This is a genomic window from Alkalibacillus almallahensis, from assembly GCF_011761495.1.
Lineage (GTDB): Bacteria > Bacillota > Bacilli > Bacillales > Alkalibacillaceae > Alkalibacillus > Alkalibacillus almallahensis.
On the sequence record NZ_JAASRU010000017.1, the window covers coordinates 1 to 43,979 of the forward strand.

The 43,979-nt window shown below is 38.3% G+C and carries 48 protein-coding genes and 2 riboswitches; of the genes, 32 read left to right on the top strand and 16 right to left on the bottom strand.

From position 1 onward, the window contains the following. Positions 1-175: 175 nt before the first annotated feature. The gene (gene trpS / locus FHR85_RS12775; RefSeq protein WP_167263878.1) at positions 176-1,171 is read right to left on the bottom strand and encodes a tryptophan--tRNA ligase; all 996 of its coding nucleotides are present in this window, start codon (positions 1,169-1,171) and stop codon (positions 176-178) included. A gap of 410 nt (positions 1,172-1,581) precedes the next feature. On the opposite strand from trpS, the gene FHR85_RS12780 reads away from it, so the two are divergent. The 3 genes from FHR85_RS12780 (at position 1,582) to spxA (ending at position 4,720) form a co-directional block, all read left to right on the top strand. Beyond that, positions 1,582-2,799 carry a putative glycoside hydrolase gene (locus FHR85_RS12780; RefSeq protein WP_167263880.1) on the top strand — a complete coding sequence of 406 codons (1,218 nt, stop codon included), beginning with the start codon at positions 1,582-1,584 and terminating at the stop codon, positions 2,797-2,799. A gap of 431 nt (positions 2,800-3,230) precedes the next feature. Next, positions 3,231-3,821 (top strand): GNAT family N-acetyltransferase, encoded by a 591-nt coding sequence (locus FHR85_RS12785; protein WP_167263882.1) that lies wholly within the window; start codon positions 3,231-3,233, stop codon positions 3,819-3,821. 503 nt (positions 3,822-4,324) lie between these two features. Further along, positions 4,325-4,720, top strand: coding sequence for a transcriptional regulator SpxA (gene spxA / locus FHR85_RS12790; protein ID WP_167263884.1), 396 nt, complete (start codon positions 4,325-4,327; stop codon positions 4,718-4,720). Positions 4,721-4,781: 61 nt separating this feature from the next. Here spxA and FHR85_RS12795 read toward each other — a convergent pair whose 3' ends face one another. Beyond that, a complete protein-coding gene (locus FHR85_RS12795) occupies positions 4,782-5,462 on the bottom strand; it encodes a TerC family protein (protein WP_167263886.1) in 681 nt (226 codons plus the stop codon). 301 nt (positions 5,463-5,763) lie between these two features. Between FHR85_RS12795 and mecA the strand changes: the two genes are divergently transcribed. From mecA to pepF, 4 genes are all read left to right on the top strand, one after another. Then, entirely contained in the window at positions 5,764-6,456 is a 693-nt protein-coding gene (gene mecA / locus FHR85_RS12800; protein WP_167263888.1) for an adaptor protein MecA, read from the top strand. 308 nt (positions 6,457-6,764) lie between these two features. Beyond that, on the top strand, positions 6,765-8,279 hold the full coding sequence (gene cls / locus FHR85_RS12805; RefSeq protein ID WP_167263890.1) for a cardiolipin synthase: 1,515 nt from the start codon (positions 6,765-6,767) through the stop codon (positions 8,277-8,279). A gap of 45 nt (positions 8,280-8,324) precedes the next feature. Then, positions 8,325-9,503 carry a competence protein CoiA gene (locus FHR85_RS12810; RefSeq protein WP_167263892.1) on the top strand — a complete coding sequence of 393 codons (1,179 nt, stop codon included), beginning with the start codon at positions 8,325-8,327 and terminating at the stop codon, positions 9,501-9,503. 75 nt (positions 9,504-9,578) lie between these two features. Further along, positions 9,579-11,378 (top strand): oligoendopeptidase F, encoded by a 1,800-nt coding sequence (pepF, locus tag FHR85_RS12815; RefSeq protein WP_167263894.1) that lies wholly within the window; start codon positions 9,579-9,581, stop codon positions 11,376-11,378. A 157-nt stretch (positions 11,379-11,535) separates the two neighbouring features. Here the strand turns inward: pepF and FHR85_RS12820 are convergent, their stop codons facing one another. Genes FHR85_RS12820 through FHR85_RS12835 form a run of 4 tightly spaced genes read right to left on the bottom strand, consistent with a single transcriptional unit; the run spans position 11,536 to position 13,762 of the window. Beyond that, positions 11,536-11,760 (bottom strand): hypothetical protein, encoded by a 225-nt coding sequence (locus FHR85_RS12820; protein ID WP_167263896.1) that lies wholly within the window; start codon positions 11,758-11,760, stop codon positions 11,536-11,538. A 9-nt stretch (positions 11,761-11,769) separates the two neighbouring features. Beyond that, positions 11,770-12,669: a ClpXP adapter SpxH family protein gene (locus tag FHR85_RS12825; RefSeq protein WP_341770978.1), complete on the bottom strand. Its 900-nt coding sequence runs from the start codon at positions 12,667-12,669 to the stop codon at positions 11,770-11,772. Positions 12,670-12,691: 22 nt separating this feature from the next. After that, entirely contained in the window at positions 12,692-13,075 is a 384-nt protein-coding gene (locus FHR85_RS12830; protein WP_167263898.1) for a globin domain-containing protein, read from the bottom strand. Positions 13,076-13,135: 60 nt separating this feature from the next. Next, positions 13,136-13,762: a CYTH domain-containing protein gene (locus FHR85_RS12835; protein WP_243864250.1), complete on the bottom strand. Its 627-nt coding sequence runs from the start codon at positions 13,760-13,762 to the stop codon at positions 13,136-13,138. Between the two features lie 50 nt (positions 13,763-13,812). Here FHR85_RS12835 and yjbM point away from each other — a divergent pair, with 50 nt between their 5' ends. The 3 genes from yjbM to FHR85_RS12850 are packed head-to-tail and all read left to right on the top strand — an operon-like array spanning position 13,813 to position 16,165. Then, complete coding sequence (yjbM, locus tag FHR85_RS12840; RefSeq protein ID WP_167263900.1) at positions 13,813-14,448, top strand: GTP diphosphokinase; 636 nt, start codon at positions 13,813-13,815, stop codon at positions 14,446-14,448. A gap of 33 nt (positions 14,449-14,481) precedes the next feature. Further along, the gene (locus FHR85_RS12845) at positions 14,482-15,291 is read left to right on the top strand and encodes an NAD kinase (protein WP_167263902.1); all 810 of its coding nucleotides are present in this window, start codon (positions 14,482-14,484) and stop codon (positions 15,289-15,291) included. 10 nt (positions 15,292-15,301) lie between these two features. Beyond that, positions 15,302-16,165, top strand: coding sequence for an RluA family pseudouridine synthase (locus tag FHR85_RS12850; RefSeq protein WP_167263904.1), 864 nt, complete (start codon positions 15,302-15,304; stop codon positions 16,163-16,165). A gap of 26 nt (positions 16,166-16,191) precedes the next feature. Here the strand turns inward: FHR85_RS12850 and FHR85_RS12855 are convergent, their stop codons facing one another. Further along, positions 16,192-17,358: an FtsW/RodA/SpoVE family cell cycle protein gene (locus FHR85_RS12855; RefSeq protein ID WP_167263906.1), complete on the bottom strand. Its 1,167-nt coding sequence runs from the start codon at positions 17,356-17,358 to the stop codon at positions 16,192-16,194. A gap of 198 nt (positions 17,359-17,556) precedes the next feature. Between FHR85_RS12855 and fabI the strand changes: the two genes are divergently transcribed. Together fabI and FHR85_RS12865 are read left to right on the top strand one after the other, a co-directional pair. After that, positions 17,557-18,333, top strand: coding sequence for an enoyl-ACP reductase FabI (fabI, locus tag FHR85_RS12860; protein ID WP_167263908.1), 777 nt, complete (start codon positions 17,557-17,559; stop codon positions 18,331-18,333). 310 nt (positions 18,334-18,643) lie between these two features. Next, positions 18,644-19,021, top strand: a complete 378-nt coding sequence (locus FHR85_RS12865) for a CotO family spore coat protein (RefSeq protein WP_167263910.1) — start codon at positions 18,644-18,646, stop codon at positions 19,019-19,021. A 261-nt stretch (positions 19,022-19,282) separates the two neighbouring features. Here the strand turns inward: FHR85_RS12865 and FHR85_RS12870 are convergent, their stop codons facing one another. Beyond that, on the bottom strand, positions 19,283-19,750 hold the full coding sequence (locus FHR85_RS12870) for a CotY/CotZ family spore coat protein (protein ID WP_167263912.1): 468 nt from the start codon (positions 19,748-19,750) through the stop codon (positions 19,283-19,285). A gap of 196 nt (positions 19,751-19,946) precedes the next feature. On the opposite strand from FHR85_RS12870, the gene FHR85_RS12875 reads away from it, so the two are divergent. From FHR85_RS12875 to FHR85_RS12885, 3 genes are all read left to right on the top strand, one after another. Then, positions 19,947-20,159: a hypothetical protein gene (locus FHR85_RS12875; RefSeq protein WP_167263914.1), complete on the top strand. Its 213-nt coding sequence runs from the start codon at positions 19,947-19,949 to the stop codon at positions 20,157-20,159. A 441-nt stretch (positions 20,160-20,600) separates the two neighbouring features. Beyond that, positions 20,601-20,924, top strand: a complete 324-nt coding sequence (locus FHR85_RS12880; protein ID WP_167263916.1) for a hypothetical protein — start codon at positions 20,601-20,603, stop codon at positions 20,922-20,924. 32 nt (positions 20,925-20,956) lie between these two features. After that, complete coding sequence (locus FHR85_RS12885; protein ID WP_167263918.1) at positions 20,957-21,853, top strand: MBL fold metallo-hydrolase; 897 nt, start codon at positions 20,957-20,959, stop codon at positions 21,851-21,853. A gap of 11 nt (positions 21,854-21,864) precedes the next feature. Here the strand turns inward: FHR85_RS12885 and FHR85_RS12890 are convergent, their stop codons facing one another. The 4 genes from FHR85_RS12890 to FHR85_RS12905 form a co-directional block, all read right to left on the bottom strand. After that, positions 21,865-22,536 carry a DUF421 domain-containing protein gene (locus FHR85_RS12890; protein ID WP_167263921.1) on the bottom strand — a complete coding sequence of 224 codons (672 nt, stop codon included), beginning with the start codon at positions 22,534-22,536 and terminating at the stop codon, positions 21,865-21,867. 293 nt (positions 22,537-22,829) lie between these two features. Next, positions 22,830-23,258 carry a GNAT family N-acetyltransferase gene (locus FHR85_RS12895; RefSeq protein ID WP_167263923.1) on the bottom strand — a complete coding sequence of 143 codons (429 nt, stop codon included), beginning with the start codon at positions 23,256-23,258 and terminating at the stop codon, positions 22,830-22,832. A 5-nt stretch (positions 23,259-23,263) separates the two neighbouring features. Continuing rightward, positions 23,264-23,785 carry a YjcG family protein gene (locus FHR85_RS12900; RefSeq protein ID WP_167263925.1) on the bottom strand — a complete coding sequence of 174 codons (522 nt, stop codon included), beginning with the start codon at positions 23,783-23,785 and terminating at the stop codon, positions 23,264-23,266. A 120-nt stretch (positions 23,786-23,905) separates the two neighbouring features. Next, positions 23,906-24,631: an alpha/beta hydrolase gene (locus tag FHR85_RS12905; RefSeq protein WP_167263927.1), complete on the bottom strand. Its 726-nt coding sequence runs from the start codon at positions 24,629-24,631 to the stop codon at positions 23,906-23,908. 144 nt (positions 24,632-24,775) lie between these two features. Between FHR85_RS12905 and FHR85_RS12910 the strand changes: the two genes are divergently transcribed. From FHR85_RS12910 to thiE, 11 genes are all read left to right on the top strand, one after another. Next, the gene (locus tag FHR85_RS12910) at positions 24,776-25,336 is read left to right on the top strand and encodes a phosphatidylglycerophosphatase A family protein (protein WP_167263929.1); all 561 of its coding nucleotides are present in this window, start codon (positions 24,776-24,778) and stop codon (positions 25,334-25,336) included. Between the two features lie 12 nt (positions 25,337-25,348). Beyond that, the gene (locus tag FHR85_RS12915; RefSeq protein WP_167263931.1) at positions 25,349-26,176 is read left to right on the top strand and encodes an aldo/keto reductase; all 828 of its coding nucleotides are present in this window, start codon (positions 25,349-25,351) and stop codon (positions 26,174-26,176) included. 72 nt (positions 26,177-26,248) lie between these two features. After that, the gene (locus FHR85_RS12920; RefSeq protein WP_167263933.1) at positions 26,249-27,430 is read left to right on the top strand and encodes an acetyl-CoA C-acetyltransferase; all 1,182 of its coding nucleotides are present in this window, start codon (positions 26,249-26,251) and stop codon (positions 27,428-27,430) included. Positions 27,431-27,609: 179 nt separating this feature from the next. Further along, positions 27,610-27,711, top strand: a riboswitch (TPP riboswitch). Positions 27,712-27,868: 157 nt separating this feature from the next. Next, positions 27,869-28,552 (top strand): thiaminase II, encoded by a 684-nt coding sequence (gene tenA, locus FHR85_RS12925; protein ID WP_167263935.1) that lies wholly within the window; start codon positions 27,869-27,871, stop codon positions 28,550-28,552. 53 nt (positions 28,553-28,605) lie between these two features. Continuing rightward, complete coding sequence (locus tag FHR85_RS12930; protein ID WP_167263937.1) at positions 28,606-29,376, top strand: thiazole synthase; 771 nt, start codon at positions 28,606-28,608, stop codon at positions 29,374-29,376. Between the two features lie 16 nt (positions 29,377-29,392). Further along, positions 29,393-30,496, top strand: coding sequence for a 2-iminoacetate synthase ThiH (gene thiH, locus FHR85_RS12935; protein ID WP_167263939.1), 1,104 nt, complete (start codon positions 29,393-29,395; stop codon positions 30,494-30,496). After that, complete coding sequence (locus tag FHR85_RS12940; protein WP_167263941.1) at positions 30,497-31,111, top strand: thiamine phosphate synthase; 615 nt, start codon at positions 30,497-30,499, stop codon at positions 31,109-31,111. It begins immediately after the preceding gene. Further along, on the top strand, positions 31,095-31,298 hold the full coding sequence (gene thiS, locus FHR85_RS12945; protein ID WP_167263943.1) for a sulfur carrier protein ThiS: 204 nt from the start codon (positions 31,095-31,097) through the stop codon (positions 31,296-31,298). The genes FHR85_RS12940 and thiS overlap by 17 nt, the downstream gene beginning before the upstream one ends. Further along, the gene (locus FHR85_RS12950) at positions 31,298-32,335 is read left to right on the top strand and encodes a thiazole biosynthesis adenylyltransferase ThiF (protein WP_167263945.1); all 1,038 of its coding nucleotides are present in this window, start codon (positions 31,298-31,300) and stop codon (positions 32,333-32,335) included. Before thiS ends, FHR85_RS12950 begins: the two co-directional genes overlap by 1 nt. Positions 32,336-32,350: 15 nt before the next feature. Then, positions 32,351-33,157, top strand: coding sequence for a bifunctional hydroxymethylpyrimidine kinase/phosphomethylpyrimidine kinase (gene thiD / locus FHR85_RS12955; protein ID WP_167263947.1), 807 nt, complete (start codon positions 32,351-32,353; stop codon positions 33,155-33,157). Next, positions 33,154-33,792 (top strand): thiamine phosphate synthase, encoded by a 639-nt coding sequence (thiE, locus tag FHR85_RS12960; RefSeq protein WP_167263949.1) that lies wholly within the window; start codon positions 33,154-33,156, stop codon positions 33,790-33,792. Before thiD ends, thiE begins: the two co-directional genes overlap by 4 nt. Before the next feature lie 190 nt (positions 33,793-33,982). Here the strand turns inward: thiE and FHR85_RS12965 are convergent, their stop codons facing one another. From FHR85_RS12965 to FHR85_RS12980, 4 genes are read right to left on the bottom strand one after another with little or no spacing between them, the layout of a single operon-like run. Continuing rightward, positions 33,983-34,729, bottom strand: coding sequence for an ABC transporter ATP-binding protein (locus tag FHR85_RS12965; protein WP_167263951.1), 747 nt, complete (start codon positions 34,727-34,729; stop codon positions 33,983-33,985). Next, entirely contained in the window at positions 34,716-35,495 is a 780-nt protein-coding gene (locus FHR85_RS12970; protein ID WP_167263953.1) for an ABC transporter permease, read from the bottom strand. The genes FHR85_RS12965 and FHR85_RS12970 overlap by 14 nt, the downstream gene beginning before the upstream one ends. After that, positions 35,488-35,787 (bottom strand): thiamine-binding protein, encoded by a 300-nt coding sequence (locus FHR85_RS12975; RefSeq protein ID WP_167263955.1) that lies wholly within the window; start codon positions 35,785-35,787, stop codon positions 35,488-35,490. Before FHR85_RS12975 ends, FHR85_RS12970 begins: the two co-directional genes overlap by 8 nt. 3 nt (positions 35,788-35,790) lie before the next feature. After that, on the bottom strand, positions 35,791-36,789 hold the full coding sequence (locus FHR85_RS12980; protein ID WP_167263957.1) for an ABC transporter substrate-binding protein: 999 nt from the start codon (positions 36,787-36,789) through the stop codon (positions 35,791-35,793). A gap of 90 nt (positions 36,790-36,879) precedes the next feature. Then, a riboswitch (TPP riboswitch) is annotated at positions 36,880-36,989 on the bottom strand. A 298-nt stretch (positions 36,990-37,287) separates the two neighbouring features. Between FHR85_RS12980 and FHR85_RS12985 the strand changes: the two genes are divergently transcribed. The 6 genes from FHR85_RS12985 (at position 37,288) to FHR85_RS13010 (ending at position 43,749) form a co-directional block, all read left to right on the top strand. Continuing rightward, on the top strand, positions 37,288-38,895 hold the full coding sequence (locus tag FHR85_RS12985; RefSeq protein ID WP_341770979.1) for an acyl-CoA synthetase: 1,608 nt from the start codon (positions 37,288-37,290) through the stop codon (positions 38,893-38,895). A gap of 212 nt (positions 38,896-39,107) precedes the next feature. Further along, positions 39,108-39,485, top strand: coding sequence for a zinc ribbon domain-containing protein (locus tag FHR85_RS12990; protein ID WP_167263961.1), 378 nt, complete (start codon positions 39,108-39,110; stop codon positions 39,483-39,485). After that, positions 39,482-41,092, top strand: coding sequence for a zinc ribbon domain-containing protein (locus tag FHR85_RS12995; RefSeq protein ID WP_167263964.1), 1,611 nt, complete (start codon positions 39,482-39,484; stop codon positions 41,090-41,092). Before FHR85_RS12990 ends, FHR85_RS12995 begins: the two co-directional genes overlap by 4 nt. After that, the gene (locus FHR85_RS13000; protein ID WP_167263966.1) at positions 41,073-42,065 is read left to right on the top strand and encodes a zinc-binding dehydrogenase; all 993 of its coding nucleotides are present in this window, start codon (positions 41,073-41,075) and stop codon (positions 42,063-42,065) included. Before FHR85_RS12995 ends, FHR85_RS13000 begins: the two co-directional genes overlap by 20 nt. A 201-nt stretch (positions 42,066-42,266) precedes the next feature. Further along, a complete protein-coding gene (locus FHR85_RS13005) occupies positions 42,267-43,397 on the top strand; it encodes a glycerate kinase (protein ID WP_167263968.1) in 1,131 nt (376 codons plus the stop codon). A 100-nt stretch (positions 43,398-43,497) separates the two neighbouring features. Then, on the top strand, positions 43,498-43,749 hold the full coding sequence (locus tag FHR85_RS13010; RefSeq protein ID WP_167263971.1) for a phage holin family protein: 252 nt from the start codon (positions 43,498-43,500) through the stop codon (positions 43,747-43,749). The last annotated feature ends 230 nt before the right edge of the window (positions 43,750-43,979 follow it).

Below are 43,979 nucleotides of genomic sequence, written 5' to 3' on the forward strand. Positions count from 1 at the left end.
TTGTTATTATACTTCTATTATATCAAATTAACGCGGTGAATTGTTAAAGTTTATGCAAAAAAATCAGGCTGCCGAGACTTTCTCGACAGCCTGAAAAAATCGTGGAAGACATCAAAATTGATGTCTTCCACGATTTTTCATTTCAATCACTGGGTTTTGTCCCAGCCTCTCCTGTTTATCTTTTCAAATGAACGCGGCCAATGCCCATTGCTTTTTTCGCTTTCATGAGCATTTTATTCGCTACTTTATTAGCGTGTTCTGCACCTTGATCTAAGATATCATCTAATTCTTCTGATTCGTATAGTTCGTAATAGCGCTTTTGGACCGGCTCTAAACCTTCAATAACAACTTGAGCAAGGTCTTGTTTAAATTCGCCGTATCCTTTACCAGCGTAATTTTCAGCGATTTCTTCAACTGACTCTCCTGAAAAACCAGCGTAGATATTTAATAAGTTTGAGATACCAGGTTTATCATCAGGTTTGTATTCAACCACACCTTCAGAATCAGTTACAGCACTCTTAATCTTCTTCTCAATTTGCTTAGGTTCATCCAGCATGAAAATCGTTGCTTTCTGATTATCATCTGATTTACTCATTTTACTCGTCGGTTCTTGCAATGACATAATACGAGCACCTTGTTCTGGGATATGAGGTTCAGGCACGGTTAAAATGTCGTTATGTTGGCGGTTAAAACGCTCTGCTAAATTACGTGTTAGTTCGATATGTTGTTTCTGATCTTCACCAACTGGAACAACAGTTGTGGAATATAATAAAATATCGGCTGCCATTAGTGGTGGGTAGGTTAACAGCCCTGCTGATACACCGTCCTTACCAGTGGATTTGTCTTTGTATTGTGTCATCCGTTCAAGTTCGCCAACGTATGCCACACATTGTAATAACCAAGCCATCTGTGTATGTGCAGGTACTTCTGATTGTATAAATAGTGTTGAACGCTTAGGATCAATACCAACCGATAAATAAAGGGCTGCAAGCGAACGGATTTGATCACGTAATTTTAATCGGTCTTGCGGTACTGTGATGGCGTGTTCATCAACGATACAGAAATAACACTTATAATCATCTTGCATCTGGGGAAAACGGCTAAGCGCTCCTAAATAATTTCCAATCGTTAATGAGCCACTTGGTTGAATCCCTGAAAAAATCGTACTCATATGAATCACCTCAACTATTATTAATCATAAAAAAATCCACTCTCCCAACGAAAAGGGACGAATGGAATCGCGGTGCCACCCTTGTTACCTAATTAAAGGTCACTTAAGTAAGCGATGTATCGTTCGCTATACGGAATAAATCAGCTCCCGAGGCCCCAATTTCCAACAAAACTTAACGCCTGTTCTCACTCACCAGACTCACTGTTGATAGCGGTTTAGTCTTACAATCCTCGTTCATTGCGCAATAATATGTAGTTGACTACATTATAGGCAACATCGTTCAATCCTGCAAGTTTTATTTCATCGAATGGTCACAAAAATTTAATTGAAAAAATTTATAGTTTTTCAACAAAACGTGTGTAAAACAGATTATAATAGATATATATAGAAAACATCTGGGGGAATAAATCATGAGAAGGTATCAACTTGTTGTGTTGGCGTTGTTGGGTGTCATGGCTTTTTTGTTGGTTAATCCGGTTGCGGCGGATGATGGAAGTGAATCAGAGGGAGATAAAGTATCCTTTCATCATACATATGACCATGCTTTAGAGAAAAAAGTACTTCCTGATCCTGTTCCGCGTTTTGTATATGATTCAGGTTTAGACTTTGAGTATCCAGAGAATGTACGCGGTATTTATGTGACAGGTCACTCTGCTGGTGGTGATCGATTCGATGAATTAGTGTCACTCGTGAATGATACGCCACTTAATTCGATGGTTATTGATGTTAAGGACGACCATGGAAAAGTGACGTATGAGATGAATGAGGATCACGTGGCGCACGATGTATCGGAGAATTATATTAAAGATCCACGTGCGATGCTTGAGCGTTTAGAAAAAGAAGAAATTTATCCGATTGCCCGTGTTGTCGTATTCAAAGATACAGCCTTAGCTGAGAAACGTCCAGAATGGTCATTTAAAGAAGGTGGCGACGTTTGGAAGAATGGACGGAATGAGGCGTTTGTGAATCCATTTGTTAAGGATGTTTGGGACTACAACATAGAGGTCGCTAAGGATGCTGCTGAATTAGGGTTCCAAGAAATTCAGTTTGATTATGTTCGTTTTCCAGAAGGATTTGAACATCGGGACGAAGAATTAAATTATTCTCGCGGAGATTATGATGATGCAAGCTTAGATAATGTTCGTGAACGAGTGAATGCGGTTAATGATTTCGTTGAGTATGCTTATGAAGAATTGGAAGCCTATGATATTGATGTATCTGTTGATATTTTCGGTTATACGGCAACAATTGGTGATGCACCTGGCATTGGTCAGAACTTCCTTGGCATTTCGGAAAATGTTGATGTCATTTCTTCAATGATCTATCCAAGTCATTGGACGCCATACTTTGGGATTAGTGAACCAGACCGTGAGCCATATAATCTCGTGAATGAGTATGCCAAATCAGAGAATGAGTTGTTAGGTGAATTAGAAGACGCACCAACTTCTCGACCGTGGTTGCAAGACTTTACAGCATCGTGGTTATATTCTTCAGGTAATACATTCACTTATGGAGCTGATGAAGTAACAGCTCAAATTGAAGCCTTATACGACAACGGCATTTACGAATATTTATTATGGAATGCAAATAATAACTATACAGAAGGAACAAATTTTGACCCGAAATAATGATGTGTAAGCCTTGGCAATTAATTGCCAAGGTTTTTTTTGAATGTATTTCAATAGTTCGTAAAGTTATTAAATAAGTATGGAGATTTATTTAATAACTAAAAGCAAAAATTTAAAAATCGAAGTGAATAATTTAAAAACTTACAGGGTTTAGTTCGTCATCACAGTAGCGTGATAAAGCCTAGAATAAAGCGTTTATTTTGTTTTTAAGATATTTCAACAAGCAAATTCGTTCTATTTTAATGAATGTGTACGTTTATAGCTGTATATTTAAGGGATAATCAGTTGAAGGGTAAGCAGTCGTGACAAACGGCATTTAATCTGGATTATTCTCTCTCTATGCCGTTTAACACAATTTTTCCAAAACTATATAATAAAGATTGGATATTAAACGAACGCTAAACATAACAAAACGAAGAAGGAGCAGATGTATGAACTGGTATGAAAAGTTGAATGAATACTTTCCGGTTGAAGAAATGAAATCTAAGGAACATATGGAGCGGTTATTAAAAGAAAGAAGCGATGTTTATTATAAAGAAGAAGGCGAGCACCACGTAATGATGTACGCTGAATTTGATGCCTTCATCTTTATTGATTATGTTTACGTTTCGCCAAAAGCACGAGGTCAAGGAATGGGCCAAAAACTACTTGATCAATTAAAGGAACGAAATAAGCCGATTATTTTAGAAGTTGAACCAGTTGATTACGAAGATACTGATACAGCTAAACGATTACGCTTTTATCAGCGTGAAGGGTTTGAACATGCACAATCCATCGGGTATACGCGCCGATCTTTAGCAACCAATGAACTCAATACATTAGAAATTTTGTTCTGGTCACCTGATAAGGCTTCAGAAGATATGATTTATGAACAAATGCGTACATTATATGAAGAAATTCATACTTATAAAGACGAAGAAATCTATGGTGAATCTTATCAGCCAGTTGAAGAAGTACTGACGATTGACCAAGAACAGAAAGATGACTTATTCGATGCATTGAAAGAACCTAAAGGTGTATAAAAGAAAGCAGGTCCTTAATTTTGGACCTGCTTTCTTTTATTCAGTAGTATTAGTTTTTATTATTTTAAGTGTCCTTTTGAAAGTTCTTCAAAGAGAAATTAATATGTAAATACAATGAAAAAATTCATTTACGACCATCCTACTTATAAACAAGTGTTAAAAAAGACCTATGGCATATGGCTGTTTTATGTTATACTGAATTAAAGCGAACGTATTTTCGTGTCATATCTTATAATAAGTTTATAAAAGAGTTTTTGCTTTTAATTTTGTTTATGCGACATAAAAAACATGTAATTTTTAGGTTTAAATTTGTGTAAGTCGGGAAAAACATTACTGAGGCGAAATTAAAATGTGACTTTTTGTTTACAACTAATTGAGAGCTCTTTTCAATTACATAGTTTTATTGTATACTAAAAGTACATTAGATTAGATTAATTCTAAATTTAAATCGATTTAAATCGATTTGTTTCATGTCTTAAGCCGATAAAAGGAGAGTGAATGGCATGGTAACGTTATTTACATCACCAAGTTGTACGTCTTGTCGTAAAGCGAGAGCTTGGTTAGAGGAACACGAAATTCCATTTGAAGAACGAAATATTTTCTCAGATACATTGTCCAAAGACGAAATCAAAGAGATTTTACGTATGACAGAGGATGGAACTGACGAGATTGTTTCAAAACGGTCTAAGGTATTCCAAACATTAGACGTGGGATTAGATCAAATGCCACTTAAGGATTTAATTGACTTAATTCAAGAAAATCCAGGCTTATTACGTCGTCCAATTATTATGGATGAGAAACGTCTGCAGGTCGGATATAACGAAGATGAAATTCGTCGATTCTTACCACGTAATGTACGTTCTTTCCAATTAGAAGAAGCAAAGCGTTTAGTTAATTAAGTTTACAGAGATATAAATAAAGCCGGACCTGATTTCTAAATGGTTCGGCTTTTTGTCTTTCTTATATAGCAGGCTTTCTACTGAGGTAGCCGGTTAATAATACGAGTGAAATCATTAATAGTGGCCATGTGAGGGTATGATAAGGAATACTTGTCCAAACAGCTTCGATTTTTTCTTCTTTTAAAATTAACTCTGCACTTGTATAGGCTAATAAACTTGCACCTAGATAAATCATAACAGGGTATCGTTTCATAAGCTTAAGAATAATTTGACTACCAAAGATAATGAGCGGTACAGAGACGATCAATCCGAATAAAATGAGTGCAACATTTTGATTAGCTGCAGCTGAAATAGCTAGGACATTATCAAAGCCCATCACAACATCAGCAATGATAATCGTCTTAACAGCACCAAGAAAAGTTGTTGATGATTGAATATCTGGATGATCGTGAGCATCTTGGTCGCGTAATAGCTGGGTAGCAATGTAGAATAAAAGTAGACCACCTATTAATTGGACATAGGGCATCGTTAATAAAAATATGGCAATTGTAGCAAGAATAAAACGAAAGGCAATTGCTAGTATTGTTCCGAAGACGATTGCTTTTTGTTGAAGGTGATCAGGTAGTTTTCGGCTAGCCATGGCGATTACGATTGCATTGTCGCCACCAAGAATTAAGTCGATACCGATTATAATAAATAGGGCTTTTATTATATCCCAATTTAATTCTAATAAAAATTCCATGAAAAAACCTCCTTTTTTGGCGTGACAAATAGTTCTATATGTTTTACAATTATGGATTAAATACAGAAATTCATTGTTGTTTGAATTGTGGGACAGCTTGTTTCACATACGGGCGAACATGGAATTTTGAAAAAGCTAGTCAAAAACATTTTCAAAAAAATTGGACTTAACATAAATTATGATTAAGACAAAATCTTTATGACATGATTGAAGGCGATGACTTTCGGGTATTGTTATATTAAGATAATCGGGTAAGTCCTTCCCAAGTAGTATTTAAAGGTAAGAAGGGAGAGGAAAAACAATGGAAATAGAAAGAATTAATGAAAACACATTAAAATTTTATATATCATATCAAGATATTGAAGAGCGCGGTTTCACACGTGAAGATATTTGGTATAACAGGGAAAAAGGCGAAGAATTATTCTGGGATATGATGGATGAAGTAAATGATCATGAAGACTTCAGTGTTGATGGTCCATTATGGATTCAAGTTCAAGCAATGGATAAAGGATTAGAAATTGTTGTAACTAAGGCACAGATTTCTAAAGATGGTAACAAGTTAGAATTACCAGATGCTGATGATCCAAATGGTCAAGGTGTAACACACGAGTTAGAGAATTTTATGGACCAAAGTTTCTCAAAAGATTCAAAAGCATCAAACGAGAACAAAGGTCAGAAGAAAAAGAAGAAAAAACATCTTGATGATGATTTAACATTAATGGTCACATTTAATGACATTGAAGATGCTATTTCACTAAGTCAATCAGTTCAGGATACGCGCTTTGTAACAGATCGACTATTTGCATTTGACGATCAATATTTCATTCATGTCGGCTTTCCAAATGGCTTCTTAAGTGAAGATGAGCAGGAAGATTATATCAGTCGTCTGCTTGAATTTGGTGAAGAATCCGCGATGACGAAACACTATCTAACAGAATATGGTGTAGAAATCTTTGAAGATGATGCTATGAAGCAGTTGAGAACACATTTTTAATAACTATAAAGCAAGCTTGTAAGTAGGCAAGCTTGCTTTTTTAATTTATAAGTCATGAAGGCGATATGAATTAAATCTTGTAATTTCAAACGACGGCTTCCTGACATTGGTCAAAAAAAGTTTAATCGAACGAAAAAGAGGTTATCTCTTAAATATAAGAAAAATGTATCTAATGTTAGGCGTTATTGTTTTTATTTTCAATCGACAAAAAATTTGTTCGGTTGAAAAAATGTGACAAATTTTGTACGCTAAGATTATTAACATAACATTGGGATGTACTTGAGGGGAAAAAGAGAGGCTTTGACGATATGTTGAAATGGATTCAAGTGCTGGTATTTACTGTGATTGTATTTGCAACTGGGTATTTGTCTTACGTAATTTGGGAAGGTCGAATTATTACGACGTTCTCTCTTTTTGTGACGATATCAGCAGTTTTAATCGGATTTATGATTTTTATTGAAAATCGCCAGCCTTCTCAGACAATTAATTGGATTCTTGTATTTGCAGCGTTTCCTGTACTAGGGTTCTTTTTCTACTTAATTTTTGGTCGTAACTATAAGAAGAGAAAACGTTACGATGAAAAGCAAGAACAGGACGAGGAAGCGTTTAACAAAATTGAAGGGCATCGACCTATTCAAGAAGAAGATCTCAACCAAATGGGCGATCATCAGAAGATGTTCTTCCGTCTAGCACATGAACTAGGAAATTCACCTGTTTCTTTCAATTCGAAAACCCAGGTGTTAACGAATGGGGCTGAGAAGTTTCCAGCTATTTTAGAAGCTTTAAAAAAAGCGAGGCACCATATACATTTAGAGTATTACATTGTTAGACATGATGAGATTGGTCAAGAGATAAAAAACGTGTTAATTGAGAAGGCCAAAGAAGGTGTGGAAGTACGCTTTCTTTTTGACGCTGTTGGAAGTTGGCGTTTGTCGGATGGCTTTAAACAAGATTTACGAGATGCGGGTGTTAAACTTAAAGCATTTGCTCCAGTAAGATTACCTTTTATCGGAAGCCGAATTAACTTTAGAAATCACCGCAAAATTATTGTGGTTGATGGGGAACAAGGTTTCATGGGTGGACTGAATATTGGTGATGAATATTTAGGACGTAATGCACATTTTGGCGAATGGCGTGATACGCATTTATTCGTTCGTGGAGAAGCGGTTAGAACGTTACAGTTGATCTTTTTACAAGATTGGTATTATGAGACGAATGAACATTTGTTAACGCAAGATTATCTTTCACCAGAAGTTGTAATTACACATAGTGAAGCTGGCGGTATTCAGTTAATTGCTGACGGTCCAGATACTCAATGGGAAAACATAAAGAAATTATATTTCTCCATGATTATTTCAGCGAAAAAGTCGATTTGGATTGCTTCGCCATATTTTATACCTGATGATGATATTTTAACCGCAATGAAAGTAGCTAGTTTAAGTGGAGTGGATGTGCGCTTAATGATGCCAAGTGTACCTGATAAAAGAATTGTTTATCATGCTTCACGCTCTTATTATCCAGAATTGATGGAAGCTGGAGTGAAGGTTTATGAGTATAGCCGAGGTTTCTTGCATAGTAAGGTTATCATTGTTGATGAAGAGTTAGCCTCAATTGGAACATCGAACATGGATATGCGAAGTTTCCACTTAAATTTTGAAGTCAATGCCTTTTTATTCCGTACAGATAGCACTGCAAAGTTAGTAGAAGATTTCCGTCAAGATTTTGATGAGTCACGAGAAATCGATCCAAATTCGTTTAATAAACGTTCAATTTTTATTCGAGTAATGGAATCATTCTTTCGCTTATTGTCACCACTGTTATAAGGCAGTGGTGATAAGTGTTAGATGTAAATTAAGGGGAGATGCCTATTGTTAAAAGCAATCAATAAAAACAATCAATCCGTCATTGCATTTAGCCAGTCTAAAGAAAGGCTAGACCAATTGCGACATGAACCATTATTTTGTCCTGCTTGTCAAAAACCAGTCATCTTAAAAGCTGGTTCAATTAATATTCCTCATTTTGCTCACGATTCCGATCTCCCATGTTCATACGGGAAAGGTGAATCTGAAACCCACCTTCGTGGAAAAATGCATATAGCTACGTGGCTACACCGACAAAGTTATCCTGTTTATTTGGAACAATACATTCCGCCCATTGATCGTAGAGCAGATGTGTTAACAAAAATAAACGATACGTACATTGCGTTTGAATACCAGTGTTCACCGATAGAACCTGAAGAATTACGTGTTCGTACGGAAGATTATATGAAACAAGGCATTGTGTGTATTTGGATATTCGGTCCAAATTTTCATAAGCCTTACCAAGCGTCATTTTACCGAGTAGCACCTGCAATTCGCGTCTCACTATTGCACCACCCCTATGCTAAGACACCTCGTTTTTTTACTTATAACCCAACGAATTATACGCTACACTTACATGAACCTAACTTTGTCCATCAACATAATGCTTTTACCACAACTCGAAGTGATAGGGTTACGAACTGGACGATTCCCCAGATTTTCGCTTCTAAAGCTTCTCAATCAACTAATCTCCAACAATGGTTATTTCAAAAAAAGCGTTTTCGTTCTAAACAGCGGCAATTCGCTTCCAAAATTGAAGAAGACTATATGAACTATTTATACACTCATTCACTTCATCCTCAGTTTTTACCTTCCTGTATTTATTTACCCGTTGCAAATTATCACCTAGATCAGACACCAGTTTATATTTGGCAAACATCGTTTATAATCGATCTTTTTAATGAATTAGAACAGGGAGATGAACTGAATTGGTATGATGTTTATGATATGATGCGGGTCTTTTTTCAAAATCGTCTCACTGCAGCTTATCCAACTTCATTTCGCCATCCTCTTTATAGTTACTTAGACACACTCGTTTCGCTTGATTTATTAGAAAAACGGAGCCCTAGCCATTTTGTTAAGAAAGCAGATGTGATTTTTCCTAAAACGTTAGATGAAGCGCTAGAACAAGATGAGGCAACACTTAATCAACTTTTTAACTGTATGCCGAATGAAAAAGTTAAGTAGTTTGTTTTACATTCTGATGTAACTTTTATAAAATAGTGAATTGTAAGAAAAATTACGATTGCGGGAGGTTACATAATGGCGAAGGAGATCAAAACGAGAGAGGAAGTCCCAACTGAATTGACTTGGGATTTGGAAGCCATTTTTAAAACGGATGAAGCTTGGGAAGAAGCGCTACAAGCTTTACATGATGAATTACCTAAGATTACAGCATATAAAGGGAAAATCGCTGAGTCATCTGATAATTTATTAGCGGTTTTACAACTAGAAGATGATTTTCAAACACGTTTACAAAAAGTATTTGTCTATTCACACATGCGTTCAGATCAAGATACAGCGAATAGTAAGTATCAGGACCAAGATGCACGGGCAACGTCACTTGTTACGCAAGTTATGAGTACGTTTAGCTATGTAACACCTGAAATATTGGCCATGGATGATGCGACAATTGAAAAGTTTATTGCTGAGAATGATGAACTGAAGCATTATGAGAAGACACTGCGTGACATTATGAAATCTCGACCTCATGTTTTATCAGAGAAAGAAGAATCACTATTAGCAGAAGTCTCTGAGGTCACACAGACCCCTGGGAATGCGTTTGGTATGTTAAACAATGCAGATATCGAATTTCCAACGATTACGGATGAGAATGGGGAAGAGACGCAATTATCGCATGGACGTTTTCGTGACTTTTTAGACTCAAAAGATCGCAATGTCCGAAAACAAGCATTTGATGCAATGTACGATACGTTTGGTCAGTACCAAAATACGTTTTCAGCGACATTAAGTGGGCAAGTAAAGAAGGCAAACTTCTTTGCGAAGGCGCGTAATTATAATTCAGCACGAGAAGCGGCGTTAGACAAGAATAATATTTCAGAACAAGTTTATGATAATTTACTTGAAGCGATTAATGATCGTTTACCGTCACTTCATCGTTACATGAAATTGAAAAAGCGTATGCTTGAAGTAGATGAGTTACACATGTATGACATCTATACACCGCTTGTTGATGAGAAAATGGATGTGACGATTGAAGAAGCAAAGGATTGGGTTCTTAAAGGCTTAGCTCCGTTAGGGGAAGAGTACACCTCCATTGTTCAAAAAGGTTATAACGAACGTTGGATCGATTGGCTTGAGACAAAAGGTAAACGCAGTGGCGCTTACTCATCTGGTGGTTATTTAACTAATCCGTATATCTTGATGAATTGGCAGGATAATGTGGATAATTTATTTACTTTGGCTCATGAGTTGGGTCATTCATTACACAGTTATTATACACATCAGAATCAAGCACCGCGTTATGGTAACTATTCTATTTTTGTGGCTGAAGTTGCTTCAACAACTAATGAGGCGTTGTTGAATGACTATATGCTTAAGACGCTTGATAGTAAACAAAAGAAACTTTATTTGCTTAATAATTTCTTAGAAGGTTTCCGTGGAACTGTATTCCGTCAGACGATGTTTGCAGAGTTTGAACATGAAATTCATCAACGCGAGCAACAAGGTGAAGCGCTGACAGCTGAAAAATTAACCGATATTTATTATAAACTTAACCAAAAGTATTTCGGTGACGATGTTCATGTTGATGAAAAGATCGGGCTTGAATGGGCTCGTATTCCGCATTTTTATATGGGATATTACGTCTATCAATATGCAACAGGTTATTCAGCGGCGACAGCTTTAGCCGCTAAGATATTAGAAGAAGGGGACCCAGCTGTTGAGAAATTCAAAGACTTCTTGAAAGCAGGAAGCAGCGAAGACCCTATTGATGTATTGAAGAAAGCTGGCGTGGATATGACAGAGAAGGCGCCAATTTTAGAAGCATTAGATGTATTTGATGCCAAATTAGATGAATTTGAAGCATTATTAAATGAATAATAAAAAATGCAGGCGGTTTAATCCCGCCTGCATTTTTTATGGTTTCTACGGATTGTTTAATAATGTGAACACATTATTAAACAATGTTTCAAGTTTATCGAACAATCCTACAAGTTTATTAAACAGTTGAAGAGGATTGTTTAACAATTTCATGTGATTATTTCAAAATCGTTTGCGGAATGAATTTTTTTGGGTGAATGAGGCAATAAATAGAAATAGTACCAAAAACAGAAGCGGCATGCTGATCAAACGTGGGATTAATTGCATCATGCCGAGTGTATTCAATAAAAAAGCACCTATAATCAGTATCAACCAAAAGAGGAGTCGGATTATCATCATCATCGCTTCCTTTTTTGATACTCATCATATGGTGCTTTTCCATAAGTTATGCCTAATTTGATTCAATGTACTTCCAAAATGTGCCGTATTTGACGGGGATACGTTCGACTTTACGCGTAAGTTGGAGTTTCTTTAATTCGCGTTCTGTTTTCTCTTCGCTCCAATCAAATACAACCGCAATTTCTTTCGAGGCGACAAATTTAAAGTGAGATAAGAAATCAATGAGTGCAGGTTTAACGGTTGGACGTGCTGCACGCCCCATCACTTCAAATAAAGCCTTCACATAAGAATCATAATCGTAGATTCCAGACACTTTCAAACCGTCCTCGGTTTCTTCCTGATTGAAGAAAACAATGGATGGTGTCTGGTCAACACCCATTTCTTGTGCTACGTGAAGATCACATTTTAACGCTTTTTTTGCAGTATTTGAATATAAATCATGGTAAAACTCATCTACATCCAAATTGACTTTATCAGCAACTTCCAATAAAACGGCTTCATCTGAAACGTTTTGTTGGTCTAAGAATAAATACTCGCGTAATTTTCGTAAAAAATCCGTGCTTAGTCGGTGTCCCTGTAATTCAGCTGCTTTGATCGCAAGCGATGTTAATAACGGGGAGGAAACAGGATTATTATTTGAGATAGCTTCATCACAATTCATGCCAGTTCGTTGTGATAGTTTTCGCCACGAATACTGAATGTTATCAGAACGGTTAAGTGACGAAATATTCATTTCAGTCGATTTACCCGTAATAATGGTTCTTAATTTGAAATAACAACCGTATTCCATCGCTAATTTTTTGATATAAGGCTCGAACGACCAACATTCTGGACATAATGGGTCGACAAAAAAGTATATTTCGACGGGTTTATTAAGTAAGTTACAGAAGTCAATTTGGGAATTATCATTCGATGCAAGATTGTTCATGACATTCGCTGTTTGATCCACCACATCGATTCCCCTTTCGCTCTCTCTATTCCGGTGTGTTCATCATATGATTTGCTGTCATCGTTAAACGCTCAAAAATCGAGCTTCGATAAGGTTCTTCTATTTCAGCTTCTTCCAAAGCGGCTTCCATACAACTGAGCCAAGCATCACGTCTCGTCGGTGTAATGGTAAAATACATGTGACGTGCGCGAAGCATCGGATGGCCATGTTCTTGAATATATAGTTGAGGGCCACCGAAAAATTGGGTTAAAAATTGTTTTTGCTTGCGTTTCGTTTCAGTTAAATCGTCTGGAAAAATGGGTGTTAAGTCCGGATGTTTGGCAACACGTTTATAAAACGCATCGACAATTCGTTGGACTGCATCTTCTCCTCCAATGGCTTCGTAAATGTTGCCTTGTTGGTGTGCCATAGAAATCCCTCTCTTTTTCAATATTGTAGCAACGTCGACGCTTCATATCAATTAATACGACTAGTTAACGCTTTGAAAAAACCTGGCAATTTTGTTCGGTGTATGGCGTTCAGGAATATTAAATTGACTTAATAGATTGTGAAAATATGCTTGACCTTGATCCATACTAGGGGCCTCAACCTCTAGTTCATAATCAGTCATGCCGTTGTATTCACTGTAATCGAGGACAAGGATTATGTTATGATCTTGCCGTTCATATCGATAGGTCGTAAGCTGACCTTTATAACGAATATCCGTCTCTTCTATTCCAATAGTGTTTAACTGCTGACGGATATTGTCACCTAAAGTGATTTCATCCTGACACCATGCTTTAAATTGCTCTTCTGTTAAGGTGTCATGCGTTTCTAGCAAACCATTTTCGACAGGCTGTTTTAACGTTGCAACATAAGCATCTGTTTTCTCACGAATACGGAGAGCTGCACCTTGTTGTTTTAAGCGAAAATCATTCGTTTCAAAATAGTGATTCACTTGTCTTATAGGTTCTAAATCACTCATATAATGAGCAACTAAATTGTTATATTCATCGCGTTCGAGTAGATTTTTAAATTCAATTTCGATTTCTTGCATAGCTTGTTCACCTCGCTTAACACTAATTTTCATTATGACGGATAAATTTGTTAGATTCAACGATTATGGCTCCTGCCAAATTATGATACAATATAGATGATTAGGACATCATGGAAAGTGGGGGAAACACGTTGAAATGGGATATATTTTTAGCGCCATACAGTCAAGCCGTTGATGAGTTGAAGATTAAATTAAAAGGTATGCGGAAGCAATTCGACTATGAATCCAGACATTCTCCCATCGAGTTTGTGACAGGTCGGGTTAAGCCGATCACGAGTATCGTCGATAAAGCCAAACGGCGTGAAATCCCGATTCCTAAAATTGAAGAAGAAGTTCAAGATATAGCGGGCTTAAGAGTTGTTTGTCCGTTTGTTGATGATATATATGAAGTCGTCGAAATGATTCGTGCACGACAAGACTTTGAAATTGCCGAAGAGAAAGATTACATAGAGAAAAACAAGGAGAGTGGTTACCGCTCATATCACGTGATCATCCGATATCCAGTTGAAACGATTCACGGTGAACGTAAAATCTTAGCAGAAATCCAAATTCGAACATTAGCCATGAATTTTTGGGCAATAAACGAACATTCATTGAACTATAAATATTCAGGCCAAATACCTGAGGATGTTACAACACGATTACGCAATGCTGCTGAAGCGGCTTTCCGTTTAGATGAAGAAATGTCGAAAATCAGACAAGAGATTCGCGAAGCACAGGAATATTTCAGAAGAACGAAAGAATAATCAGTCGTTGCTAAATTAAAAGGTGGGATCAATGTGAAATTTGCAGTACAAAGCCGAGGCGATCAAACATCAAAGGAACTTGAGTCAAAATTTAAGAGTTACTTATCTGAGTTTAATTTAGAATACAATGAAGAGGAACCAGATCTCGTCATCTCAATCGGAGGCGACGGAACGTTACTTGAAGCGTTTCATAGTTATGTTCATCGTCTTGATAAAACAGCTTTTATCGGGGTTCATACAGGGCATCTCGGTTTCTATGCAGATTGGGTACCAGAAGAGTTAGAAAAATTAATTATTGAGATAGCTCGGACACCGTTTCAAGTTGTTGAGTATCCATTATTAGAATTAACCATTCGTCCAGCTGATTATGATGCTGAGCATTGTTATTTAGCTTTAAATGAAGTTTCTGTAAAGACAGCAGAAGGATCGGTCGTATTAGACGTTGAAATTAAAGGGGAGCATTTCGAAACATTCCGTGGTGACGGCTTATGTATTTCGACACCATCTGGTTCAACAGCTTATAATAAGGCATTAGGTGGTGCGATTATCCATCCGTCACTTGAGGCTTTTCAAATTACGGAGATGGCATCCATTAACAATCGTGTGTTCCGTACGGTAGGTTCACCTCTGATTTTACCGAAACATCATACAGCAGTTATGAAACCTAAAAGTGAACGTAACTTTTTAATAACGATTGATCATTTAACCATGACATTCAATCAAGTGCACAGTATTCAGTGTCGTGTTTCGAAGGAAAAAGTAAGATTTGCGCGATTCCGCCCATTCCCGTTCTGGAGTCGTGTCCATGATTCATTTATTTCGGATGAGAGTACAGAGTTTTAGGTGAGTTATTATGGAATTTAGATGGACAATCGAATCAACTTATGATGATTGGCTCGTACGTGATTATTTAAAGCATGTGCGAGCTTTTTCGGGTCAACTCATAAAAGCTATGAAACAATCGGGCGTCATCGAAGTTAACGGTGAAATGGCCACAATAGCGGACCGTCTTAATCACAAGGATGTACTTAAGGTCGTTTTGCCTAAAGAACAGCGAAGTGAAGCATTTCAGCCGAAACAGGAGCCGCTAAGTATCGTGTACGAAGATAAACATGTTTTGGTCGTTAATAAAGAGCGGGGCAATGCTGTAACCCCCAATATGAATGATGAAGCAGGTGTCACCTTAATTGAAGCTGTTCTGGGCTATTTTGATAGACAAGGGCTTGATGCAACAGGACATGTCGTCACGCGATTAGATCGATATACATCGGGACTCGTTTTGGTCGCGAAACATCGCTATAGTCATCATTTAATGCAACAAGTGAGTATAGACAGGTGGTATGAGGGAGTTATTGAAGGTTCTTTGTCTGGGTCAGGGACTCTTAAATGGCCCATTGCACGCCATTTGCCATCGATTATTGAGCGGAAGGTAAGTGAAGACGGTCAACCAGCAGTGACGCATTACCGAGTTAAATTGGCGGAGCATGATCGCACGTTAGTTGAGCTGAAGTTAGAAACAGGACGAACCCATCAAATTCGTGTTCATATGGCGCATTTAGGTTATCCATTAATTGGCGATGACCTTTATGGTAGTGAATCACATGATTTAGTGGGGCAAGCACTTCATTGTAAGTGGTTAAAATTTATCCATCCTATTTCGGGTCAAGAGATTACAGCGTATGCGAAAACACCACATGAATTAATCGAACTATTATAAAAAGCCAGGTGCAATGTTGCACCTGGCTATTCTGTTTCGAACATATAATCTTTTTTACGTGAATGGATATTCAAGACAATTCCAATGGCTGCCATATAGACCAGTAAAGATGTACCACCGTAACTCAGGAATGGTAGTGGTAAACCTGTTAGTGGTAAGAGTTGAACGGACATGCCAATGTTTTGGAAAATTTGATAAAAGAACATGCCGACAAAGCCGACTGCTAAATAAGTACCGAATGGATCGCGACAATCAAGTGCAATTTGAATAATCCGATAGATTAATAGGAAATACAAAATAATGACGACACTTGAACCGATGAAACCGAATTGTTCGGCTATAGCGGTGAAGATCATGTCTGAATGCTGTTCAGGAATTGATAGCTGAAAATTACCTAGTCCTTTGCCAAATAATTCGCCAGAGCCAATTGCAAGCATGGAGCGGATGGACTGCATGCCTGAACCGTCTTCATACAAATGTGGGTTCTGCCAAGCTTGTATACGGTATACAGCGTGTCTGAATGGGGTATCCATCCAGAAGTTGACGAATTGTTCTGTAAACATTAAGTATACTACGACTAAAATGCCACTGAACACCGCTAAAATCCCAATTAATGAGAAAATGAAACGCCAGCGAATTCCAGATATTAAGATAAGAAAACCCGCAATTGAAAGGATAACCATACCTGATCCCAAGTCAGGTTGCATAACAATAAGGACAAGAGGAGGTATGGTTAAACCTAAAATCTTGCTTAGTAAAATAGAATCATATTTTAAATTTTTGTAAGTCCATTGTTCATTATGTGACGTAATGACATGTGCTAACGTAATGACTAGAAAAACTTTCATAAATTCAGATGGTTGTAGGGAACCGACTGGTAACTGATACCAGCTGTAAGAACCGTTAATTTCCACAGCAAAAACAAATAGCCCGGCAAGCATAGCAACACCTAAAAAATAAAGAGGCCAAGCTAGTTTACGATAAAAGTCAAAATCCAGTAACATAATCGCCGCAATCCCTATTCCGCCAATCACGAACCATGTTATCTGTTGTATATAAAAATCGATATTTGATAAATCCCCTCGCAAATGGGGCTGTAATACATAAAGCGTTGTAATTCCGATCGCAATGAGACTTACCATTACGAATAGTAGGAATGTATCGAGTTTTTTGTCGTTTCCGTAGTTCTCCATGGATGGTACTCCTTTAATGTTATCATCTATTCTATTTTCAAGTATTTGACGGGATTCGTCAATGTGCAGTCTTTAACAGTTTATGAACGTTTTAGTATAATCAGAGAAAATGATTGTAAGCTGAGCGTTTTTTTTATAAAATAGTAGCAGGTACTAATAATAAATCATAAATTTATGACTGATCAGGAGGTCATTTGAATGAATTTTTCTTTAGAAGGTAAGACATATGTTGTGATGGGTGTTGCGAACCGCCGTAGTATTGCTTGGGGGATTGCACAAGCACTACACAATGCAGGAGCACGCTTAGTTTTTACGTATGCGAATGAACGATTTGAGAAACCAGTTCGTGAGTTGGCAGATTCGTTAGACCGCGACGATTCGTTGTTTTACGAATGTGACGTAACAGATGATGAAGCGATCAAGCAGACGTTTACAAGTATTAAAGAAGATGTTGGCGTGATTCATGGCTTGGCACATTGTATCGCATTTGCGAATCGTGATGACTTAAACGGCGAATTCGTGGATACGTCTCGTGATGGTTTCTTATTATCACAAAATATCAGTGCGTACTCATTAGCAGCAGTTGCACGTGAATCCAAAGACTTGATGACAGAAGGTGGAAGCATCGTAACGCTCACATATCTTGGTGGCGAGCGCGTCGTGCAAAACTATAATGTCATGGGTGTTGCGAAGGCAAGCCTTGATGCGACGATGAAGTATACAGCAAATGATTTAGGTAAGCATGGAATTCGTGTGAACGCAATTTCAGCAGGTCCAATTCGTACGTTGTCAGCGAAAGGTGTTGGCGATTTTAATTCAATTTTACAAGAAATCGAAGAACGCGCACCTTTACGTAAGCCGGTCACGCAAGAAGAAGTCGGTGATGTTGCTTACTTCTTAATGAGTGATCTATCTCGCGGTATGACAGGCGAAATCCTCCATGTTGACTCTGGTTTTAACATTTTAGGTAAATAATTAAATATTAGTGATAAAAAGCTCAACCTTTGCGGGTTGAGCTTTTTTTATTCAAGAGCAGCGCTTGAATTTATTAAATAAATGCGGGTATTTATGAGATAAGTGCGTTAAGTTTTGAAATAAATAGGTGGATTAATCTAATAAGATAAAGGCGGATGCGAAGTTTTGAAATAATTTGAGCCATTTATGAGATAAGTAAATGGATTTTTGAAATAAATAAGTGGAATTATTTCAAAAGTGCTAAAGTTGAACATCAATAGGCTGTTGTGCATACGGTAAAGTGAAGGACATTAAGAAAGGAGTCGGTTTTATGTCGGAAAAACAAGCTAAACCACCATTATTATTTATTTCAAATCCAATACAGTCAGAACCTGAAGCAAAAGCTCAGAAGCAATATTATAGTTTAGAGGAGATATCATCATCTGAGTCTGAAAATGATGCAACAGAAACAACCAATAAACGTCGAAAATTTCATGATATGACGATTGATGAGAAATTGAAATACATGACGGATATGCCAGCAATTATGCCTAAGATGAAATGTGAAGTGATCACGTCTAATCAAACCTATGTAGGGACAGTCGAACAATGTGATGATGAGCAACTTGTAATTCGTACTGTTGAGCAAGGTTTTAAAGTTAATATGAAACGAGAAAATATTAAGGATGTTCGATTGAAAGGTTTTTAATCTAAATAAAAGGCTCTGTTAAAGTCCGTTGTTGAAATTGTGATCCGCTCTCGGTGGACGCTTTCCGCGGGCACGGCTCGAGCCTCCTCGGCCGAAAAGCGTGGCCTGCGGGGTCTCGAGACACGTGCTATTCCCGCAGGAGTCGCCACCTTCGCTTCTCACAATTCAACAACTCAGTGCTACATCAGTTGAAAGTCAACACTAAACTTTAACAGAGCTAAATAAAAAAGAGCTGCTTATGAAAAGCAGCTCTTTTTTGGTTTATCCTAGTGTGTTCATAGCTGGTAAGCAAGTGACGTGGCAGAAGCAATCAAGATCTACTGTGATACAAATACCCGTCGAGCGTAGGTTGCCTGTTTTTTGTTTTGTTGGATCGACACAGCCTGGTTGTGTGTCAGATGGGTCACGTAATAATTCTAGAGTGGCGCAGTTATCGCGACCTACATCATTGACTCTAAAGAAGAAACTATCTAGAACGGTATGGTTCTGATCATTGCGTACTCCGAATCCTCTGAATGGTTCGCATTTGCAGTAAAGTAAAACTGGGACCGTATCTAGATTGTTCGGTGCAGTTGTATCACCTCGTAAGTCTTGAATGGATTGTTCACATCCGATATCGCAATCATCATCTACGATATCATCTTGCGCGTCGACGATTTGTCGTAAAATATCAGCAACGCAGTTCTTATCATCTTTTTTATGATGACCCTGTTCATCGCAGCAAGACATAAGCAAGCTCCTTTCTAAAATAGTCTTTTGACTAAGGTTACGTTAATAATGTATGCCCATATCGAATGACGGTGTGGGCGTTTGACTGAGTTTTACTAGGAATTTGTTTTGTTTTTGTCGGGCACTTACCTACGCTAACAAAAGGACATTTGCATAGACTAATTAATGCAAGATACATCGGGAGAGGAGTGAACTTATGGGCCAATCAAAAAAAGAAATACATGTAAATGATTTAATTATTCGAGCAGAAAATGTTGTTGTTGAGCCTACAGAGAAACAGTCACAGCCGTGGATTGGTCGTGAAGTGAAGAGCGAACATCATCATGAAGCGGACACAATAAAAGGGGAAGAAGACGACTTAGATGATGATGATCATCATGATAAACGACCGCCTTTTTCATGGATTTAAATGAACAGAGGAACTCGCCTACCTAAGGTGAGTTCCTCGTTTAATGAGCATAGCGATTTAGTATTTGGCTCTGTTAAAGTTTAGTGTTGACTTTCAACTGATGTAGCACTGAGTTGTTGAATTGTGAGAAGCGAAGGTGGCGACTCCTGCGGGAACAGCACGTGTCTCGAGACCCCGCAGGCCACGCTTTTCGGCCGAGGAGGCTCGAGCCGTGCCCGCGGAAAGCGTCCACCGAAAGCGGGTCACAATTTCAACAACGGACTTTAACAGAGCCTAGTTTTTAAATAAATGGTGCTAGTTATTTAAAAAATCAGAGCATTTATTTCATAAATAAGAGGAATTATCTCATTAATGCTTCCTATACAGTCATAAAATTTAAAGAAATTACGAATATATTATTTACAAAACGGGTATAGAAGTACTAAGGAAGGAGTTGGTCGTATGGGTTACATTTTACCGGTGGATCAATATCAATATCAGCGGTATCACCAACGCGTGACAGCTGAAAATCGTGTTCCATACATGGTTGAACGTCCATTTGGTGTTGAACTTGATACGAAACGTAAGCAAGCATTTGAGTATGCAGAAGACCGCAAACAAATGAGTAAGCGCTACCAAAACAACTCCCAAGACGAACAGACAAAAAATGCTGAACAAGCTGAAACGATGGAATTATACACCCCTGACAATGTTCATCATCCAGCAAACTTAAGGAATTTTAAAGAATTGACAGGAAAAGGACAGTTCTTTAGCGAAAGTATCTAATTGAGTGCTAGGCTAAGGAAAGGAATTAAATTATGAAGATGAATCAAATTAATGAACATTGTTATTATTTTCATAGCTCCGTCAATGTGGGGTACGTGCATGAAGGTGATCAAGGCTTATTAATAGATGCTGGCATTGATGCCTCGGCGATTCGAAAGGTCGTGAGGCAACTTGATGAACAGGGGTTACCTGTGACGCATCTATTTATAACCCATGCCCATGCAGACCACTTTGGCGGAGCGAGTTATTTATATAAACATTATGGTGTGAAGATTATTGCCCCGCCGTTAGAGGCATCAATCATGAAACATCCCATACTGGAACCGATTTATTTATTCCAAGGCACCACACCACCTGATGAAATTCGTAATAAATTTCTGGAAGGGCCTCCGATTGATGTTGATTTAATTGTTGATGAAGGCAGGCATACGATTGATGGATTCGAATTAGATTGTATTCTAACACCAGGTCATAGTTATCATCAGTTAGCGGTTGCAACACATGATGTGTTATTTGCGGCTGATAGTTATTTTGGTGAAAAAGAGCTCCATAAACATAAAATTCCGTTTTTAACATGTGCCCATGATACAATTCGTAGCCTTGAAAAGTTAAAAATGACGAATTATAGCGGAGCAATTCCTGGTCATGGAAAATTTGAAGAAGATTATCACGATACGCTTGAAGCCAATATCGCTTATCATCGCTCTGTTTTAAAAGCTTTATATGAAATGGTACGAATCTCACCACATGGGTTATCCTTAGAAGATGTCGTCTCATACATGTGTGCTCGATTCAATGTGAATGCAGAACAATTATCTCAATACCTACTGTTCCGCACAGCTGTCGGTGGTTATGTGAAAGCATTAATAGATGAAGATGATCTTCATTGTGAAATAGAAAATTATCGGGTCATGATTAAAGCATCGTGACTAAAATCCGGCTAGTATGGCATCACATACAAGCCGGATTTTTGTGTCCATTCGGCATACATAACCTGGTGGATCTCTAAATCTTGTCGTTTCAATTCTTCTTCAACCTGGTGTTTGTCCCAAACAATTTCTTTCAAATTTTCGGTAACCAATTCGCCATCAGTAATGATTGTGATGGGTAATTCAACTGGTTGTGGCGTTTGATTAAATTGCTCATTCGTCGGCGATTGGTGGATATATTTCTTAAGAACATTAATACTACCGTTCGTTTCAAACACAGCATATTCTACTTCTTGAATTGAGAAAACCCCTTCATCTCTTATTAGATGCATAAGTTGATTCATATCAAGTTTAGCTTTTTTCAACACATCTTTTTGAATTTGACCTCGCCTAATAACGAGAGACGGAGAGCCTTCTAATATCTTTCGTGTACGCCTGAATTTATTAGTAATCCACTCCGTCACATAAATTAAGACACCCCAAAGTCCAACAGCGAATAGAATCATGCCTACGCCAACTTCTTCATCAAACAAAGCATTACCGACGAGTTCACCTAAAACAAGAGCTGAAATGAAGTCGAATGCTGTAATCTGAGTGATTTGGGATTTACCTAGCAATTTTGTCAAAACAAAGAGGGCAAGAAAGCCTATACATGATTCGATCAATATATTTATAAAGTCCAATTGTCGTGACACCTCCAAGTTCAATTAGTTCTTATTATGGAAGGTGTGTTGACTTTCATACATGTATGAAACTAGATCATTTGAATCAAACTACACTAAAAAGTTTGTTGAGAGGATGAGGGCTATGCAGGGTAAAATGACCTTAGGGCTTGTGATCTTGGCTATCGTTTTAATGGTGGCATGGTTAATGTATCATTGGCTGATCTAACTTAATTTATAAAAAATAAAGATCACTTATTTTCTATAGTGAATAGTAATAAAAATAAAGCTGGCGAATAAGCCAGCTTTTTGAGTTATAAATCTTTTATCATCGTGACGTGAGGAATACCTGCATCCATGAACTCATCCGAAACAACTTCATAACCAAGCTTTTTATAAAATTTAATGGCGTAAGTTTGCGCATTTAATTTAGCCTTTGAAAAACCTTTTTCACGAATGATGTCTTCCATGGCCAAAATGATATCGCGTCCATAGCCATTACCGCGTTCCTCACTCAAAACAGCAATCCGTTCTAGCTTACCGTATTCATCAACGAAGCGTAGGCGGCTAGCTGCAACGGGGCGACGTTCCATGGTGTAGCCGACAAAGTGAATGGCAAGATCATCAAACTCATCCATTTCCTCATCAAAAGGGACTTTTTGTTCTTCAACAAAAACCACCTTTCGAATATCAAATGCTTCGTCTTTTTCTCGTAATGTTTCGATTGGTTTAATCTTTAGCATCGTTCTTATCCCTCGCCAAACTTGAATGTTTCGTGGACAGTCCATGAACCGTCTTCTAATTGATATAACAATTGGAATCGATCAATCGTATCGTGTAAATCAAATGACAACATTTTTAAACTACCAAAAACATCGGAATGTTCGTCTTCTGACAATTCTTGACTAATCGTAATATGAGGGACGAACTTAAATTCACGATTATCTGGGAATGGCTCATCATGCATTTTTTCGTTTAAATAGGTAAGTTGCTCATGATCATCGACACGTAAATAGATCGTTTCTGTGGTCGGACTAAATGAGCTTACTCGTCCAATATGAATATCAAAAGGCTCAACCTTTTTAGCTAATTCGCTACAAGCCTTTTCGATTTCCTTAATTTCATCTTGTGTTGCTTCAAAGCGCTCTTTCAATGTGATATGTGGCGGAATTAACGAATACCGCGGGTCATAACGCTTTCGGTAGGAGTTTGCTTCGTCTTGTATTTCTTTAGATGGAAAAATGGCAATACCATAAGTTACGGGTGTCATGATTAAATCCCTCCATTAGATTTCAAATTTTCTCGTTTTAAACTCCGAATTAAACTGCTTTTTTAGCTATAAACTTTATTATAACAGAAAAAGGGGGTAAAAATCGCCCTTTATTTGTGCTTATTTTCCAAAAATATATTCAATAGCATTGGGTAAGTCTTTTTGCCATTGCTTCCAAGTATGATTACCTTTTAGTTCTTTATAGAGGTAATCTGAAACGCACCCCTCTAAGAGTTGATTGAGTTTACGATTTGGATTTAGAAAATCTTCAATATCACCATATGTTGTTTCAACTTCTTCTTCATCTAAGCCAATTGTATGATAAATCGACATCGTATCAATTTCGTCGCTGTCTTTAACAAGTTGTTCAATCCGTTCGTCCGTGTAGGGTGATTGCATAATCACTTTCCCGAATGTGTTCGGGTATTTTAAGGCGGTCATGAGTGAAACAGTACCACCAAGTGAATCGCCCATTAAGACACGACAAGATTTCACATGATAGCTAGGAAGTTCTTTGTCTAAAACAGGCACGACCTCAAAACGTAAAAACTTCATATAATTTTCCTGCATGTCACTATCTGGATGATATTTATGCCAGCGATCGTCTCGGTCTTGATAGTGAATCCCACAGAAAATCGTGTTTTCAATTTTACCTTCTGCATGAAGGTTGTCACTGACGCGAGCTAGACGTCCGAGTTGATAATAATCATCACCATCTTGCACGATACACAAATGATATTTATATAAAGGCGAGTAATTTTCCGGGCGATAAATACTAAGTGTAAATGTTTCGTTCATATATTCACTTTCGATTTCGCGTTCGATCATTGAGCCGTCTCTACCCAATCGAAACCCTCCAGTTCTAATAGATTAAATGATGTAAGGCCACACTGGATGCTTATATTTTACCACATTATACAAAATTCGCGAACTTTTTCGATTTGTCCAAATTCTTTCGCATGGTATACTTAAACAAAGGAGGCAATAATCATGGCAGGACATTTTAGTCATATTCCAAGTGATCAAATTGAACAAGCCGCACGTGAAGCATTAGAAAATCGTGGGGTGACTATCCATAGTATTGCAGAAATTGTATATGAAATGCAAAAACCTTATAATCCATCGCTATCATTCGATTATTGTATCGATAGTGTCAATCGTGTATTGGATAAACGAGAAATCCAGCATGCATTATTAGTCGGTATAGAATTAGACCGGCTTGCTGAGCAGGAGAAATTATCAGAGCCTCTTCAATCATTAGTTGAGCAAGATGAAGGTTTATTCGGAGTCGATGAGACAATCGCATTTGGAGCAGCGCTTGGCTATGGTAGTATTTCTGTCACCACTTTTGGCCATCTAGATAAAGAGAAAAAAGGTATTATTAAAGATCTTGATTCTAAAGTGGGCGGCCAATGTCACACCTTTTTAGATGACATGGTAGGAAGTATTGCAGCTAATGCATCGAGCCGTATTGCTCACCGTTTACGTGATTCTATCGATGGACTTAGTGAAGAAGAAATCGAACAACGTGATCAAGAAGAACGTTACTAAGGAGGTTCTAATTTGTTAAATAGTATTCAAGATATGAAAACATTAAATGATGGTGTGAAAATGCCTGGTTTCGGCCTAGGTGTATATAAAGTATGGGAAGATGATGATGCGCGTCAAAGTGTGCAGACAGCAATCCAACATGGCTATCGCCTCATTGATACCGCGTCGTTTTATCAAAATGAAGTGGGAGTTGGTCAAGGAATCAAGGAAAGTGGTGTTAATCGCGATGACTTGTTCATTACGACGAAAGTTTGGAATGATGAACAGGGATATGACAATACATTGCGTGCCTTTGAGGCGAGTATGAATCGACTTGAACTTGATTATTTAGATTTATATTTAGTGCACTGGCCAGTCAAGGATTACTACCGAGACACATGGAAAGCCATGGAGCGGTTAGTTGATGAAGGGTTAATTCGGTCAATTGGTGTGAGTAACTTTAAACAACGTCATTTGGAAGATTTAATGACGACAGCTAACGTGAAACCAACCGTTAATCAAGTCGAATATCATCCTCATTTACAACAACATGATGTAAAGGCATTTTGTGAACAAGAATCGATCCAATTAGAAGCGTGGTCACCGCTTAAGCGTGGCGATTTATTTGACGATGAAACGATCCAACACATCGCTCAAAAACATGATAAAACACCGGCACAAGTTATCTTACGTTGGGATGTGGATACAAATGTGATTACCATTCCGAAGTCGGTGAAAGAACATCGCATTGTGGAAAATAGTGATATTTTCGACTTTCAATTAGACCAAGCAGATTTAGATGCGATTAAAGCATTAAATCGTGATGAACGTGTCGGTCCTAATCCCGATCAATTTGGCTAAAAACAAGCATATAAATAGGGCTGGACTTGAATCGATTTCGAGTCCAGCTGTTTAATAAAGAGGTGTCAATTTATGAATTCAGTTTATTTAGTAGACGGTGCGCGTACAGCCTTCACTTCATTTGGTGGTTCATTCGTTAATACGAATGCTGTTGATTTAGGTGTTACAACAGCTGAGGCAGCGCTGGAACGAGCGAATGTGTCAGCTGACGCGATTGATCATGTGATTTATGGAAGTGTGATTCATACAAGTGAGAATGCAGCTTATTTATCGCGTCATATTGGACTGAAAGCAGGTGTTCCTCAAGATGTACCGGCTTTAACATTGAATCGCCTTTGCGGCTCAGGGTTGCAATCAGTTGTTTCTGCAGCACAAGAAATTAAGTTAGATGAAGCGAATATTGTGTTAGCAGGTGGAGCAGAAAATATGTCGCAAGCGCCTTTTTCGAATTTTAAACAACGGTTTAAAGGTGTGAAAATGGGTGATTTATCTTTTACGGATATGTTGAACGCGACTTTGACTGATCAATATACCGGTAAAGGCATGGGGATGACAGCGGAAAAATTATCTGAGCAGTATGGAATCTCGCGTGAAGCACAAGATGAATATGCTGCCCAGTCCCATCAACGTGCTTCTAACGCGGTTGAAAAGGGAAGTTTTGCTGAAGAAATTGTGCCTGTGACGGTGACAAGTCGTAAAGGGAGTCTTGAAGTGGAGCAAGATGAACATATCAAACCAGATTCATCAGTTGATGTGCTGTCTGGACTTAAGCCTGTGTTCAAAGAAGATGGAACCGTAACGGCAGCGAATTCATCTGGCATCAATGATGGTGCAGCAAGTGTAGTAGTGGCTGGTGAGAAGGCAGTTCGTGATCACGGACTTGCACCCATGGCTGAGATTAAAGCTTGGCATGTAGCGGGTGTGGACCCAACAATAATGGGGATTGGTCCAGTACCTGCCATTAATGGAGCTTTGAAAAAGGCTGATTTAACGCTTGATGATATGGATTTAGTCGAAGTAAATGAAGCATTTGCTGCACAGTATTTGGCAGTGGAAGCCGAGCTTGATTTAGACCGCAATAAAACAAATGTTAATGGTGGTGCGATCGCGCTAGGGCACCCTGTAGGTGTGAGTGGCACACGCGTCTTGTTGACTGCTGCTTATGAGTTAAAACGTCGCGGAGGTAAATACGCCGTTGTTAGCTTATGTATTGGCGGTGGTCAAGGTATTGCAATGGTGATTGAGAATCAATAAATAGGAAATCAGTCTTGTGGTGAGCTCACTAAAAAATGTGAGTATTCATGAATGGCAAAGTCGATTCCAAGGTTCCTTTATCGACTTTGTTATAAAATAACAGTAATTAAGAGTGAAAAATGGTTAACATAATGTCAGAGTTTTGTTAATATAAATTTAACAAGCAAATAATTTTAATGTAACAAAGCTAGGGGTGCCATTTAATTGGCTGAGAGGAATGATTCCGACCCTTTGAACCTGATCTGGTTTGGACCAGCGTAGGGAAGTGTAGTTGCTCGGAGTTTATTGGATTGTGAATTATGTCCAAGATTATCCAAGTCAACCACTTTCTTATGTCTGGTATAAGAAAGTGGTTTTTTATTTGGAAAATGACGTGATTCAGCTAGATTATTCGTTATTTTCTAAATTAAATATAAAATAATCTTGGAGGGATAATGTATGAAATTTTCAGATTTACTAAGGAAAGAGACGAATCATATTTGGGAAGCGAACTTTAATCACCCTTTCATTAAAGGGATTGGGGATGGAACGTTACCGATGGAATGTTTTCGTTACTATGTCATGCAAGATGCTTATTACTTATCACATTTTGCAAGGATTCAATCGTTAGGTGGGACGAAAGCTAATGACTTTTACACAACGAGCCGTATGGCAGCACATGCACAAGGAACTTATGAAGCGGAATCAGAGCTTCATCGTCATTTTTCAGAAAAACTAAATATTACTGAAGAAGAGCAGGAAAACTTTGAGCCAGCATTAACAGCGTACGCTTATACGTCTCATTTATATCGAGCTGCATACCAAGGCCATTTAGGTGATATTATCTCGGCAATATTACCTTGCTATTGGATCTATCAAGAAATTGGTGACAGGCTTAAACATGTTCAACCTGATGTTCCTATTTATCAAGAGTGGATTAATGCTTATGGTGGCGACTGGTTTAATAAGTTAGTCGAAGAACAAATTAACCGGCTTGATGAAATTGCTGAAAAAGTGACAGAAGCTGATCGTCAACAAATGAAACAGCACTTCACGATTAGCTGCCATTACGAATTAGCATTTTGGGATATGGCTTACAACTTAGAAAAATGGCCAGCACAATCTGAAATAATAAAATCTTAGGATTCTAGTAGTACTAGTTAAATAAGGTGTATTAACGAATGGAGGAATGAATGATGCAAGATTCATTAGTTATTGCTGGTAAAGAATTAAACAGTCGGTTATTTGTTGGGACCGGGAAGTTTGCTGATCATAGCAAAATGAAAGAGACCTTACAAGAATCCCGATCAGAAGTTGTTACAGTAGCGGTACGTCGAGTGGATTTAAGTGGGTCAGATCAATACATCTTAAACGATATTCCTAACCATATGACGTTAATGCCAAACACATCAGGTGCTCGATCGGCTGAAGAAGCTATTCGGATTGCTCGTTTGGCGAAAGCTTCTGGAATGGGGAATTGGATTAAAATCGAAGTGATCACAAACAGTAAATATTTACTTCCGGATAATGAAGAAACGATTAAAGCAACGGAATCACTAGTTAAAGAGGGTTTTGTTGTTCTCCCTTATATGAGTCCAGATCTAATGGCAGCTAAACGATTAGAAGAAGCTGGAGCAGCAACAGTCATGCCATTGGGTTCGCCCATTGGATCGAATCGTGGTATTCGCATGAAAGAAATGATCCAAATCATGATCGAAGATATTAAGGTACCTATTGTTATTGATGCTGGAATTGGTCGTCCTTCTGAAGCGGCAGAAGCAATGGAAATGGGGGCAGATGCTGTTTTAGTTAATACAGCCATCGCAACAGCAAAAGACCCAGTCGCGATGGCTAAAGCTTTTGACTTAGCTGTTCAAGCAGGTCGCTCGGCGTATATGTCTGGAATAGGCTCATCATCAACAAACGCTAAGGCATCTTCTCCTCTCACAGGATTTCTACACTCTTAAAAAAGGATGATTTATCGTGAGTTTTTATAACGTATTAGAGAAAGTCAATCAACTTCCTTTAGAAGACATGTTGGAAAATGTCACACAACACAATGTAGAACAAGTACTACAAAAAGACCGAATTAATGAAGAAGATTATTTTGCTTTATTATCTCCGGCAGCTGAACTTTATTTAGAAGAAATGGCTCAAAAAGCACATCAACTAACTATTCAGCATTTTGGTCATACCATGCAAATCTTCTTACCCCTTTATGTATCAGATTACTGTGTTAATACATGTCAATATTGTAGTTTCAGTGTTGAAAACGATTTCCCGCGTCGTATTTTAACCATGACGGAGCTAGAAGAAGAGGCGAAAGTTATTGCAAATATGGGGGTTGAGCATATTATCATCCTATCTGGTGAATCGATGATGCACTCGTCTGTAAAATATATTAAACAATGTATGAAAGTGCTTAAGAAATACTTTTCTTCAGTAGGTCTAGAGGTTCAACCGATGGATACTGAACAGTACCAAGAGATTGTTAATAGTGGTGTCGATCATTTGACTGTTTATCAAGAAGTTTATGATGAGGACATTTATCGGCAATTACACACAAAAGGCCCGAAACGCTTTTTTAAATATCGATTGGACACACCTGAACGGGGCTGTGAAGCGGGAATGCGCTCTGTTTCAATTGCAGCACTATTAGGGTTGAATGATTGGCGTCGTGAAAGTTATATCACGGGATTACATGCGCAATATTTACAACAAAAATATTTAGACGTAGAAGTCGGTGTAGCTTTTCCGAGAATTCAGCCGAATGCGGGTAGTTTCCAACCTAATGTAGAAGTAACAGACAAAAATTTAGTTCAAGCCATGATGGCTTACCGTATTTTTCAGCCTCATTCTGGCATTACCGTTTCCACTAGAGAAAGCCCAGCGTTTCGAGAGCAAATTTTACCGCTCGGTCCGACGAAAATGTCAGCAGCATCATCAACTGTTGTCGGTGGTTATAATGAACCTAATAACACACAAAGTCAGTTTGAAATTTCTGATGAACGTTCAGTTGACGAAGTTAAAGAAATGTTATTAAAGCATAACTACCAACCAGTCATGAAAGATTGGCAGCTGATATAGATGACTCAAGGTATCCATTTAATTTCGAATGGTAAGCAATCTTTAGAAGAATTTATAAAAGTCGCACAAGCAGTTTCCCCTTATGTTAACTATATTCATATAAGAGAAAAACATCGGACAGATGATGAACTAGTTGAGTGGATAAATGGATTGGTGAAAAACGACATTTCGAAAGGTCAGCTCGTCATTAACGAGCGCGTTGAATTGGCAGTTGGAACTGAAATTAAGGGCGTTCAATTAACTGATCATAGTGAAGATGTATCTTCTGTTCGAATGAAGCACCCTAATCTATTAATTGGTCGGTCAGTCCATTCAGTTGAGGAAGCTCAAGATGCAGCTATTAGTGGGGCAGATTACGTCATTTTTGGCCATGTTTTCAAGACTCATTCAAAACCTGGTTTACCGCCGCGTGGTTTGGAACAATTAGGACACTTAATCAAGTCTAGTGATATCCCAGTCATCGCGGTTGGTGGAATCACGCCAGAACGAGTGGGAAGTGTCATGACCTATGGTGCTAGTGGTGTAGCTATTATGTCAGGTTTAATAGATTCAGAACAACCAATAGAAAAAGCAAAGCGTTTTTTAGGAGGTGTTCGTAATGGATATTCACGTTAATGGTGAAAAGCGTGAGTTATCGAATGATATTCAAACAATTTATGACTTACTTAATCATTATAAGTTAGCTGATAAAAAAATCATCGTTGAACTAAATGCTGATATTGTTGATTCAAGTCAGCATATTGAAACCTTAATACAGGATGGTGATCGAGTTGAGCTCGTTCACTTTGTGGGCGGTGGTTGATGGAAGGGGGTCATCAGAAGTTGGAGCGTTACTCAAGACAAATTTTATTTGAAGGGATTGGCGAAGAAGGTCAGCGAAAGTTACAGACAAAGCATGTTCTAATTGTTGGAGCGGGTGCATTAGGAACAGGTAATGCAGAAGTGTTAACGCGTTCGGGAGTTGGTCGAATAACCATTGTTGATCGTGATTACGTTGAAAGAAGTAATTTACAAAGACAGCAGCTATACACTGAGCGTGATGCAATCGACAGAATACCTAAAGCGATTGCAGCCCAAAAAAGGTTGCGCGAAATTAATCCTACCGTCGAAGTTAACGGGAAAATAGTAGACGTAACTGTAGAAGAAATTGATCAGCTTGTTTCTGATGTTGATTTAGTGATAGACGCAACAGATAATTTTGATATTCGTTTTTTAATTAATGATAGTGCACAAAAACATCGTATTCCATGGATCTATGGAGGGTGTGTCAGTAGTTATGGGCTGAGTTTTACTATTATACCTGGTGAAACACCATGTTTGAATTGTTTACTCGAAACGATCCCGCTCGGTGGTGCGACATGTGATACCGTTGGTGTCATTTCGCCCGCGGTTCAAATGGTCGTTGCCTATCAAACAGTTGAAGCGATGAAAATTTTAGTCGAAGATTTTGAATCAGTGCGTTGGAAATTAGTTTCATTTGATTTATGGAATAATGAACAGTCTGCCATTGATGTTAGTGGTTTGAAGAAGAAAGATTGTCCATCGTGTGGAGAGTCTCCGAGTTATCCCTATTTATCATATGAAAACCAGACGAAAACAGCTGTGCTTTGTGGGCGTAATACAGTACAGATTCGCCCACCTAAGAAAGTTGATCGTGATTTACATGTTTTAGTCACTCAATTAGAAAAGCAAGGAGGAAACATTGAACAAAACCCATTTTTAGTGACCTATCATTATGAAGATAGGCGTGTTGTCTTTTTCAAAGATGGACGTGTGTTAATTCACGGAATGAAGGATATCGTTGAAGCTAAAAAAATCTATCATCAACTATTAGGTTAGTAGGGAGGAATGAGTGTGACAGTAGTAAAAGCATTAACAATCGCTGGATCTGACTCTGGTGGCGGAGCCGGGATTCAAGCGGATTTAAAAACCTTTCAAGAATTAAAGGCATATGGCATGTCAGTATTGACGGCTGTAACAGCACAAAATACATTAGGCGTCCAAGCCGTTTATCCTCTAACAGTAAGCCAGGTTGAAGAACAGTTGGATTCAGTTGGAGAAGATTTAAAGCCTGATGCTTTAAAAACGGGGATGTTATTTAGTGCAGAAATTATTGAAGCTGTAGCGAGAAAAATCCAGCAACACGAGATGAATAATGTTGTGCTTGATCCTGTTATGATTGCAAAAGGTGGTGCCAAACTGTTACAAGATGAAGCAATTGCTACGATGAAAAAGCACTTAATACCACTTGCAACTATTGTAACGCCAAATATTCCTGAAGCTGAAGTGATGACAGGTTTAACATTAAATTCATTAAAAGACCGAAAAGAGGCTGCTGAATGTTTATATCAGTTGGGAGCTAAAAATATTATTATTAAAGGTGGTCATGGTGAAGAAGATGAGGTGGTCGACCTTATATATGATGGTGAGACGTTTACACAATTAATAAATGAACGTAAGTATACAACAAATACACATGGTACAGGATGCACATTTGCAGCAGCGATTGCAGCTGAACTCGCAAAAGGGTTCAATGTTATAGACGCCGTTCGTGTTGCAAGGGAGTTTACTCAAGTTGCAATTGAAAATGATTTAAACATCGGATCTGGTCAAGGACCAACAAACCATTGGGCTTATCAAAGTAGGAAAGAAAAAGTATGATCGAACAACAATTGGCATTATATCTTGTGATGGGTAGTCAAAATTGTAAACATGATCCTGTTGAGACGTTAGAGAAAGCTATCCAAGGCGGTGTGACTTTCTTTCAATTTCGTGAAAAGGGAGTAGGTTCAAAGATAGGTGAAGAAAAGATCGAATTAGGTCTTTGTCTTAAAGAAGTTTGCCATCAATATGGCGTTCCATTTATTGTTAATGATGACCTTGAGCTCGTTAGTGAGTTAGACGCTGATGGGTTACATATCGGCCAAAAAGATGGTGATATGAAGAAAATGAAAGAGTCACTTAAAAGCTATCAGATGCTTGGGGTTTCGACTCATAATGTAGATGAAGCTCTTGAAGCCCAAAAACTTGGTGTAGATTATATTGGCGTTGGCCCTATGTTCAACACGTCAACGAAAGACGATATTGAGGAAGTAAATGGCCCTATCGTTATTAAAGAAATTAGGAAACAATTGCCGAATATTCCGCTTGTCGGAATTGGCGGAATTAAACATAGTAATGCGTCACAAGTTATTGAAGCAGGTGCAGATGGAGTAGCAGTGATATCGGATATTACACAGGCCGAATCAGTGAAAGAAGCTACTGAAAGATTAGTTGAGAATGCTAATCGACTGTGATTCTAATTTACGTTAGCTCATACTGAGTAGAAAAAAGAGGGTCTCAATAACGACCCTCTTTACTATTGGATTATGCGTACGCTTTATTAATTTTTTATTATTACCCTAATCCTTGTATAGAATATTGAATGGGGCTAAGTTTCATTTTATTAGCATTTCGTATTAGTAAAATATTATTGCCTGTGATTGGCTAAGACGGTAAATGAGAAGCACGCATTTCTTTATAAATCTCTTTTTTAAATTCTAAAAAGTCATGTGATAACAGTAAATCTTCATTTCTTGGCCGTTCAAAAGAGACACTCATTTCCCGTTGAATGTTTGCTGGGCTATTCGAAAGTATGATGATGCGATCAGACAAAAACAACGCTTCTTCAATATTATGAGTGACAAAAACAATTGAACGTTTATGTTCTTCCCACATCGAAAGAAGCCATTGTTGCATGTCCGTTCGGGTAAATTCATCGAGTGCTGAGAAAGGTTCATCTAACAAAATTAACGGTTGTGGACTTAAAACACTCCGTATAAATGAAACGCGTTGTTTCATACCACCTGACAGTTCGTAGGGATAGGCATCAGCATAATCAGATAAACCAGCACGGTCAATCATTTGTAATGCTGTGTCACGATCGCGTTTTCCTTGAATTTCTTGACCAAGTAACACGTTATCTAAAACGGAACGCCAAGGAAACAAAGATGGTGATTGTGGTGTGTAGCTGACTGAACCAGGTTGATTTTTGATACTTTCATTGTTTAATACAATGTCGCCCGAAGTAGGTGTTTCAATGCCACCGATGATTCGAAATAGAGTACTTTTGCCACTGCCTGATGGTCCTAATATCGAAACGAATTCTCCTTGGTCAATAGAAAAATTGATCTCCTCTAATACTTCTTGTTCGCCGAATGATTGACTAATATTTTTAACATCAAGATGAGCCATTTGTATTCCTCTTTTCGGATGCTTGCCAACGTATGACACGTTTTTCGAGCCAAACGATAAGCATAAAGAATAATAAACTAATAAACACAATTATAAATATAGCGACGAAAACTCGGTCTGCTCTGAATGAGGAGGAAGCAAGTGTCATATAAACACCCAATCCCTTATTAGCTCCGAGCCATTCGGAAATAACAGCGCCCATTACGCTATAAGTTGCAGAAATTTTCAAACCAGAGAACAGTGAAGGCAATGCACTTGGCCATTCTAATTTCCAGAACATTTGGCGCTTAGTTGCACCGGCCATTAGCATATAATGGCGCAGATCACGGTCCGTTTGCTGTAATCCACCTAGTAGCGAAATAGCGATCGGGAAGAAGCAAACGAGTGTGATAACGATTAACTTCGGTAACATACCAAAACCAAACCAGCCAACGAGTAAAGGTGCTAATACGATAATTGGTATATTTTGCGATAATATGATCAATGGATACATGGACTGACGGAGTACTGGTATTAAATGAAGGAGAGTGGCCACAAGGATCCCACTTAAACTGCCGACGATAAAACCAATGATAATCAGCTCTATAGTCGCAAAAACATGTTGATTGTATTCAGTCCATTCATTTATACCGACCGTAAATATATCACTTGGAGCAGGGAGGAACCATTTTGGTACGTCAAAGACGACTACACTTAATTCCCAAATGATGAAAAGAAGGATGAGGACCGCAAGTGGTCGCCATCCTTGTCTAATCAGATTAAGCATGACGATGTTTCTCCGTTAATGCATCCATTGAAGCCCCATCAGGGTAATGCGCGATTTTAACTTGTGAAATGACATTAGGACAGCCGATCTCAATCATTTTGCGGTTGATGTCTTCTACGATTGATAATAACTCAGTCAATTCTCCTTCCATTGTTGTTTCAAGTGGCCCGACTTCGTATTTTACACCCGATTCATCAATAACGTTAATCGCCTCATCCACATAAGGAATGACGTCATCGTTCGGTCCAGGTGTTTTTGGGATCACTTGAATACTTAATAGTGTGTTAGCCATCATTTATTCCTCCTCGGGTAAAAAATCATTGGTGAAAGCATCTTCAGCAGTGAATTCACCGTCTAGTAAATCATGTTCGTTCATCCATTCCGCATAATTTTCCCATGTATCAAGTTCTTGCTGACCCCATCTGGAAGCATCGTCTTGGTAACGTGGGGAAAGCCACTCCTGACTGGCTTTCACGAGTTCTTCATCTAAATCAGGTTCAGCTTCGATTAAGATATTAGCTGCTTCCTCAGGATTTTCAATCGCATACTGATAACCTTCTGAAGCGGCATGCATAAAGCTTTCCGCTAGATCTGGTTGATCATTCACGATGGATTCACTCGTTGCCAATACAGGTGTATAGTAATCAAGTTTTTCACTATAATCCGTTAAATAAATCATGTTCAAATCTGTTCCGCGCAATTCAGCTTCAATTCCATCCCAGCCGTAATAAATCCAGCCAAAGTCAATACCTTGACGCTCAACAGCTGTGAAAAAGTCAGAATCTCCAATATTGACAGTTTCAACGTTGTCAACATTAGCATCTTCTTGCTGCATCAACGATGAAATGACAGCTTCTTCAAGCGGGGCGCCCCAGCCACCGTAAGTTTTGCCTTCGAAATCGGCAGGTGAGGTGATGCCAGATCCTTCAAGTGCTGCAAAACCAGACGTGTTATGTTGAATGACAGCAGCAATTGAGACAACTGGAACATCTTGTACGCGCGCTTCTGTTATATTTTCTTGGAAACTAATCCCGAAGTCCACTTCACCTGAGGCAATCATCTGTTCAGGTGAAGCCTCCCCAGGTAAAATGATATTAACATTTAAGCCTTGCTCTTCAAAAAAACCTTCAGCTTGGGCGACATAAAGCCCCGTGTGATTCGTGTTAGGTGTCCAATCGAGCACGACATCTACACTCGTTAACTCATCTTCATTCTCCTGAGATTCATTGTTCTCGTCATTACTACAAGCAGCTAACAATACGAATAACAAGATTAATAGAAATAATTTTTTCATAGAAACCTCCCAATGATTGATAGCCATAAGTTGGAGGTACTAAAAAAGCCCTAGGTACAGTTCTCCTAGGGCACACAAAGTTTAATTGAAATGAAGCATTATTGTGTTCCCTACGCTGGTCTTAGCCAGTTCAGGTTCTAAGAGTCAGTATCTTACGGATACAATCTCAACCAGCAACACTGGTCCCCCTACAACTTATGTCTATACGATTTTATTCCGATTAAAGTGTGCCACAATTTTGTAACAATTGCAACTGTTAGGGTGTTGTTTTAGTCAACAATATTTTAAATCTAAAAACGTAAATACGGAGGGGTAGACCACGGTTTTATAAGTATGTATGATTAAGAAATCTTTTCCTAAGAAGGTTTTGTTTATAGTTCTCAAATTAAACTAATACCAAATCTTATAGCACTTGAATTGAGAGGTTAATTATTTTATAATAAAAATTAGAATTTTCTGATTAATAAGTCATCAAACATAATGAGGGGGAGTGTTTCGGTGGATACGAATGTTTCAAATGATTTCGAGAAGGTATTGGAACGAGCAAGAAGAAACACATTAGGTGACTTATTGTTACGGACGCGTGAGCGCATGCCGGACAAATTCGCTCTGGATTACGAGGGAAAACGAGTGACTTATGCTGAACTTGATGATCTCGTTAATCAAACAGCGAACGCATTTCGAAAGCAAGGTATGGCCAAAGGTGATATGATCACCGTAATGTCTAAAAACAGTTTAGATTTTGTGGTGCTAAAATTCGCTTTAGCTCGTCTTGGTGCAGTTATGATCCCAATCAATTATATGTTATCAAATGAAGATGTTGCTTATATTTTAGAGCATTCACAAGCCAATGGTATGTTGGCATCTCAAGATTTCGCACCTGTATTAGAAGAAGCGGCAAAACCAGGAACAATTCGATTTAAGTTCCTAATGGATTTAGAAGCAGGCGAAAATGTGGGTGAAGAATTAGTTGAATGGGAGTCTCTAGAAGATTCCCGTTCGAATGAGTCAAATGAATTCGTTGATGAAGATTTAGCTGATGATGATCTAGCTCATGTCTTGTACACAAGCGGGACTGAATCTCGTCCTAAAGGCGTCATGTTATCTCATAAGAGTTTAGTTAGCGAATATGTCAGTTGCGTGGTTGACGGAAAAATGGAAAGTCGCGACGTGCTCGTTCATGCCTTACCGATGTATCATAGTGCTCAATTACATGTGTTTTTAGGGCCAAGTATTTATTTAGGTGCAAGTGGTATTATTTTACCTAATGCAACGCCTGAAGGAATTTTAGAAACGATTGAGACGTATGGTGCGACACAATTATTCGCACCACCCACTGTGTGGATTGCTTTATTACGTCATCCAGATTTTGAAAAGCGTGACTTATCAACACTTGAGAAATGTTATTACGGTGCTGCGATTATGCCCCGGGAAATATTAAAAGAGCTATCTGAACGTCTGCCTAATGCGAAGTTTTGGAACTTTTATGGGCAAACAGAAGTAGCCCCATTAGCAACGGCTCTGCAACCAGAAGATCAATTACGTAAACTCGGATCCGCTGGTAAGGCAACGTTAAATGTGCAAACGAAACTTGTTGATGATCAAGGCGAAGAAGTGCCGCGCGGGGAAGTCGGTGAAATTGTCCATCGAACGCCACATGCGATGAAAGGTTATTTGAATGATCCAGAAAAGACTGCGGAAGTATTCCAAAATGGCTGGTTTCACAGTGGTGATCTAGGTGTGATGGATGAAGAAGGGTATGTCACAATTGTTGATCGCAAGAAGGACATGATTAATACAGGTGGCGTTAACGTCTCAAGTCGTGAAGTTGAAGAAGCGATATATGAACTTGACGGTGTTTCAGAAGTTGCGGTAATCGGCTTACCAGATGCTTATTGGATTGAAGCGGTAACCGCAATTGTGGTACCGAAAGAAGGATATCAATTAACGAAGGAAGATGTTGTTCACTTTTGTTCAAATAAGTTAACCAAATTTAAAGTACCGAAATACGTACAAATTACGGATCAATTACCTAAAAACCCAAGCGGTAAGGTATTAAAACGATCTTTACGTGATCAATACGAATCAGTTACAAATGAATCTTAGGAAAAGGCCGGCGTCATGTCGGCCTTTTCTAATGTAATTTATGAATGTAAAGTCAATTTTTGATTGGTTAAAACGTCCGGATAAAAAGTATGGAATGACCATGTGTGGTAGACATTTCGATTACGAATAAGGAAAATTCATCTATAGATAGAAAATTTCTTTTTTGTCTAACAATTATGATACAATATAAGTTAGAAAATGGGGGGAGGTCAATGTCTAAAGAAGAGACAGAAAAGGCGAGGGTATTAGCTGAAAAATCAACATTACTCGCTCAATTAGGGGCTTCAATTTATCACCAATATCGCATTGGTCAATTATACAGTGATGAGTTGAAAGGATATGCGACTCGTATACAAAAGCTTGATACAGTTTTACATAAATTAAACGAGTCTGGAGATTCGAAGGCCACATGTACATGTGGAACAACGGTTAGTGAAGCAGATATTTATTGTCCATCTTGTGGGCAAGCATTGACTTTTTTACAACTCAATAGACAGGATGAAACATGTAAACAGTGCGACACAGCCTTACTTCAAGATGCAACATTTTGCCATGTATGTGGGAAGCGGAATAGGGAGGAAGCGACATGATCTATTGTCGACAGTGCGGTACCGCTAATCCTTCAGACGCTAACTATTGCTTTTATGATGGCTATCCTCTTGAACATCATGCATACCCACCTCACATGTCATCAAAATCTCGAGAATCTTGCCCACATTGTGGCGCTTGGCGGCATGAACATGCTTCCTATTGTCATATATGTGGTGAATCTTTTGAGCAACTCCAAACGCAAACTTTCACACCCAAACGTAATGCTCTAAAGTTTAAGCGTGAAGGTAGAGCGGAGGTGCTGAAATCTTTCTTATGGCCTGTTCCGTTAGCAATTGTTTCTATGATTATTATGATTGTGGTGATGAATCTATCACTTAATGAAGCGGATGAACAAAGTGTGAATCGAGTTATCGTTGCTTCTTCTGATGTGACGGCAGAACTATTAAGTTATAATAACTATTTTGAAAATAGTATCAGCCGTATTCGACAAGTTAATGAAGAGGGAGATTTAAAGACTGATCAAGTCTATTTGACATGGCAAGAAAACTTGTTAATAAGTCATGGGATTACTTTTGAGCAGAAAGAAAAGGAAGATGTAAGTGATCTGAATAATGGAAACGAGTCTTATACGATGGACACAGAAGTCCAAAATAGTAAGCCTCAATACGTGTTTCTAATTGTTTTGCTTACAGGTATAAGTGCTTTAATTTATCGTCGGTTTCGTCCGCGAATTAGTTTGTTCTCAATGGCTATTAGTGCAGCAAGTTTTGCGATATGGTACTTGTTACCAGTCGCTATTTTAAGTCTGATTGTGTCTGATTCTCTAAGTCGTGAGTTAAATAACGCTAATAGTAGGGAAATGAGCTTTCAATTCGTTTTGGACGGAACTTTTATTGTTTGGGGAATATTACTGATCGCTGTCTTTTTTGTTGCTCAACTATGGCGAGAAAAACGCTCACTCCCTTATGTCCTGGAAGGGGCAAAACGAGGGAGCTATTGGCTCGTGTTAACCTTTTTACTTTTTTACGTGGGAAGTTTAATTGTCGTTTCATTATCAGCGCAAGATGGTCATTATATAAATGTTTTAATGCATGAAAACCTGTTTGTGAATGCTTCTCTAGTAGCAGGTTTCTTAACGATTTTACTTATTAATACTGGCTTCTTTAATACACTCAACTTAAAGACAGGTATGCATCAAGAATCAGAAATAGTTTTTCATCTTTTTAATCGATCGTTGTCGGCACCAGATGAAAAGATGAGAAATGATAGATTTATGGAAAGCTTCGATCAATATATTTCTCCACTTGAACAGTTAAGTCCATGGTTTTGGTTTAGTTTTGTGATGCTTATGATTGCGTGCTTATTAATGGGTACTTATATGAAATCAGGGTCATTGATTATTAAAGTTAAACTAGCAGTCGGGATTGCACTTGTATTTAGCATTATTAATAGTTTGTTTGTTATCATTATGTCGCAACGAATGGTACAAGTATTTGATGAACAAGAAAGTATAAATTATGCTAACTATGACTTACTAATGACTATGTTCATTACATTTGGGTTCATCATGGTCTTTGTTATGGGCGGAATAGGGTTAAGATATCTTTGGAAAGGAGCGAATACAAATGAAAGCAATCGTACATGAGCAAATACCAGGATTAGATGGCCTAGCGTTTCAAGATATTCCTGAACCTAATGTTGGTGTTAATGAAGTTAAAGTAAAAGTAAAGACTACTGGGTTAAATCGTCGTGATGTATCTGTGACAGGACGTCGTCAAGAAGGTGCGAATCCACTTGTTCTTGGCTCTGATGGCGCTGGAGTCATTGAAGCGGTTGGCGCTGAGGTTAGCGGTTGGAAGCCAGGTGACGAAGTGATTATTAACCCTGGAATAGGATGGATACAAAATGATGACGCACCCCCTAAAGGGTTCCAAATAGTGGGTTTACCTGATGATGGAACATTCGCTGAATATTATGTGGTGAATGAACAATATATTGAGCGTAAACCGACGTCATTAAATTGGGATGAAGCAGGCGTGATCGCTTTAGCAGGCTTAACAGCTTATCGAGCAGTGTTTACACGTGGCAATATACAGGCGGGAGATACAGTCTTGTTACCTGGAATTGGCAGTGGTGTTTTAACTTATGCTTTAAAGTTTCTAAAAGCGATTGGAGCTCGAGTGATTGTGACATCTCGCTCAGAAGCTAAATTAGAAACTGCTAAATCATTAGGGGCTGATCGAGGCGTCTTAACAACAAGTGATTGGCAAGAAACGTTATCTGATGAGACGATTGATGTAGTTATTGAAAGTGTCGGAAGAGCAACCTTTCAGAAGTCGATTGAAGCTGTCAGACGCGGTGGTACAATCGTGATGTTTGGTGCGACAACAGAAGACGTTGTTGAGTTTGATTTACGCCAGTTTTTCTATGGACAATATAATTTATTAGGCACGACATTAGGAAGTGCTGAAGAACTGCAAGAGATGCTAGCTTTTGTAGACAAAAACGGGATCAAACCAGAGATTGATCAAATGTTTACTTTAGATCAATACGCGGAAGCATTTGAGTATTTACGAGATTCGAGTAACTTTGGCAAAGTTGGCTTTCGAATAGAATAAGATTGAAAACGTTCGAGTATACTCGGACGTTTTTTAATGGTCACTCCGTTAATTTATTAGATAATCTAAAGGATTTATTTAATAAATAGGAGAAGTTATTTAATTACTAGAGGGAGTAATTTCAAAACGAGATCGGATTATCTAATAAATAAGTCGTGCGTGTTATAATAGGCTAAAATTGTTCTGTAGGAGGGTTCATGGATGAAAATCACCCTATCACCAGATTCGTTTAAAGGTAGTTTATCGGCTCAACAAGTTTCTGATGTCATGTCGGAAGCGGTTCATTCGATTATGCCTAACGCGGATTGTGCTCAGTTGCCGATGGCTGATGGAGGAGAGGGGACGATTGATGCGTTAGTTCATGCGACAAAAGGTAAACGCGTCAATGTCTTAATTACAGGCCCGCTTGGTGAACGAATTAACACAGTAATGGGGTTTGATGGTTATACAAATGAGGCCATTCTTGAAGTTGCGAGTGTTTGTGGAATAGATCAAGTAGAAAAAAGTAATCGAAATCCTATGAATACGACATCTTATGGACTTGGAGAATTGATGAAATATGCTCTAGATCAAGGCTATACCCAATTACTTATCGGCTTAGGAGGAAGTGTTGTAAACGACGGTGGAATTGGAATGTTGACAGCATTAGGAGCCCGTTTTTATGATGCTGATGGCTATACACTTGAAGGCTATGGTCGTGATCTTCTCCTAGTTGATCAAGTGGATTTTTCAAACCTAGATTCACGATTAAAGAAAAGTGAAATCCGAGTCGCTACAGATGTAGATAACCCTTTAACGGGGACTAATGGGGCAACTTATGTTTTTGGCCCGCAAAAAGGGGCTTCAAAATTAATGGTCCAACAACTTGATGATGCCATGCATTCATATAGTTCATTAGTCGAAGATGAAATCAAAGGTTCATTTCAATATCGGCCAGGAGCAGGTGCAGCAGGTGGTTTAGGTTTTGCCTTAATGGCAATAGGGGCTGAATTAAAGTCTGGAGCTTCATTAATTGCTTCGACGATAGGATTAGAACAAGCCATTTCAACCAGTGAATTAGTGATAACAGGTGAAGGGAAGAGTGATGAACAAACATTATCTGGAAAAGCACCAAGCTATGTGGCACAACTCAGTCAACATCATCAAGTAATATGTGTACTCATTTCTGGAGCAATTGATGACCCAGAGGGAAAACTGCGAGATGGTTTTTCTGGTGTTTTTTCGACAATCCAGAAACCAATGACTGAAGCGGATAGTATGGCAAATGTATCTGATTTACTCTATCATCAAACAGCAAATATCGTTCATTTCTATCAAAATTTCTCTAAATAGACGCTAACCGTTTCCATTCAACAAACGATTCATAGAGTGATGGTATAGCCTTCACTGGCATATAATGGGACAACTGTTGAATGGAAAGGAGGAGCAGACCATGGAAATTCTTGATTACGTGATGGACGAGGCGTTTGTTTTGATTCCTGTGTTGTGGATTTTAGGTAAAATGATTAAGCAGATGCAATTAATGCCGAATAGGTTTATTCCAATCACTTTATTAGGTATTAGTACGATTTTTACTACTGTTATGATGGGACTCTCCGTTGAAACATTTATTCAAGCCATACTCGTAACTGGTGCCGCTGTCTTCGGTCATCAGCTGTGGAAACAGTTTAACAATCATGATTAACAGTCAAACTTAAGCTTAGAGTTTAACTAATAAATACCTCAGTTTTTTTAAATAAAATGACGAGTTTTAGAAAAAGCTCATCCAATTATTTAATAACCCCGAGATCGTATAAAGAAAAAGAAGCTGACATGACGTCAGCTTCAGGCTGTCGAGAAAGTCTCGGCAGCCTGATTTTTTTGCATAAACTTTAACAATTCACCGCGTTAATTTGATATAATAGAAGTATAATA

Excerpts from the sequence above, each read along its gene's own strand:
- FHR85_RS12910 (WP_167263929.1), top strand. The coding sequence starts at position 24,776 with ATGGCAGGACATTTTAGTCATATTCCAAGTGATCAAATTGAACAAGCC.
- FHR85_RS12980 (WP_167263957.1), bottom strand. The coding sequence starts at position 36,789 with ATGAAAAAATTATTTCTATTAATCTTGTTATTCGTATTGTTAGCTGCT.
- FHR85_RS12780 (WP_167263880.1), top strand. The coding sequence starts at position 1,582 with ATGAGAAGGTATCAACTTGTTGTGTTGGCGTTGTTGGGTGTCATGGCT.
- FHR85_RS12940 (WP_167263941.1), top strand. The coding sequence starts at position 30,497 with ATGACTCAAGGTATCCATTTAATTTCGAATGGTAAGCAATCTTTAGAA.
- FHR85_RS12920 (WP_167263933.1), top strand. The coding sequence starts at position 26,249 with ATGAATTCAGTTTATTTAGTAGACGGTGCGCGTACAGCCTTCACTTCA.
- FHR85_RS12995 (WP_167263964.1), top strand. The coding sequence starts at position 39,482 with ATGATCTATTGTCGACAGTGCGGTACCGCTAATCCTTCAGACGCTAAC.
- fabI (WP_167263908.1), top strand. The coding sequence starts at position 17,557 with ATGAATTTTTCTTTAGAAGGTAAGACATATGTTGTGATGGGTGTTGCG.
- FHR85_RS12785 (WP_167263882.1), top strand. The coding sequence starts at position 3,231 with ATGAACTGGTATGAAAAGTTGAATGAATACTTTCCGGTTGAAGAAATG.
- FHR85_RS12885 (WP_167263918.1), top strand. The coding sequence starts at position 20,957 with ATGAAGATGAATCAAATTAATGAACATTGTTATTATTTTCATAGCTCC.
- FHR85_RS12895 (WP_167263923.1), bottom strand. The coding sequence starts at position 23,258 with ATGCTAAAGATTAAACCAATCGAAACATTACGAGAAAAAGACGAAGCA.
- yjbM (WP_167263900.1), top strand. The coding sequence starts at position 13,813 with ATGGAAAGTGGGGGAAACACGTTGAAATGGGATATATTTTTAGCGCCA.
- FHR85_RS12970 (WP_167263953.1), bottom strand. The coding sequence starts at position 35,495 with ATGCTTAATCTGATTAGACAAGGATGGCGACCACTTGCGGTCCTCATC.
- FHR85_RS12795 (WP_167263886.1), bottom strand. The coding sequence starts at position 5,462 with ATGGAATTTTTATTAGAATTAAATTGGGATATAATAAAAGCCCTATTT.
- FHR85_RS13010 (WP_167263971.1), top strand. The coding sequence starts at position 43,498 with ATGGAAATTCTTGATTACGTGATGGACGAGGCGTTTGTTTTGATTCCT.
- FHR85_RS12880 (WP_167263916.1), top strand. The coding sequence starts at position 20,601 with ATGGGTTACATTTTACCGGTGGATCAATATCAATATCAGCGGTATCAC.
- FHR85_RS12875 (WP_167263914.1), top strand. The coding sequence starts at position 19,947 with ATGGGCCAATCAAAAAAAGAAATACATGTAAATGATTTAATTATTCGA.
- FHR85_RS12855 (WP_167263906.1), bottom strand. The coding sequence starts at position 17,358 with ATGGAGAACTACGGAAACGACAAAAAACTCGATACATTCCTACTATTC.
- thiE (WP_167263949.1), top strand. The coding sequence starts at position 33,154 with ATGATCGAACAACAATTGGCATTATATCTTGTGATGGGTAGTCAAAAT.
- FHR85_RS13000 (WP_167263966.1), top strand. The coding sequence starts at position 41,073 with ATGAAAGCAATCGTACATGAGCAAATACCAGGATTAGATGGCCTAGCG.
- FHR85_RS12975 (WP_167263955.1), bottom strand. The coding sequence starts at position 35,787 with ATGGCTAACACACTATTAAGTATTCAAGTGATCCCAAAAACACCTGGA.
- cls (WP_167263890.1), top strand. The coding sequence starts at position 6,765 with ATGTTGAAATGGATTCAAGTGCTGGTATTTACTGTGATTGTATTTGCA.
- FHR85_RS12830 (WP_167263898.1), bottom strand. The coding sequence starts at position 13,075 with ATGGCACACCAACAAGGCAACATTTACGAAGCCATTGGAGGAGAAGAT.
- trpS (WP_167263878.1), bottom strand. The coding sequence starts at position 1,171 with ATGAGTACGATTTTTTCAGGGATTCAACCAAGTGGCTCATTAACGATT.
- FHR85_RS12930 (WP_167263937.1), top strand. The coding sequence starts at position 28,606 with ATGCAAGATTCATTAGTTATTGCTGGTAAAGAATTAAACAGTCGGTTA.
- pepF (WP_167263894.1), top strand. The coding sequence starts at position 9,579 with ATGGCGAAGGAGATCAAAACGAGAGAGGAAGTCCCAACTGAATTGACT.
- FHR85_RS12965 (WP_167263951.1), bottom strand. The coding sequence starts at position 34,729 with ATGGCTCATCTTGATGTTAAAAATATTAGTCAATCATTCGGCGAACAA.
- FHR85_RS12865 (WP_167263910.1), top strand. The coding sequence starts at position 18,644 with ATGTCGGAAAAACAAGCTAAACCACCATTATTATTTATTTCAAATCCA.
- thiS (WP_167263943.1), top strand. The coding sequence starts at position 31,095 with ATGGATATTCACGTTAATGGTGAAAAGCGTGAGTTATCGAATGATATT.
- FHR85_RS12850 (WP_167263904.1), top strand. The coding sequence starts at position 15,302 with ATGGAATTTAGATGGACAATCGAATCAACTTATGATGATTGGCTCGTA.
- spxA (WP_167263884.1), top strand. The coding sequence starts at position 4,325 with ATGGTAACGTTATTTACATCACCAAGTTGTACGTCTTGTCGTAAAGCG.
- FHR85_RS12870 (WP_167263912.1), bottom strand. The coding sequence starts at position 19,750 with ATGTCTTGCTGCGATGAACAGGGTCATCATAAAAAAGATGATAAGAAC.
- FHR85_RS12990 (WP_167263961.1), top strand. The coding sequence starts at position 39,108 with ATGTCTAAAGAAGAGACAGAAAAGGCGAGGGTATTAGCTGAAAAATCA.
- tenA (WP_167263935.1), top strand. The coding sequence starts at position 27,869 with ATGAAATTTTCAGATTTACTAAGGAAAGAGACGAATCATATTTGGGAA.
- FHR85_RS13005 (WP_167263968.1), top strand. The coding sequence starts at position 42,267 with ATGAAAATCACCCTATCACCAGATTCGTTTAAAGGTAGTTTATCGGCT.
- mecA (WP_167263888.1), top strand. The coding sequence starts at position 5,764 with ATGGAAATAGAAAGAATTAATGAAAACACATTAAAATTTTATATATCA.
- FHR85_RS12900 (WP_167263925.1), bottom strand. The coding sequence starts at position 23,785 with ATGACACCCGTAACTTATGGTATTGCCATTTTTCCATCTAAAGAAATA.
- FHR85_RS12950 (WP_167263945.1), top strand. The coding sequence starts at position 31,298 with ATGGAAGGGGGTCATCAGAAGTTGGAGCGTTACTCAAGACAAATTTTA.
- FHR85_RS12820 (WP_167263896.1), bottom strand. The coding sequence starts at position 11,760 with ATGGAAAAGCACCATATGATGAGTATCAAAAAAGGAAGCGATGATGAT.